The sequence below is a fragment of the Agreia sp. Leaf283 genome, assembly GCF_001422485.1.
Classification (GTDB): domain Bacteria; phylum Actinomycetota; class Actinomycetes; order Actinomycetales; family Microbacteriaceae; genus Agreia.
In genome coordinates, this window is the sequence record NZ_LMNF01000002.1 from 687833 (window position 1) to 745503 (window position 57671).

The 57671-nt window shown below is 65.6% G+C and carries 51 protein-coding genes, 1 tRNA gene and 1 pseudogene (2 of these 53 running past the window's edge); 24 read left to right on the plus strand and 29 right to left on the minus strand.

All coding sequences use genetic code 11. From position 1 onward, the window contains the following. The 3 genes from ASF51_RS12110 to ASF51_RS12120 form a co-directional block, all read right to left on the minus strand. On the minus strand, positions 1-820 hold the 5' portion of the coding sequence (locus ASF51_RS12110) for a site-specific integrase (RefSeq protein WP_055929811.1). 110 nt of this gene lie to the left of the window's left edge; 820 of the gene's 930 nt are visible here — the first part of the coding sequence; the start codon lies at positions 818-820; the stop codon falls past the left edge of the window. Between the two features lie 578 nt (positions 821-1398). Next, positions 1399-2133: a DUF5677 domain-containing protein gene (locus ASF51_RS12115; RefSeq protein WP_055929815.1), complete on the minus strand. Its 735-nt coding sequence runs from the start codon at positions 2131-2133 to the stop codon at positions 1399-1401. 831 nt (positions 2134-2964) lie between these two features. Next, positions 2965-3525: a hypothetical protein gene (locus ASF51_RS12120; RefSeq protein ID WP_157412125.1), complete on the minus strand. Its 561-nt coding sequence runs from the start codon at positions 3523-3525 to the stop codon at positions 2965-2967. A gap of 501 nt (positions 3526-4026) precedes the next feature. Between ASF51_RS12120 and ASF51_RS12125 the strand changes: the two genes are divergently transcribed. Continuing rightward, complete coding sequence (locus ASF51_RS12125; protein WP_055929821.1) at positions 4027-5028, plus strand: hypothetical protein; 1002 nt, start codon at positions 4027-4029, stop codon at positions 5026-5028. Between the two features lie 263 nt (positions 5029-5291). On the opposite strand, the gene ASF51_RS12130 is transcribed toward ASF51_RS12125, so the two are convergent. Further along, entirely contained in the window at positions 5292-6653 is a 1362-nt protein-coding gene (locus ASF51_RS12130) for a hypothetical protein (RefSeq protein ID WP_157412126.1), read from the minus strand. Positions 6654-6935: 282 nt separating this feature from the next. On the opposite strand from ASF51_RS12130, the gene ASF51_RS12135 reads away from it, so the two are divergent. Beyond that, positions 6936-7439, plus strand: coding sequence for a hypothetical protein (locus ASF51_RS12135; RefSeq protein WP_162236954.1), 504 nt, complete (start codon positions 6936-6938; stop codon positions 7437-7439). A 70-nt stretch (positions 7440-7509) separates the two neighbouring features. Continuing rightward, positions 7510-7779 (plus strand): hypothetical protein, encoded by a 270-nt coding sequence (locus ASF51_RS19120; RefSeq protein ID WP_157412127.1) that lies wholly within the window; start codon positions 7510-7512, stop codon positions 7777-7779. Between the two features lie 920 nt (positions 7780-8699). On the opposite strand, the gene ASF51_RS12140 is transcribed toward ASF51_RS19120, so the two are convergent. Together ASF51_RS12140 and ASF51_RS19125 are read right to left on the minus strand one after the other, a co-directional pair. Continuing rightward, positions 8700-9476 (minus strand): hypothetical protein, encoded by a 777-nt coding sequence (locus tag ASF51_RS12140; protein ID WP_157412128.1) that lies wholly within the window; start codon positions 9474-9476, stop codon positions 8700-8702. Between the two features lie 182 nt (positions 9477-9658). Further along, a complete protein-coding gene (locus tag ASF51_RS19125) occupies positions 9659-10117 on the minus strand; it encodes a hypothetical protein (protein ID WP_157412129.1) in 459 nt (152 codons plus the stop codon). 207 nt (positions 10118-10324) lie between these two features. Between ASF51_RS19125 and ASF51_RS19130 the strand changes: the two genes are divergently transcribed. Then, positions 10325-11284, plus strand: coding sequence for a hypothetical protein (locus tag ASF51_RS19130; protein WP_157412130.1), 960 nt, complete (start codon positions 10325-10327; stop codon positions 11282-11284). A 75-nt stretch (positions 11285-11359) separates the two neighbouring features. Here ASF51_RS19130 and ASF51_RS12145 read toward each other — a convergent pair whose 3' ends face one another. The 5 genes from ASF51_RS12145 to ASF51_RS12160 form a co-directional block, all read right to left on the minus strand. Then, entirely contained in the window at positions 11360-12808 is a 1449-nt protein-coding gene (locus ASF51_RS12145) for a hypothetical protein (RefSeq protein ID WP_157412131.1), read from the minus strand. Positions 12809-12899: 91 nt separating this feature from the next. Then, on the minus strand, positions 12900-13862 hold the full coding sequence (locus ASF51_RS19135) for a hypothetical protein (protein ID WP_157412132.1): 963 nt from the start codon (positions 13860-13862) through the stop codon (positions 12900-12902). A gap of 355 nt (positions 13863-14217) precedes the next feature. Then, a tRNA-Met gene (locus ASF51_RS12150) sits at positions 14218-14294 on the minus strand. Between the two features lie 54 nt (positions 14295-14348). Continuing rightward, positions 14349-17312: a UPF0182 family protein gene (locus tag ASF51_RS12155; protein WP_200926125.1), complete on the minus strand. Its 2964-nt coding sequence runs from the start codon at positions 17310-17312 to the stop codon at positions 14349-14351. Positions 17313-17393: 81 nt separating this feature from the next. Next, positions 17394-18506, minus strand: a complete 1113-nt coding sequence (locus ASF51_RS12160; protein WP_055930843.1) for a PDZ domain-containing protein — start codon at positions 18504-18506, stop codon at positions 17394-17396. Between the two features lie 246 nt (positions 18507-18752). On the opposite strand from ASF51_RS12160, the gene ASF51_RS12165 reads away from it, so the two are divergent. Next, positions 18753-20069, plus strand: a complete 1317-nt coding sequence (locus ASF51_RS12165; protein ID WP_055929834.1) for a zinc-dependent metalloprotease — start codon at positions 18753-18755, stop codon at positions 20067-20069. A gap of 222 nt (positions 20070-20291) precedes the next feature. Beyond that, a pseudogene (locus tag ASF51_RS19595) lies at positions 20292-20900 on the plus strand (TOMM precursor leader peptide-binding protein); the annotation flags it as partial. On the opposite strand, the gene ASF51_RS12170 reads toward ASF51_RS19595, so the two are convergent. Continuing rightward, positions 20887-22614, minus strand: a complete 1728-nt coding sequence (locus tag ASF51_RS12170) for an ATP-dependent helicase (protein ID WP_235497227.1) — start codon at positions 22612-22614, stop codon at positions 20887-20889. The pseudogene ASF51_RS19595 and the gene ASF51_RS12170 sit on opposite strands and share 14 nt — an antisense overlap. Beyond that, on the minus strand, positions 22611-23573 hold the full coding sequence (nudC, locus tag ASF51_RS12175) for an NAD(+) diphosphatase (protein ID WP_055929837.1): 963 nt from the start codon (positions 23571-23573) through the stop codon (positions 22611-22613). The genes ASF51_RS12170 and nudC overlap by 4 nt, the downstream gene beginning before the upstream one ends. 60 nt (positions 23574-23633) lie before the next feature. Between nudC and ASF51_RS12180 the strand changes: the two genes are divergently transcribed. After that, the gene (locus ASF51_RS12180) at positions 23634-24683 is read left to right on the plus strand and encodes a phosphotransferase (RefSeq protein WP_055929841.1); all 1050 of its coding nucleotides are present in this window, start codon (positions 23634-23636) and stop codon (positions 24681-24683) included. Between the two features lie 15 nt (positions 24684-24698). Here ASF51_RS12180 and ASF51_RS12185 read toward each other — a convergent pair whose 3' ends face one another. Both ASF51_RS12185 and ASF51_RS12190 read right to left on the minus strand, forming a co-directional pair. Continuing rightward, on the minus strand, positions 24699-27938 hold the full coding sequence (locus tag ASF51_RS12185) for an ATP-dependent DNA helicase (RefSeq protein ID WP_055929843.1): 3240 nt from the start codon (positions 27936-27938) through the stop codon (positions 24699-24701). Then, positions 27935-31054, minus strand: coding sequence for an ATP-dependent DNA helicase (locus tag ASF51_RS12190; protein WP_235497228.1), 3120 nt, complete (start codon positions 31052-31054; stop codon positions 27935-27937). Before ASF51_RS12190 ends, ASF51_RS12185 begins: the two co-directional genes overlap by 4 nt. 168 nt (positions 31055-31222) lie before the next feature. Between ASF51_RS12190 and ASF51_RS12195 the strand changes: the two genes are divergently transcribed. The 3 genes from ASF51_RS12195 to kynU are packed head-to-tail and all read left to right on the plus strand — an operon-like array spanning position 31223 to position 32980. Next, complete coding sequence (locus ASF51_RS12195) at positions 31223-31447, plus strand: DUF3107 domain-containing protein (RefSeq protein WP_055929849.1); 225 nt, start codon at positions 31223-31225, stop codon at positions 31445-31447. A 3-nt stretch (positions 31448-31450) separates the two neighbouring features. Next, the gene (locus tag ASF51_RS12200; protein ID WP_055929852.1) at positions 31451-31753 is read left to right on the plus strand and encodes a hypothetical protein; all 303 of its coding nucleotides are present in this window, start codon (positions 31451-31453) and stop codon (positions 31751-31753) included. 6 nt (positions 31754-31759) lie between these two features. Beyond that, complete coding sequence (gene kynU / locus ASF51_RS12205; protein WP_055929857.1) at positions 31760-32980, plus strand: kynureninase; 1221 nt, start codon at positions 31760-31762, stop codon at positions 32978-32980. Here the strand turns inward: kynU and ASF51_RS12210 are convergent. Further along, positions 32970-33683, minus strand: coding sequence for a ferritin-like fold-containing protein (locus ASF51_RS12210; RefSeq protein WP_055929860.1), 714 nt, complete (start codon positions 33681-33683; stop codon positions 32970-32972). The genes kynU and ASF51_RS12210 overlap by 11 nt on opposite strands. A 267-nt stretch (positions 33684-33950) precedes the next feature. Here ASF51_RS12210 and ASF51_RS12215 point away from each other — a divergent pair, with 267 nt between their 5' ends. Continuing rightward, positions 33951-35345 (plus strand): DEAD/DEAH box helicase, encoded by a 1395-nt coding sequence (locus tag ASF51_RS12215; protein WP_235497229.1) that lies wholly within the window; start codon positions 33951-33953, stop codon positions 35343-35345. A 12-nt stretch (positions 35346-35357) separates the two neighbouring features. Here the strand turns inward: ASF51_RS12215 and ASF51_RS12220 are convergent, their stop codons facing one another. Further along, positions 35358-36227 carry a PHP domain-containing protein gene (locus ASF51_RS12220; protein WP_055929866.1) on the minus strand — a complete coding sequence of 290 codons (870 nt, stop codon included), beginning with the start codon at positions 36225-36227 and terminating at the stop codon, positions 35358-35360. Between the two features lie 51 nt (positions 36228-36278). On the opposite strand from ASF51_RS12220, the gene ASF51_RS12225 reads away from it, so the two are divergent. Continuing rightward, positions 36279-37559, plus strand: coding sequence for a hypothetical protein (locus ASF51_RS12225; protein WP_055929869.1), 1281 nt, complete (start codon positions 36279-36281; stop codon positions 37557-37559). Between the two features lie 553 nt (positions 37560-38112). Here ASF51_RS12225 and ASF51_RS12230 read toward each other — a convergent pair. Together ASF51_RS12230 and ASF51_RS12235 are read right to left on the minus strand one after the other, a co-directional pair. After that, on the minus strand, positions 38113-38712 hold the full coding sequence (locus ASF51_RS12230; protein WP_055929872.1) for a hypothetical protein: 600 nt from the start codon (positions 38710-38712) through the stop codon (positions 38113-38115). Next, positions 38709-39347: a hypothetical protein gene (locus ASF51_RS12235; RefSeq protein WP_055929875.1), complete on the minus strand. Its 639-nt coding sequence runs from the start codon at positions 39345-39347 to the stop codon at positions 38709-38711. Before ASF51_RS12235 ends, ASF51_RS12230 begins: the two co-directional genes overlap by 4 nt. Positions 39348-39403: 56 nt before the next feature. Here ASF51_RS12235 and ASF51_RS12240 point away from each other — a divergent pair, with 56 nt between their 5' ends. Next, positions 39404-40867, plus strand: a complete 1464-nt coding sequence (locus ASF51_RS12240) for an aminopeptidase P family protein (RefSeq protein WP_055929878.1) — start codon at positions 39404-39406, stop codon at positions 40865-40867. 13 nt (positions 40868-40880) lie between these two features. Here ASF51_RS12240 and ASF51_RS12245 read toward each other — a convergent pair whose 3' ends face one another. Next, the gene (locus ASF51_RS12245) at positions 40881-41366 is read right to left on the minus strand and encodes a general stress protein (RefSeq protein ID WP_235497230.1); all 486 of its coding nucleotides are present in this window, start codon (positions 41364-41366) and stop codon (positions 40881-40883) included. A 47-nt stretch (positions 41367-41413) separates the two neighbouring features. On the opposite strand from ASF51_RS12245, the gene ASF51_RS12250 reads away from it, so the two are divergent. The 5 genes from ASF51_RS12250 (at position 41414) to ASF51_RS12270 (ending at position 45650) form a co-directional block, all read left to right on the plus strand. After that, positions 41414-42763, plus strand: a complete 1350-nt coding sequence (locus tag ASF51_RS12250) for a magnesium transporter MgtE N-terminal domain-containing protein (protein WP_055929882.1) — start codon at positions 41414-41416, stop codon at positions 42761-42763. Further along, a complete protein-coding gene (locus ASF51_RS12255) occupies positions 42750-43292 on the plus strand; it encodes a DUF1003 domain-containing protein (protein ID WP_055929885.1) in 543 nt (180 codons plus the stop codon). The genes ASF51_RS12250 and ASF51_RS12255 overlap by 14 nt, the downstream gene beginning before the upstream one ends. Then, positions 43285-44463: a P-loop NTPase gene (locus tag ASF51_RS12260; protein ID WP_369797314.1), complete on the plus strand. Its 1179-nt coding sequence runs from the start codon at positions 43285-43287 to the stop codon at positions 44461-44463. The genes ASF51_RS12255 and ASF51_RS12260 overlap by 8 nt, the downstream gene beginning before the upstream one ends. Before the next feature lie 106 nt (positions 44464-44569). After that, positions 44570-44845, plus strand: a complete 276-nt coding sequence (locus tag ASF51_RS12265; protein ID WP_055929892.1) for a hypothetical protein — start codon at positions 44570-44572, stop codon at positions 44843-44845. A 70-nt stretch (positions 44846-44915) separates the two neighbouring features. After that, positions 44916-45650 carry a hypothetical protein gene (locus ASF51_RS12270; protein WP_055929895.1) on the plus strand — a complete coding sequence of 245 codons (735 nt, stop codon included), beginning with the start codon at positions 44916-44918 and terminating at the stop codon, positions 45648-45650. A gap of 25 nt (positions 45651-45675) precedes the next feature. Here the strand turns inward: ASF51_RS12270 and ASF51_RS12275 are convergent, their stop codons facing one another. Both ASF51_RS12275 and ASF51_RS12280 read right to left on the minus strand, forming a co-directional pair. After that, the gene (locus ASF51_RS12275; RefSeq protein WP_055929898.1) at positions 45676-45903 is read right to left on the minus strand and encodes a hypothetical protein; all 228 of its coding nucleotides are present in this window, start codon (positions 45901-45903) and stop codon (positions 45676-45678) included. 30 nt (positions 45904-45933) lie between these two features. Further along, a complete protein-coding gene (locus ASF51_RS12280) occupies positions 45934-46323 on the minus strand; it encodes a twin-arginine translocase TatA/TatE family subunit (RefSeq protein ID WP_055929901.1) in 390 nt (129 codons plus the stop codon). A 77-nt stretch (positions 46324-46400) separates the two neighbouring features. On the opposite strand from ASF51_RS12280, the gene ASF51_RS12285 reads away from it, so the two are divergent. Further along, positions 46401-47033 (plus strand): O-methyltransferase, encoded by a 633-nt coding sequence (locus ASF51_RS12285; protein WP_055929904.1) that lies wholly within the window; start codon positions 46401-46403, stop codon positions 47031-47033. A gap of 91 nt (positions 47034-47124) precedes the next feature. On the opposite strand, the gene ASF51_RS18765 is transcribed toward ASF51_RS12285, so the two are convergent. The 3 genes from ASF51_RS18765 to dapE form a co-directional block, all read right to left on the minus strand. After that, positions 47125-47298, minus strand: coding sequence for a DUF3117 domain-containing protein (locus tag ASF51_RS18765; protein WP_078714890.1), 174 nt, complete (start codon positions 47296-47298; stop codon positions 47125-47127). Between the two features lie 78 nt (positions 47299-47376). Next, positions 47377-48588: a mannosyltransferase family protein gene (locus ASF51_RS12290; RefSeq protein ID WP_055929906.1), complete on the minus strand. Its 1212-nt coding sequence runs from the start codon at positions 48586-48588 to the stop codon at positions 47377-47379. Then, entirely contained in the window at positions 48585-49688 is a 1104-nt protein-coding gene (gene dapE / locus ASF51_RS12295) for a succinyl-diaminopimelate desuccinylase (protein WP_055929909.1), read from the minus strand. Before dapE ends, ASF51_RS12290 begins: the two co-directional genes overlap by 4 nt. Before the next feature lie 66 nt (positions 49689-49754). Between dapE and dapD the strand changes: the two genes are divergently transcribed. Beyond that, positions 49755-50735, plus strand: a complete 981-nt coding sequence (dapD, locus tag ASF51_RS12300; protein ID WP_055929914.1) for a 2,3,4,5-tetrahydropyridine-2,6-dicarboxylate N-succinyltransferase — start codon at positions 49755-49757, stop codon at positions 50733-50735. Between the two features lie 36 nt (positions 50736-50771). Next, entirely contained in the window at positions 50772-51473 is a 702-nt protein-coding gene (deoC, locus tag ASF51_RS12305) for a deoxyribose-phosphate aldolase (RefSeq protein WP_055929917.1), read from the plus strand. A 158-nt stretch (positions 51474-51631) separates the two neighbouring features. On the opposite strand, the gene ASF51_RS12310 is transcribed toward deoC, so the two are convergent. The 4 genes from ASF51_RS12310 to ASF51_RS12325 all read right to left on the minus strand — a co-directional run bounded on the left by ASF51_RS12310 (position 51632) and on the right by ASF51_RS12325 (position 55024). Further along, positions 51632-52960, minus strand: a complete 1329-nt coding sequence (locus ASF51_RS12310; RefSeq protein WP_082479788.1) for a citrate synthase — start codon at positions 52958-52960, stop codon at positions 51632-51634. A gap of 171 nt (positions 52961-53131) precedes the next feature. Next, positions 53132-54232, minus strand: coding sequence for a succinyldiaminopimelate transaminase (gene dapC, locus ASF51_RS12315; RefSeq protein ID WP_055929919.1), 1101 nt, complete (start codon positions 54230-54232; stop codon positions 53132-53134). Next, the gene (gene fdxA, locus ASF51_RS12320; protein ID WP_055929922.1) at positions 54233-54562 is read right to left on the minus strand and encodes a ferredoxin; all 330 of its coding nucleotides are present in this window, start codon (positions 54560-54562) and stop codon (positions 54233-54235) included. It abuts the gene before it with no gap. 51 nt (positions 54563-54613) lie between these two features. After that, positions 54614-55024, minus strand: coding sequence for a hypothetical protein (locus ASF51_RS12325; RefSeq protein WP_157412133.1), 411 nt, complete (start codon positions 55022-55024; stop codon positions 54614-54616). An 86-nt stretch (positions 55025-55110) separates the two neighbouring features. Between ASF51_RS12325 and ASF51_RS12330 the strand changes: the two genes are divergently transcribed. The 3 genes from ASF51_RS12330 to efeO all read left to right on the plus strand — a co-directional run. Then, the gene (locus tag ASF51_RS12330; protein WP_055929926.1) at positions 55111-56436 is read left to right on the plus strand and encodes an acyltransferase; all 1326 of its coding nucleotides are present in this window, start codon (positions 55111-55113) and stop codon (positions 56434-56436) included. A gap of 133 nt (positions 56437-56569) precedes the next feature. Next, positions 56570-57442 carry an iron uptake transporter permease EfeU gene (efeU, locus tag ASF51_RS12335; RefSeq protein WP_055929931.1) on the plus strand — a complete coding sequence of 291 codons (873 nt, stop codon included), beginning with the start codon at positions 56570-56572 and terminating at the stop codon, positions 57440-57442. Then, positions 57439-57671, plus strand: the start of a protein-coding gene (efeO, locus tag ASF51_RS12340) for an iron uptake system protein EfeO (RefSeq protein ID WP_055929934.1). 946 nt of this gene lie beyond the right edge of the window; only the first 233 of its 1179 coding nucleotides appear in the window; its start codon is at positions 57439-57441; its stop codon lies beyond the right edge, outside the window. Before efeU ends, efeO begins: the two co-directional genes overlap by 4 nt.

Here is a 57671-nt window from a genome sequence, read left to right on the forward strand (position 1 = left end):
GGCTGACCACCTTTATGGCTACGCCGTTCATCAAGGCAGCTGTGGCGTAGGTGTGGCGAAGGGTGTGGACCGTGACGCCGGTTAGGCCTGCGCGTTCAGCAGCTTCGCGAACGGTGCGTAAAACGTTCTGTGGTTCAACGGGGCCACCCGTAGCGGTAGTGAACACGAACCCTTTGTCGTGCCACAGATTGGCGGCGCGCAGCCTCTCTCGTGCTTGCGTCGCCACTTGGCGGTTCAGCAGCGCCACCATGGACGGTGATAGGGCGATGGTGCGCCGACTGGATTTGGTCTTGACGCCCGACACAACCAGTGCACGGCCGCGCCGGGTCAGCGATCCGTGCAACTTCGCCGTGCCGTTTTCAAGGTCGATATCAGTCCACCGCAGGGCCAGTGCTTCACCGCGACGAAGTCCAGTGCCCAGGATGACGCGCAAAACGACGTCGTAGCGGAAGCTTTCGGACACGTCGAGAAGTCGGCGCACTTCGGCGGTGGTGAGAAAGCGTGCTTCGGGACGCGTGACGCCTGGTTGACGGATGCGGTGGGCGGGGTTAGCTGCTAGGAGACAGTTCGTGACCGCGTCATCCAGGGCTTTGCGCAGCGTGGTGTAGGCGTTTCGTCGGGTGGAATCTGCTTTGCCGGCGGCTTTCATGGCCAGCAGCATCTTGTTGACGTCATTGGCATTCAGGTTGCCCAGCTGAACGTTCCCGATCGTCGGGATGATCCAGGTCCGTGCGTAGCCTTCGTGCATGATCTTGGTGGATTCGGCCCGATTGCTCAGGGGCAGGTAGGTCTGGGTCCACTCCCCCAGCCAGGCTTCCAAGGTTCTGGTGGCGTCCCGGACTGGGCCGCCTAGTTTGACCCTGGCCCGGGCTTCTTCCGCTTTGGCCTTGGCCTGTGCCTGTGTGGTGCCGTAGAAGAATCGTCGTTTGCCGTCCAGTGTGACGGTGACGGTGAATCAGTTGTCTGCGCGTTTGGTTAGCCGAGCTGCCATGGTGCCCTCCTTGAGAATCTTGCGGTCAAGGATGGATACGGCCCAGCAGTCAGATCGGGGACACGGTGGACGAAGATTTTGTAGTCACCGCAGTAGTCAGGACTGCAAACGGGTGACTACGTGCCGCAGGCCGTCGACAGCCAATAGACCCTTTGACCGGGTCTTTTGCTACTACGGATGCCCAGTTCGATGCGGCCGTGTTTGGGCTACTTCACCAGTGCGGGTACCTGACTCGAAGAACTAGTGCGACACGAAGTGGTTGAAGTCGAGATGTCTTTAGTCAGTTATTCATGACCCTTTATGCATGGGGCGTTGTCCCTCGACGTCCGGCACGGATCCTCGACATCTGTGTTGCTGACATGGATCGATGAGTCGACACGCATCCCTATTTAGGAGCAGTCGGCGAGTTACATGGGTTCGATGGAGTCAGCAACACCGAATCGCCGCGCGAAGTTTCGCAGCTGCGTTCGATGGCGCGGTTTTGTGAGCACCATATCGGCGGCCATCTGCGCTCGTAGTATGAGGGCGCTCTGCACCCCTAGCCAGGACTCCCTGCTTGCTGCCTGATCGAGCAAAACCAGACCCCATGGATTGGCTTCATCCTCGGCCACTTTTTCGACATACTGATCCGCAAGGCTGTTAGTCGCGTGATCCCAGCTACACAGAATGCGGTAGGTCAAGTAGAGCTGGTCGCCACCTCGAATCGACTCGAACCGACTTTTGAGCCATCGCCCTTCCGGGTCCACCGCCTTACCCCCAAAGCCCTCCAGGAATCGCGTCGTCTGCTCAAGCCCGGGTCCACCGTCGGCCAGTCCGTGCTTCACGATCTGATCCAAGGTCTTCTTTTTCTCTTGGGCAGATACGAAGGTAAAGTCGGGCGTCTTGTCGGGAAATAGAGCGAGCCACGACGCTGTAACTGTGGCCTCCATGGTCGAGCGCACGAGCGACATGGATTCGAAGGTCAGTCCAACACCATCAAGTACCCGGACAGCTCGAGCGAGATTCACGCTGTGGGCGACGTAGGCATTTAGCAGGGCGACGTTCACACCGTGACGCGCAACCGGAACGTTCCACTGACGGTGCTTGTCCCAGAGTTCGATCAGCCGGTCGAGTTCGCGCGCGTAGTCAATCGTGGAAGGCATGGCGCAAGTATGACCGGAATCCCAGCTCCATTCTTTTTTGAGACACCTCATCTGTATGCCGGCCCGACCAAAGCATGGTTGGTACGGGCGCGAGCGTGCCATAGGGTCCTGCTCCATGGCGCATACGTCGATGTTTGTTATACCGCCACTCATCGGAGCTCGGTCGCGCTTCAGGAAAGACAGATCCTGGCTCGCGTTTGATGGTGACCCCTGATTGAGATCGATCAGAAAAGGCGGTTCGCCTAGCTGCCCAGTAATCAAGTCGAGGTGCTTTCGGCAGATTTGATTTCGGTGACTAGTTTTGAACAGATAGAGAACACGGAAACCCGCGGGTCGCGTGGGTCGATGCCGACCGGTTCACCAAACGATAGATTCCGGATGCACTCCGCTTGTCGGAGAATTCCGACAGCTTTGTACTAAGCATGAACTCAGCGCTGAGCGTGTTGCAGTTAGGGCACCCCTGGGGGCAAATAAGTCGGGCGGGGTAAACGGGCATCGCGGCAATGACACGGCGTCAGCTCATCGCTGGCGACGAGAACGCCCGGTGACCGACCGGCGATCAGGCACTTCGAGCAAGGTGGCCTCGATCGATATCCCACTAACTTATGGTCGCTGATCGTGCCTGCTCCAGCGAAGTTCGTCGAGGGCCAAATCTCGAGGGCAATGCGGCTCGTGCATGCACGCATGCATGCCGCAGTCGCGTCGCCAGGGTTCAAGCCCCTCCAAACTGCGTGAGATCGGGGTGTCGCGCTGCGATCACTCCCCGAAGGCCCTCGCGAATCAGTCAAACAGCTGAGCTAGCCGGTCATGGTGCTCGAACCGACCAAGCGGCTACGCTTCACCGCTCACGAGCGGCTCGTGGAACTCCAACGAACGCAAGTCGACGGAGTACGAATTGGGATCAACGCCAAGTTCAGACCTCGCCGACGCATAGAATTCATCGCGCGCTTCGAAGCACTTGTCGCGGATGGCCATAAAAACGTCGGGACTGACTTTGACCTCTCCTTTGGCGATTCGAGCGAACTCCCAGGCGAAACCGTGCCAACGACGTCCGAGCTGCCGTGTTTGTTCGGACACGAGTAGAAGCACGATCTCAAACTTCTCCCCGCGGTCGCTCTCAGCTTCGTCGATTAGAGGTGACCCCTCTTTCACGGACCTCGGCGAAACGGACGTCCCCAACCCTCTCGATTTGGAAACGTCCCAGGAAAGCGTCAGGAGCTTCTTCGTCGCTCCCGCATATTCTGCAATCGCCTCCATTCGGCGTACATCCCAGCGAACGTCATATTCACGCTTCCAGCGGGCTCGCTCGGAACTGCGGGTTGAATAGAAAGTTAGGAGAAAGGTCGCGATGACAGTCGCGAGCGTGATCCCTCCTTGAATGAGCATGTCCATGGTTGCCATCGTGCCTTGTTTCTAGGTGTCCTGCAGAAGGCTATCGACTGGGGTCGATATAACCCCCCTGCTGGACAGTCCAACGGCAGGAAAGCGCAGCGCCCGCAAGTGGTGCCAGTCGGGGCGTGGAGCGTAGCCTCTACGGCAGAGCCATGCCTGTCGCTTGCACCGTCGCAAGAAATTTAGTGGCGGGGGCGCTCTTCGGTGGTGGACTAACAGTTGGTTCGCCGATCATTGCCTTCGACCGTCGGTGAGTCGTAGGCGGGTGTTCTACTCGCCGTCGGAGCCCTCGGGTTCTTCGGTACGGGTGAAGTCATGTTCGTGTATAAGGTCTACCAGCGAATCGCCGGTCGACGCGCGCTTCCCGCGCATCGCGACGACAATCGGGGTTAGGCCCCGGGCCTTCAACCGTGCGTAAGCAGATCGGCGATTGGGACGTGGGCCGCGGGGAGCAAGAGGGGTCCTCTTTTGCACCCGCTGCGCTTGCGATAGCTTCGACCTGTGACCACCAGCAGCTACACCAGCGCCGATATGTCCGCCCGACTGTGGGACGCCTCCAGGCGAGAGGCTCGATTCATCGTTGAAAACCACACCTCCGTTGATGAGCACATCGCTCTGAGGGTCGCTCTGTCGTTCGGGCTTGCGACTGAGTATCTGGTCATGTCCGCTCTGGCCTCGCTCGACGTTGCGCTGCTCGCGGACGATAAGAATGCATATTCAAAGATCGCCTTATCGAAAGCCGGGGAGGGGAGTCCGATCGCGGTTGCAAAACTCCGCACTGTCGTGTGGGGCGTCGCCGTGAAACTTCTCAATGAGCACGAGCCTTACCTCCGCGTGCCTGACATTGAGAGTGTTATGAATGTTCGCAATGCGGCTGCGCACGTGGCGATGGTGTCAAGAGAAGGAACCGAGGATGCTCTCACCAAGATGCTAACTATTGTGCAGGCGTTACACCGATACCTGAGCGCGTTCGAGGAGGATGATTACTGGGGTCCAGACTGCGTACCGGTGGTCCACAACCTACGGGACGAGCATGCAAACAAAATGCGCGCAACTTACGACGTCCAGATTCTGGCCGCTAGGGCCCGGCTGCGCGTGCTCGACAGCGGTATTTCGCAGGGCGAACGGGATCATGTCTACGCAACTTTGGAGGAGCGGACGGCTGCCGAGGCGAAGGCTTTGAACCCGGACCTTCAGGCTGCCCATTTTCATGCGTGCCCTGCTTGTACGCGGGAGGGCATCACAATCTGGAATCGTTACGTCCACGACGACTTCGAGAACCAAGAGACCTACGAGTCTGCAATGGGGAACGACGCGCCAGACGTGACGGCGAGCGTCTCCTTCGACGCCGTGGCCTTTCTGTGCCTAGTGTGCGGTTTGAAGCTCTCGGAAGATGGAGTAGCAGTCCTCCTCGAGGGAGAGACCCACTACATTGCACCAGAGCGCCACGTCCTCACCGACGATGAGAGAAGCAGCTATCTCGAGGCCTCTGATAGTTGGTGAAGATGTTGCAGGTCGGCCCTGGTTGTGCCCGCGTGCAGGACATTGGCCTCATCATCAGTGGTTCTGAAGCCTGCAACGGTTGGCATGAGGGCATGCGTCACATAATGGATCCGTTGAACGTCATCGGGCACGCGCTTCTTCATCGACGCTACGCGCATGTCGCCCCTCGGCTGACCCAGGATGCTCCGATCGTCGGAGGCTCGACTTCAGATCGGCCGTTGATCAGTACATGGCGAATACCGCCCATTATGTCTATCTGTGCCTTATCCGGGAGCTTGCTCTGTAGATAACTCAGGTCTTAGATCGGTTGCCGTGTCCGCGCCGACGAAGCCAAATCGACCGATGCTCGCACGCAGATGCGCGCGGGCGGCGCTGGCGTCGAGCGCCCCCGTCGTCACTGCTTGCCAGAGCTTGAAAAGATCTCGTGTGTCAATGATGAGGCCGTGGTCGTCCTCGGCGAACGTCGCGATCTCGTCGGGCCTGTCGGGAATTAGGAGAGGCCGCTGAGCGGGATCCATTTCACGAAAGGAGTTGACCACTAGCCAAATGGCGTCGGCGTCCCGCCCGGTCGTTCTGGCGAAAGTCTTAGCTGCTTTATTTACCTGCTGGAGGTCATTGGATTTCCCGGCCTTGGTGTACCCCTTGACCTCGACGATTGCGACCCACTTACCGTCGGAAACTCGCAGATCTTCCTTTTTGTAGCCCTGATTCTCGGGAAGCGCGTCGGCGTCGACCACCTCAAATTCCAGTGCCCTGAGTGCCGTGGCCACCGCCATTTCGAGGGACTCACCCGTGGCTTTCAGCAGCTGTCTGTGGTCATTGCCGGCAAGTGCGGCGTTTTCGAGCGCGTGGGTGAAAATGAGTCGCTGAGATTTGATCTTTGCAAGTCGCTGGGCTTCGCTGGCATCAAACGCCGCTAACGCTGTCCTGGCCTCCAACTCTTCGGCCGACGCCCACTCATCGACGGTCTCCCATTCGGCAGACACTGGGAAAGCATCGGGGGTAACAACCCGCCACCGTGCGAAGACCCACAGCAGCCAGTCCGGGAGGTGTGAACGAGCTTGATCGGGTAACCACAGGACAGAGTCATAGCCTTCAAGCACGGCCGAGATCTCGTCCCGTTCAAAGATCGCCGCGAGAGCCTGCGGGTCATTTAGCCGTTCCAGCAGCAGAGGCTGAGCCTGCCTGATGGGGTAGACGTCTAAGGGCATCCCCGAGTACGTTGCCCCCTTCGGCGGAAGACAGCTCGAACTCACTAATGAGCTGATCCCTTCAGCTCTGGTGAATTTAGATAGATCAAAACGTTGTGCAGGACTGAACTGTGTACTCGAACGCGTGAACTGTTTGCCCCCTTCGCGGCTTCCTTTAGTGCGCCCGTACACCATCGCCTCATGTTCCTTCGAGATCGGGAGTCGCGCAAAGGTGATGCGTCGGGGAAACTCCAGATAGTCATAAAATTCACTTTCAGTCGTGATTAATGCGTCGTACTCCTCGGGGTGTGCGTTGGCCACGCTGTCTGTTTCCACGAGGCTCCCGCACAGTGGGCGAATAGCTTCGATCTCGGCTGGGGATAGGCCGTTGACGATGACACGGGGTCGAGCAGCAACAGCAAATAGTTCACTCACACGCCAACCTTGGCAGTTGTACCGATCGATTGGTGTTTAAAAGACGACGGCCATACCTTCCTGGTCCAAGGTCGGACTGATGGCAAGTTGGCCCAGATAGTGGGATGGTCTATTTATGCCGAAGGATGACGACCAGCTCGACTATTTAGTCGAGGAGTACAACCGTCTTGCGGACGACCACGATTCCCACGCAGCCATTACCCGGTCGAGTTTCTGGCCGGAGTGTTAGAGCACGACCCGGGTATGTACGAACGCCGACTACTCATGGCCGAGGCCAGGCGCATGGGAATCCAGATCCTGCCGCTCGACGTCAATGCCTCAACCGACGAGTATTTGGTGGAACTCACGGACGACGGCGTGAAGGCAATCCGCTACTCCCTCACCGACGTGCGCGGCATCACTCAGCCAGAGAAAGACCGCATTCTCACCGGCCAGCCGTACGAGAACATCCTGGACTTCTGGATGCGCGCCACCCCCTCCAGACGTCTCCTCGTCGATCTCGCCACCGTGGGCGCACTCGACACCCTGGCCGACTCGCGCTCCGGTCGTAGTGACATTATCGCTTACGTCCGGCAGCTCAGCAGCCGTCGCAAGCCCAAGGCCGCCGAGCACGAGAACCAGCTCGAGCTCTACATTTGGAGACGACATCCCGGCCGGCCACGAGGAACCGTCAATCGAAGAACGCATCGGGGCGGAACTCAACATCCTGTCGACCGAGATCAATCAACACCTCATCGAAAGCTACCGGCCACTCCTCGACTCGCTCGGCGTCACTCCCGCAGCTGACCTCGTGAGCCTGCCCAGTAAAACCGAGATGATCGTTGCGGGGGTCCGTGTGGCGACGCAGACTCCCCCGATGCGATCAGGCAAACGCGTCGTGTTCGTCAGCCTTGACGACGGCACTGGCTGTTCCGACTCCACATTCTTCGACGAAGCACAGGAACGATCAGGGCCACTGCTATTCGGCACCAAGCTCATGATCATCCGCGGCCTCACCCGACGAACCGGCGCGCGAGGCGTCAGTCTGCAAGCAGATGAAGCCTTCGACCTGCCACAGGCATGGTCAACATTCCAAGACGAAAGACGTTCTCGGATGGGCAAAGCGCTAAACGGTGATGACTGGTGAGAGCTGTTTCCGCCTGAAAGGCGAAATTCTGAGAAAGGTGTTCCCTACGCAGCCCAGCAGATGTAGGAAGAAATGTTTTGTCGTGGTCGAACTAAGCCGCAGTTATGTGGCGGCATCACAGTTCCTGGCTGAGTCTCTCCATATCGAACCGAGGACCGACCACCGATTTCGTTTCGAGGCCGCGATCGAGTGGCGGCATAGCAGTCGCCTTTCGGATTCAGACGTAGTCAATTAGGTAGTCCCACGCCGTGCTTAACGAATGCGCAGAGCCAGGGCGACAGCATAGAAATAGGGCCCGACCAGCCCTTTTGGGCGTTCCAATGGAACGATGTCTGGACCTTGACCAGTAGGGGACATGCCCACCCAGCACATGACTGTATTACCGATAACCCTGTTAGGGGCCAGACGATATTCACCACCGCAGACGCGCTCGCAGCTGGTGACCCCGAGACAATCCCCACTGCAGCGATACTTCGCTATTTCGAGCGTGCCAGCCTTAGCCTGCCGGAACTTCGCGGCCAGGTTCGCGGACCGCGTTCGCCAGTTCATCCACGGTCGAAGGTTCTAGCGGAACTGTTAGACGATTCGTGCGTGCAGCAGGTAGTTGAAACGGACTTGCTCGACCCCGCGGGCAATTTCTGGAAGTCGAGCAGCTCAAACCGGAATTGAGAGAAACTATTGACGTCCTTGCAAGCGACGAACGGGCAATTGGCTCGTACGAACTCGGTAGAGCAGCCTTCTAGTACCGACCGCATTGCCGCTTGGCGCCGACGCAGCATCGAGGAATTGCAGACTCAGGCCCACAAATTATTGAGATTTTCTACCGCGCGGACTCAACCGACACCACATGACGTTTCGTAAGGCAATTAAGCGGTTACGACGCCTCGATCAGCACCGACGCGACTATGAGCAGCCCGCGACTAACCTTTCAGGCGAATGGCGGAGTAATGCGAATCGTTGACAGTCACGTTTATCCCACTCACAGATGGGGCGACAAAGCGTTCCTGTAGTTGGACGATTTTGTCTTCGTCCTCACCGGCTTCGACCTGCTCGACTAGTGGAAGCATCGTCTGATCGAACCCCGGCGAGCTCTTGAACGTGAGCTCGAGCCAGACTGATTCGTCAGGGTCCAATTGCCGCGCAACCGCGGAATATGCACCGAGGTCAAATAGCCGACCCTCCTCCTCGAGCTCACGGACAAAGACCAGCGGCCGCTCTGACGGGCCAGCGGACTGCGCGTCTACAAGCTCCATGCCGCCGGCGCATGCTGCCCCTGTACTCATTTCGGCAAGGGAGACGTCGTTACCAGACACGTCCGCATTACTGCAGACGGTGTTGACGCCGAGGTAGCTCACGTGGAGATTTTCAGCTGAACCCGGGCCTTCATTCCTGAGCACCCAGATGAGTGTCCATTGCCCCGGCTCGTCGTATCGATACGTGACCGATGGGTCCAATGTCGCATGATCGGCCAATTCCTGCTGGTCCCGCTGGTAGTTGACCCCCAAGTATGTAGCGAAAAATGTCCCTGCAATCGCGACGATCGACACAATTCCGGCGACACCCGCCCACCAACCTCGGTTGAGGATACCCGCCTTGCCTTTTCCCTTTAGAACAGTGGGCGCAAGATAGACAAGCTTGCCCGAGCGAGCGTTTGGCGTCTTCGCACGGACGTTCTCCTTCTTCTTTTTCTTGGACACCACTCATTTGTAACAGCGAAAAGATCCACGGCGATGGCTCTTCGCAAACCGACACGGCTAAGTTGTAGAGCCAGTTCCCCCTTTACTAGTCCCGCTACGCGCGAATGGTTGAGTCGCGGCCACCGGCAATGTCCGTAATCGTAAGTGTCACCCAAGCGTCTGGAACTTATCGCGATCCCGCTTCAGGCGTCACGGGCCGCGGCACCTTCAACGTGTTGGAGAGTTGCCACCGCAAACGGTAGGAAAGTCTCGTTGCGCAGGAGCACTGGCCAGTCCCTCCAGTTGCCCTCATAATTGATCGATGTGAACTCCGCGGCCGCAGGCGTTCGGCCTGGTCCGACGTAGGGAGAGTCGTGATGCACGAACTGGTGGAGCGTCGCGTCGATGGAGTATCGGACTCCACCGCAGTCATCCCGGAGTTCAAGCCACGCATGGCCGCTTGCCTGACCCGGCCGGCTTGCTTGAACATACGTCCACTCGCCGAGTCCGCGGTGAAGCAGCAATTCCGCAATGCCAATGGAAGTCCACTCGCAGCTTCCAGCAGGCCATACTTCCTTGAAGCCGCGATACGGCTCATGATTCATCGCCCGAATACTTTGTATCGCCTCGCCAACGACTTTGTCGATCGATTCGAGGTCCATATCGCAGATCCTAGAGCAGCGCGTGGCACGCAATCGTAGCCACGAACCTGGAAGTCATGGATGCCGGTCGATGGGTGAAGAATACTCCGCGTATCAATCAAAATGGCTGCGACGGTTTCAACTGATGGTTGCCTCCGGCGCACCTGAAAGACGGTAGTCGGCAGCAACTAGAATTCAAGGCCCGTCCCTCGCCACTACAGTCGACTTGTGCTATTCACATGGGGCAGAGACCGTCACAAAACCGTCGCGCCTATCCTCTCCCGTCTTGAAGAAATGGCTCAAGAACTTAAGTCAGTTCAAGAGGAAGAGCACCAACGGCGTAAAGGCCAACTAGTCATCGCTCTGGTGATCCTCGTAGTTAGTGTCGCGACCAGCTTCATCATTTTCAACCATTCCGGAACGGCTCCAGCGATCGCGGAGCCTGGGGTGATCGCGATCGCTGAGACCGGCTCCGGCAGCGTTCCGATAGACATAACCGCGCGCTTCGATGGTCAATCACATGGTTCCACTAAAGCAGTCCTTGCAATCACGTCCGGAGGGAGCCCAGGGTCTCGTGCAGAAGTCATCGTCATCGTGTGTGGCGACCTTCAGAACGGTCTATCGATCAGTGATCGAAACAGTGGACCTTTACCGCTGAAGCCACTCCCAGGATCGCCTGGGGATTTTGATAGCCAATTGGGCGATCACGCACGTTGCTCGTTCGTAACTGTTTCGCCATTCGCGTTTCAGGTCGTGTTGATTTTCAACTCCCCCCAAGCGCTGGCCTCCATCGCGGACGAACGAATACTCTATGCACTGCCTGGAATCACTACGCTCCTCCCGCACACCCCGTTGGGCAAACTAGATGCACGACCCTGGCCAACAGGAACGACTGTGAACGTGCGACTGACACGTGCACCGCAAGATTTCAGTCTCGACGCAGCTATTCCATCGATTCAAGAAGGTGGTCTTCTGTCGTGGGACTATGTCGCCGGAGCAAAGGGATCCCCGTTGGAGTATCGCATCTCGGGCGTCTTGCTGGACAGGCAGGACGAAGCTCAAAATCGCACCTTTGTCGCGGGCGTCATAGCGGGTGTCGCTGGAGCCGCATTGATTTGGGCTGTTGACTTGAGTGCCGCGATCTTCCTACCACGTCGGAAATCGAGGCGCTCGTCGAGCACTGCGTAGCTATGTGATGAACTCGACGTATTTGCAGTCATTCACCGACTCGGAACTGACCTCCTTGGACCGTGCAGCCGACGATCAGGGACCGACCTCGATGTCGGCGAAGGGGTCACGTCGCCACATTGCGGTGAGGATTGAGCTCTCTGACGCTGGAATTCGCTGTGGAATATGAACAGCGGCGATGAGCGTCGTCGCGAGCCGCGCACACCCCTCCTCCACTTGCATTGTGATATCCGTCTTAACTGTTGCTGAAAGCGCAGCGTCGATTCGCTTGCCGACGTCGGTTTTATCGCTCGAGCCCAGATGACCCTGATAGTCCTTGAATCGCTCGTTGAAGGCTTGCCAGCGGACTGGAGCGAGTACGCCTGCTTTGTCGCGGAGGATGTCTTCACCGAACATGAACTCCATTGAGGCTGCCCGGCCGTTTACATTCTCCATCCCGCATCCGGACGGGCCGAGCGTAGGATAACTGCCCGCGTACGGTACCTCCGGCAGGCAAATGGCAGTGACTCGTATAGGCAAGTCAAGTTTTAGAAGCTGCGCCTTGGCCTCGCGACCAGCGATGTCGTTGTCTAGTACTGCGACGATACGGTTCATAACGCCCGCGGCGGCCATGCCCTTGGTCAGTGAGACGACTCGATCGGTTCCGCCGGGCGGCTTGAAGTCAAAATCCAGAAATGTAAAGAGGTTGGCGACGTCCGGCGCGGAAATCTCCAGCGAACGCTGCAGACGCCGTGCGTCACTTGCACCCTCAGTCACAACGATTACCGGCCCATCCGCCGCCATGACAGCGGCCATCCTTGATCGGGCCTCACCGTGCGGGTTCTCTGCGCCAGTCATCCAACCGCCCAACACAAGGTCCGTGAGGTCGAGTTTGACTTGAGTAGAGTCACGTGTGCGACTCAAAGAGAGCGCCAACGCAAACCTGGGATCATCAAAAGCTTCTCTCAACTCCCCCCATTTCTCGAAAAGAAAATGCTCCCTTGGGTGCGTTTGCCAATCCGGGGGAATGCCCGCTCCTGCAGCCCTGCCGAAGCGCGTCGTTAGCGCCGCCGTGATCGCCGAGCTGTTCGGGTATAAAGCCGATCTGTCTTCCCAGGACGCCAGACCGTGCCGTTCCTCCCGTTGATCTTCGAAGAACGCGGTGCTTAGTCGGCAAATCCATTCCGACGAAAAACCCTGGAGCTGCAGGCGTCGCCGCAGTGCGCCCGCGGTAGTCGAATAGCCCATTACATTTGAGAACCAATTTGCTGGAGAGTCGTCTACATCGGTGGCTCGGCTCTCGACGTCCTCGAGTACTTGCAACTTTGTCGAATCCACGTAGTAATCGTCGTCGCCGAAGAGCAACATCAGCTCATCAGGGACGAAGCTCTTTCCCCAGACTGGGGCATCCTGCCCACCGATCTCGACGTTCCACCATGACCCCATCCGCCGACCATAGCGAAGAGGTCGACGGTTGGCGACGTACGACGGGGACGGCAACCAATCCGCAATGGGTTCGAAACGTTTCATGGCGATGACAAGCACAGGCAGACCAAAACTGCTTCACTCAAACTTGGGAAGGCGTTCGGATCTCTCAGGAGACGCTGACAGGTTCCTATATTGGGTTACGGCAGCCTCAGAAGGGTGTGCCGGGCGGGTAGTTTCCCCAGGGCTCATCCATTGGGCCGGTGAAATATGAACCTCCTCGCTGCGCAGCGAAGTCCCAGGTCGCGCTATCCAAATGGTCCGGTGCCGCACCAACTCGATAGGAGGCTCGATCTTTGCCCGGCACATTGTGTGGGTATTGGTCTCGCCGAATTACGACCCCGTGCCCGCGAACCTCTACCCCACCCCCAGTGATCATCCAACCGTCTGCGACCATCTCCATCACAGGCGTATTTGTTAGCCACCCTTCTGGATCTGCTGACCGGCTGATCACCGCTTCCTGCACAGCCGTGCGCAGATTACTAAAGAAAGCTTCTGGCGACAGTGGGCCAGATCGTTTTGCCTCCCCGCGGCTGATCATCGTGGTGCGAATATCCGTAAAGATTTGGATTGGGTCGTCGTCCTCCTCCCATGCAATGGCCGCGTCTTCCATGCCGATTAAAGCGAGACGCAGCGTGGGGATGTCGTCCGTGCTCCCGCTATGCTCCTCAATCGTCGCGTACTCAAGCGCGATTCGAGGCGCTTCCAAGCCCACCCCTGCGGGCACGGTAATTCGTCCGTTCTCTCTTGTCCATGAATGGATATCAAGCGCGTTAATCCTGCTTGCGGCGTCCATAATCTCTATAACTGTCTGTCGATCGACCGTCTCGGTGAGGGACGCGAAGTTGTTAGCCCGCGCTTGCGCCTCGGCGTTCGCTCGAGCTCTAAGCTGATCATCCAAGTCAAGAAGGCGTGCTTCTAGGCGGGCTGTACGCTCAGTTAGCTGTGCGTTCTCCTCTCGAACGGATTGGCTCTCTGCTCGGGCGGCTGCGGCCTCGGCGCGAATGGGAACAGTCACTCTCTCCACCGCTCGTTCCGCCGTAAAGACCAGCGCCCGTTCAAAGAGGACAAGCCCGGCCGCGAGGAGAAGCGAGGTTCCGATGTTCACCGCCACGCCCGATGCATACGCTTTATCCGTGGCGCCTCTCACAAGGAGGCCGTGAGCGAATACATATCCGAAACCAATAACCACTATGCCGGAGGCGGTTAGAACACCGGCTAGCCACCAGCGAACCCTGGGCCGCGGCCGATCTCGAGTTTCAGTTTCCGACATGTTGCCGAGCGTACTGATTACAGAGGAGTGTTGAACGATTATTCGATGTGAGAGGGAACTCGTGTGAGTCCGCGCGGGCACTTCAAGAAATGCCGTTGGCAGCGATGCGCAACGAGCTTTAGAACTTGATGTAGACATTGCCGTAGTCAACCGGAAACAACGAAGGCCTGATCTTGCGATCAGGCCTTCGTTTATTTGGTTGCGGGGACAGGATTTGAACCTGCGACCTCTGGGTTATGAGCCCAGCGAGCTACCGAACTGCTCCACCCCGCGCTACCTGTTAAGACTAACACAGGGTTCGGGGGGTTCAGACCACGGTGCCGGCTGTTACTGTCCCTGAGCGGCCAGAGCCCGGTCGAGAGCGGCCTGCAGCTTGGCGTCGGCCTCGCCGTAGGCAGTCCAGTCGCCGGCCTTCATCGCGGCGTCGCGGTCTGCGAGGGCGGCCTTCGCATCGAGCAGCGCCTGCGTGAGACCACCGGTGTCGGTGGACGGCGTATCGGTGGACGGTGTGCCGGCATCCGGTGTGGTGCCCGCCGAGTTGTCGGGTGTCGCCGTGTTGCCGTCGTCGCCGACGGGAACGGACTCGTCGCCCGCGACGGCACCGGAGTCGCCGCCGAACAGCTCGTCGAGCGCCGCGTCGAGCGTGTCCTCGAAGGCGATCTTGTCTCCGAACGCCACCAGGATCTTCTGCAGCAGCGGGTAGCTCGTGCCACCCGTCGACTGCACGTAGACGGGCTGCACGTAGAGAAGTCCACCACCGACCGGGAGGGTCAGCAGGTTTCCGCTCTTGACCTCGGTCTCACCCTGCCGCAGCAGGTTGAGCGCCTGAGACACCGTCGGGTCGGTCGTGAAGTTGTTCTGCACCTGTCCGGGGCCCGGCACGGTGTCGTCCTTCGGCAGCGTCAGCAGCCTCAGCTTGCCGTAGTCGTCGGAGACCTTGCCGTCTTCGGAGCCCGCGTTCGAGTCGACCGCCAAGTAGCCGTTCAACACGTTTCGACTGCCCTCACCCGTGTTCACCGGAATGAACGTGGAGTAGAGCGAGTACGACGGGGCCTCCTGGCCCGGCATCTGCAGGGTCAGGTAGTACGGCGGCTGAAGCGTGGGACTCGCGGACGGCGCCGTCGGGTCGTTCGGCGTTGTCCAGGCATCTTGCTTGGAGTAGAACGATCCCGCGTCGGTGACGTGGTACTCGCCGAGGATGGCGCGCTGCACCTTGAAGAGATCGGCCGGGTAGCGCACGTGGCTCAGCAGGTCGCCGCTCATGTCGCTCATGGGCTTGAGGGTCGACGGGAAGATCTTCTGCCAGGTCTTGAGCAGCGGGTCTGTCTCGTCCCACGCGTAGAGCGTGACCTTGCCGTCGTAGGCGTCGACAGTGGCCTTCACCGAGTTGCGGATGTAGTTGATGTCGTCGACCGCGAAGGCGGGCCGCGGCGTGTAGGTGTCGGCGATCACGTCGGAGAGGCTCTCGGTGCGCGAGTACGGGTAGTTCGCGCTCGTCGTGTAGCCGTCGACGATCCAGACGACCTTGCCGTCGACGACCGAGGCGTAGGGGTCGGAGTCGATGGTGAGGTACGGAGCGACCTTCGACACGCGCTGCGCGGGGTCGCGGTCGTAGAGGATCTGCGACTGATCGGTGACACCGTCTGAGAGGAAGATCTGCTCGGACTGGAACTTGAGCGCGTAGACGAGGCGGTTGAAGACGTTGTCGAGCTTCGGTCCTCCGTCGCCCGCGAACGTCGTGTAGGTCTGCTGCTCGCCCTCTTCACCCGACGGGTAGTCGAGCTCGTTCTTGGGCCCGCCCTCGGGGCCGCCCACGATCGAGTAGTCGGGGCTCGACTCTCCGAAGTAGACGCGCGGCTCGTAGTCGCCGAGGTCACCCGTCGAGGGGATGCCCGACTCGAGGAACACGGGCTGCCCGTCGACAGAGCGCTGGTTGCCGAACGCGGCGACCAGACCGTAGCCGTGGGTGTAGACGATGTGCTGGTTGTACCAGGTGTTCGAGGTGCCCAGGCCGTCGAGGTTCAGGTCGCGCACCGTCGTGACCGCGTCTTGCACGGTGCCGTCGATGTTGTAGCGGTCGACGTCGAGGTACTGCGGGAACTGGTAGTACTGGCGGAACTGCTCGAGCTGCTTGTAGGTGTCGGAGATGAGAGCCGGGTCGATGATGCGGATGTTCGCGGTCGTGACCGCGTCCTGCCTCAGTGCGCCCGCGGTGGCGTCGGTCGTGGCGTCGTACTCGGTCTCCTCGACGTCGGACACGCCGTAGGCGTCACGCGTCGAGTCGATGTTGCGTTGGATGTACTCGGACTCGAGCGAACGCTCCGACGGGTCGACCTGGAAGCGCTGCACGACCCACGGATACAGCGATCCGAGGATGAGGCTCGACACGATGAGCAGCACCGTGCCGATGATCGGCAGGCGCCAGCGGCCGATCACGGCCGCGACGATGAAGAGCAGCGCGACGATGCCCGCGATACCCGCGAGGATCGACAGGCCGGGAATGGTTCCGTTGACGTCGGCGTAGGTGGCACCGGTGATGAGCTTGCCCGTGCCGTTGGTGACCGTGGAGTACTGGTCGAGCCAGATGCTGGCCGCCTGCACCGCGAGATAGAGGGCGGCGAGAATGGCGATCTGGATGCGGGCCGTCTTCGAGATGCGCACCTCGCGACCCGCGACGCGGATGGCGCCGTACAGGTAGCTGGTGGCGAGCGCGGCGATGCCGGCGACGAGGATGACGGCCGACGCGAAGCCGACGACGCCGCGGAAGAACGGCAGGTCGTAGAGGAAGAACGAGATGTCTAGCCCGAACTGCGGGTCGGTCTCGCCCGTGGGAGTGCGGTTCAGGTACATCAGGGTGAGCTGCCAACGCGAGGCCGTGGCGACACCGGCGAAGATGCCCAGCACGACGGGGATGCCGATGGATGCGAGACGACGCAGGGGCTCGACGACCTGCTGGTAGCGGTCGAGCTGCGAGTTGAGCTTCGCGTAGACCGGTCGCCAGCGGAAGGCGATCTCGATCGACGCCCAGACAGGGATGGCCATGGCGAGGAAGCCGACGAAGAACATCACCCCGCCTGCGGCCCACTGGGTGGTGAGCACGTCGACGAAGCCGACCTGGTCGTACCAGAGGATTTCGGTGTAGAGATTGGAGAAAGCGAAGAACGCGATTGCGAGAGCAACGACGATGGCGATGGTGATCGCCAAGGGTGCGCGGGATCTTCTGATGGGCTTCTCGGCGGTTTGGGAAGTCACGTGTGGGGGCCTCTTTACAGCGGTGCGGTGTCCGTCCATCCTAGACAAGGCAGGCTGAGAACTCCCCCGTCGAGCGTTGCGCCTCGGGAGAACACGGCCGCTCGTGCGGCCCCGATGCGGCTAGCCCGCTGCGGTGGTCGTGTCGCAGCTCGGCAGGGCATCCATGCCGTCGCCGCTCGAGATCGCCGAAAGCGTAGCCAGCGAATCGTCGAGCGTCGCCACGGCGAAGACCCGGATGCCGTCGGGCACGTGACCCGTGACCTCATCGCAGTTCGATGCGGGCGCCAAGAAGTAGTCGGCACCGGCGTCGCGCGCGCCGAACAGCTTCTGGCGGATTCCGCCGATGGGCCCGACCGTGCCGTCGGCCGAGATGGTGCCCGTGCCGGCCACCTTCTCGCCGCCGTTGAGTTCGCCGTCGCTGAGCTTGTCGATGATGCCGAGCGCGAACATCATGCCGGCGCTGGGCCCGCCCACGTTGTCGAGCTGGATCTTCACGTCGAACGGGAACTCGAAGCTGGCCTGCACGCCGATTCCCAGCACCGAGGTGTCACCGCTGGTGATCGGGGTGATGGATGCCTCGACCGGCGCTCCGTCGCGCGTCACGTCGACGACGGCCGGCTTGCCGGTGCCGTTCTCCGCGACGGCCGCCCGGAGCTCGTCGATCGAGTCGACGGCCTGGCCGTTGACGCTCGTCACGACGTCGCCCGCCTCGAGCTCGCCTTCGGCGGGAGAGTCCTTCGACACGCTTCCGACGCTGACGCTGGTCGTGAAGTCGTAGCCGAGGCTGCTGAGGGCCGCGGCGATCGCCTCCTGCTGGCTGTCGACCATCAGGGCGGCGTTCTGCTCGTCGCGCTCTTCGGTGGTGACGTCGGGCGGATACACGGACTCGAGCGGCACGACCGCTTTGCTGCTGTCGAAGTAGGCCTGCACGACCTCGGCCCACGACGGGGTCTGCTCGGGCGAGCCGACCACCGAGACGGTCAGCATGTCGAGGGTTCCCGCGGTCGGGTAGGTCGTCTCGCCGTCGATGGAGATGAGCGGGGTCTCGGAGCCATCGACCTCCTGCGAGCCCAGGGTGTCGAACACGGGCCCGGGCTGCTCGATGACGTAGGGAGTGGGAAGGAAACTCATGACGAGGCCCAGGACCAGCGCCACGACGAGCACGGTCCACCCCGTCGTGCGGCGGCGGGCAGTGCGGCGCTCCGCCGCGATCTCCTCGGGAGAGCGCAGCACGAACGGCGAGCCGACGCGATCCGCATCATCAGGACCGAACAGGCTCACGTGTCTCCTAGGGGCAGAAAAAGATGGGGGCGGATGCGGGTGGGCACTGTTCGCCACGGGCGCACGGCCGAAGCGCCCAGCCTATGGGAAATCCCAGCCAGGCCGATCGGCCACGGGCTAGCGTAGAGATCAATTCTGACAGCGGGCATGGAGCACACCGGATCCTCGCCGACTGCCGGGCGAAAGAGGTTTCCCGAAATGAGCGACGACACATCCAAGGAGCCGGAGGACGACTTCCGCGACATGCTGCGGAGCTTCCTCGAGGGCAATTCCGAGATGGATCCGGCCAAGCTTGCCTCGGCGGCGGGGCTCCCGTCTGACCCGGCCGCGGTGCAGCAGCTCATGCAGCAGCTGCAGAACGCGATGAGCACGTCGGGCGACGGCATCGACTGGAAGGTCGCCACGAAGCAGGCGAACGAATTCGCCGGGCAGTCGTCGTTGAGCGTCACAGACGCGCAACGCACAGAACTCGACGGGGCCCTGCGCATCGCCGCGCTCTGGCTCGACGAGGTCACGAGTGTCACCGAGCTGGCCTCGACCCCCGCCTACCTCACCCGCCAGCAGTGGACGACGGCCACGATGCCCGTGTGGAGCCAGCTGGCCGAACCCGTCGCCCTGAGCATCGCGGATGCCCTCACGGCGGTTCTCAAAGACCAGGCGCCAGAGGAGATGGCCGGCATGCTGGCCGGCGCATCCAAACTCATGCGCAATCTGGGCGGAGCCCTCTTCGCCGTGCAGCTCGGCCAGGTGGTGGGCCAGCTCTCGACCGAGGTCGTCTCGGGCGGCGATGTCGGCATCCCGCTCTTCGAAGACCAGACGGCGGCACTGCTCCCCCAGAACATCGCGTCGTTCAGCGAGGGTCTCGACATCCCCCTCGACCAGGTGCAGCTCTACCTGGCCGTGCGCGAACTCGCGCACGCCCGGCTGTTCCGCCACGCGAAGTGGCTGCGACTGCATCTCATCACGTCGATCACCGAGTTCGCGCGCGGCATCCGTATCGACACCGAGCGTCTCGAGGAGTTGGCAGAGGGATTCGATCCGTCGAACCCGGAGGAGCTCCGCCAGGCGGTCGTGTCGGGGGCCCTGATCCCGCCGAAGACCGAGATACAGCAGCATGCCCTGACCCGGCTCGAGACGATGCTCGCCCTGATCGAGGGCTGGGTCGACGTCGTCACCGCCCAGGCGACGACGCGGCTGCCGTCGCGAGACGCCGTCGCCGAGACGGTGCGCCGTCGACGGGCCACCGGAGGCCCCGCCGAGAGCGCGTTCTCCACCCTCATCGGGCTCGAACTGCGTCCTCGCCGTCTGCGTGAAGCCGCGGCCATGTGGCAGGCCGTCACCGACGCCGTCGGATCCGATGTGCGCGATGAGCTCTGGTCTCACCCCGACCTCGTGCCGACCCCGGAGGACATCGACGACCCCGCGGCTCTGGTCGCTCGGCTTCAGGCCGGTGCGCCCGCGCCCGACGAGATGGACCAGGCTCTCGAAGACCTGCTCCGGGGCGAAGGCGAGTAGCCAGACGCGCCCTGTGCATAACTGAGACGGCGCGGGCGGGCGATCCGGCATCATCTCTGCATGGCACTGCAGATCGACCCCCGCTACCCCGTTCTCTGGCGCACGCCGACCAGCATGCAGATCGGTGCGGATCGCCCGATCGTCACCCTGTTCGACGTGACGCTGGCCGAGGAACACCTCATCGCCGTGCTGCGCAAGGGAATCAGCAAGACGGGGCTCGACATGGTCGGCGAGACAGTGGGAGCGACGCCCGATGCCGTCGCCGACCTGCTGGCGCGGGTCGCTCCGGCGCTCAAACGCAGCCACGCGCCGGGGCGACGGCTCGAGAACCTCGGTGTGGTCGTCACGGGCTCCGTGGTCGCATCGAGCGCCATCCGCACGGTCCTGGCGGGCCTCGGCGCCCGACTGGTCGACGAGGCCGAGCCGGCCGAGCTGGCGATCATCGTGTCGACGTTCAGCACCGATCCCCGGGCATCCGGCACCTGGCTACGACGAGACATCCCGCACCTGGCGGTGGTCTTCGGCGACTCCGAGGTGAGGGTGGGCCCGCTCGTCGAGCCTGGAAACGGCCCGTGCCTGCACTGCCTCGACCGCGCACGCATCGATGCCGAGCCGCATTGGCCGGCCCTGCTCGGTCAGCTGCTCGCCCGGGGAGCCCACACGGAGGACCCCCTCACCGTGTCGACGGTCACACCCCTCGTGGCTCGGGCCGTGCTCGACCGGTTCGCGGTCGATGCTCCACGGTCTCGTCGGCACAGGCTGAGGGCCCGTGCCCGCATCGTCGACGGCGCCACGGGCGAGGTCTCCGAGAGAACCTTCAGCCCGCATCCCGACTGCGCGTGCCGGGGAGTGCCTCCTGCAGAAAACGAGACGGCATCCGCTGCTGCGACCGACCCATTCCCGATTCCGAGTACGACAGGTGCAGCAGGCGGCGCGCCCGAGTGATTCCGACGTAGAGAAGGCGTCTCTCCTCGTCGATCTGATCGAACGTGGACGCGTAGCTGATGGGCACGAGGCCCTCCGACAGGCCGGCGAGGAAGACGACCGGCCACTCTAGCCCTTTGGCGGAGTGCAGAGTCGCCAGGGTGACCGCCTGGATGGTGGGCTCGTGACCCGATCCCTGTCGCTCCATGAGCTCGTCGGTGAACTGGCGGAAGGTCGTCGACGCCGGCTGGCTCTCGGCGAGCGCCATCAGGGCGTTGAGGGCCTCCCACTTGTCACGCACGGCGCCTCTCGCCTCCGGCGCGTCCTGACTCCAGCCGAGTGATCGCAGAACGTCGCTCACCGACTTGAACAGGGGCTCCCCCGTGATCGACACCGAGGCCGCGCGGAGCGACATGACGGCCTGTTTGATCTCGGGAAGATCGAAGAACCTCTTCGATCCGCGGATCTGATAGCTGACACCCGCGTCGGCCAGCGCCGTCTCGAGCGCGGCGGCCTGCACGTTCACCCTGTAGAGCACGGCGATGTCCTCGGCCCTGGTGCCCTCGTCGATGAGTCGGGAGATGCGCGCGGCTATTCCCCTGGCCTCGGCCACGTCTGATGGGTACGCGGTGATCTCGGGGGTGACGCCCACATCTCCAAGGGCGTGCAGTGACAGGGCGCCGGCGCGGCCCTTCATCAGGCGGTTGGCGACATCGACGATCGCCGGCGTGCTGCGATAGTTCTGCTCCAGCCGCACGGTCGTGGCGTTGTCGTACTCGCCGGCGAACGAGAGCAGGTAGTCGGATCGGGCGCCGGCGAAGGAGTAGATGGTCTGGCTGGCATCGCCGACCACGCAGAGATCGCTGCGCCCGCCGACCCAGAGCGACAGCAGATGATGCTGCAGCGGCGAGACGTCCTGGTACTCGTCGACGACGAAGAACTTGTACTGCTCGTGCACCTGCATCGCCACGGCGGGTTCCTGCTCGATCATGCCGGCCGTGGCGAGCAGCACGTCCTCGAAGTCGAGCTGGCGTCGCTCGTCCTTGATGTCCTCGTACTTCTGGTGGAGGGAGAGCACCTGGTCGACCGACAGGCTGCCCGGAAGGGAACGCGACGTGCGCAGGGCCAGTTCGTAGGCATCCAGACCCATGCTCGACACCTTGCGCCACTCGATCTCGGCGGCGAGGTCTCGAAGGGTGGCGGTGTCGACCTTGAGACGAAGGGTCTCGGCGGCCTGACCGAGCAGGCGGGCCTTTCCCTCGAGCACGCGCGGCATGTCGCCACCGACGACTGTCGGCCAGAAGTAGTTCAGCTGCGACAGGGCGGCGGCATGGAACGTACGGGCCGATACTCCCCCGGCGCCGAGCGGGCGCAGACGTGTGCGGAGCTCAGCGGCGGATCGGGCGGTGAAGGTGAGCGCCATCACGCGATTGGGCGAATAGACGCCCGTCGCGACACCGTAGGCGATGCGATGGGTGATCGCCCGGGTCTTTCCTGTGCCGGCCCCGGCCAGGATGCAGACCGGACCGATGAGCGCTCTCGCCGCGATCTGCTGATCGTCGTCGAGCGCGGCGAGGATGCTCTCCGACTGCACGCCGTCGGCGACTGAACCGGCGGTCACCAGGCGAGCGCCTCGGCAGGAAGCGGGCCCCCGTACCAGTGCTCGAGGATGGCGTGAGCGATGGATGACGGGCCGGGGAGCGCGATGCCCGTCGCCGGATCAGCGATCTCGGCGCGGGTGAACCAGCGCAGATCGAGGATCTCCTCGCCGTCGGGCCGGAGGGCGTCGTCGGCGAAGGCAGGATCGACGTGCGCGTAGAACCCGACCATCAGCGACGCGGGGAACGGCCACGGCTGCGAGCCGAGATACTCGGGCGTGAGGATGCGCACGCCCGACTCCTCGAAGACCTCGCGTTGGGCGGCCGCCTCGAACGACTCGCCCGGCTCGACGAAGCCGGCGAGCAGCGAGTAGCGGTTCTGCTTCCACATGGCATTCGAGCCGAGGAGGATCCGGTCTTCGGCGTCGACGATGCCGACGATGACCGCGGCGTCCGTTCGCGGAAAGAGTTCGACGCCGAGGTCGGGGTCGCGCCGCACCCAGCCGCCCTTCTCGACGACGGTCTCGGCACCGCTTCGAGGCGAGTGGCTGTGAGACGAATGCCATCCGGCGATGGCCAGCGCCTCGACGAATGCGCCGGCATCGCGGTCGCTCAGAACGGTGGCCACGTCGCGCAGGTTGAGCCAGCGCGCCTCATCGGCCTCCAGCCGCTCGGCCTCGTCGTCGTCGACGACGACCAGCACGATGCGTGTTCCGGCCGGCTCGGGCGATGACGTCGACAGCGAGATGCCGAGATAGACGCGGAGATCGAAGTCCGCCACCTGGTCTGTGGCGAGGAGTGCCAGGCCCGGGCGCGAACTGAAGTCGTGCGAGGCGAGCGCCCTCCCCCTCCACAGGGGAAGCAGACGGGTCGCGGGATCCGCCCACAGCTCATCGAAGAGCTGCGGACGCACTCGCGCCTCGTGGTCGCGGTCGATCTCCTGCCGAGACAGAGGCAGTTGCGAGAGGAAGGTCGAAGACATGTGAACCAATCGTGCGTGGCGAACACCCCGCTAAGAAGACGCCAGCCCTACCCTGTTGGTATGGCCAGATCCCACTTCACTCTAGCCGCGCTCTCGACCGCGGCCGTTCCCGGGGCTGACATCGTGTCGACCAGGCCGATCGGAACAGGAACGGGCGGCCGATACGACTCCGCCGTCGTCACGCTTCGCGACCGCAGCGAGCTCATCGTGCGCGTGCCCACCTCCCAAGACGCCGAGACCGAGCAGTCGCGCGACCTCGTCGCGCTCAACGCCCTCACCGCAGGATTCCGCGGGCGTCTGCCGTTCGCCGTACCCGAGATCGAGGGCCAGACGCCGGTGGCCAACACCCGAGCCATCGTCTACGGCTACATCCCCGGAGACCCCGCCGTACTGGCGGAACTCGACGCCGCCGATCCCGTGGCGGAATCGATCGGCCGCGCCATCGCATCCATTCACTCGCTGCCCACCTCGCTGGTCACCGACTCCGGCCTCACCGTGCAGACCGCTGCCGATGCGGCACGCGTGGCCCGCATCACGAAAGACAGGGCGGCCGCGACGGGCGCCGTCCCCTCCGACCTGCTGGCCCGCTGGTCGACGGCGCTGGAGGACAGCGCGCTCTGGCAGTTCCAGCCCACAGTCGTTCACGGCTCGCTCTCTCCCGAATCGTTCCTCATCGCGGGAGACCGGGTGACGGGTGTTCTGGGCTGGTCCCAGCTGCAGGTCGGCGACCCAGCGGCCGACCTGTTCTGGCTCAGCTCCGCGCCCAGCGAGCAGCTGGCGACCCGAATCTTCGGCTCGTACAACCTCGGCCGCAGCACCCCCGTCGACCGCCAGCTGCGCAAGAGGGCGCGGCTCTACGCCGAGCTCGAGATCGCCAAATGGCTGCTGCATGGCACCGAGAAGCACGACGAGACGATCGTCGCCGACGCCAAGACGATGCTCGCGGGCCTGTCGGTCAGCGTCGAGTCCGACCTGCTCAACCCGCTGTCGACCGACACCGGGCAGATCATGGCCGTCGAGGAGGTCGAGGAGATGCTGCGCCGAACCCCTCGGACCGATTCGTCGTCGTCGCGCGACAGCGCACGGGTGAGCGGTATCTCCGAAGACTAGAACGGCCCCAAGCCGCTAGAACGGCCAGAGTTCGAGCAGCTCCTGCTCGGAGAACAGCCGCTCCGGTGCGATGACCGTATCGTCGGCGACGAAGTAGAAGACGGCGTCGATCAATTTCGGATCGATGCCCTTCCACTGGGCGTAGGCCAGACGGTAGAGCGCCAGCTGCAGCTGCTTGACCTCGAGGTCGTCTGGAGTGGTCGGCGCCTTGCCGGTCTTCCAGTCGACGACCTGGTACCGGTCGCCGTCGGTGAAGATCGCGTCGATCTTGCAGACCACCACCTGCCTGCCGAGAACGAGATGGATCTCGAGTTCGACCTCGAGCGGCCGCTTGTTCGCCCATTCCGACGCCTCGAACGTCGCCTGCAGGGCTTCGAGCTGGGACTGCTCGAGGGGCAGCTCGTCGGTGGCGGAGTCGCTCTCGTCGGTCGTGGCATCGATGAGCTCGGCGCCGCCCGCCATGCCGTAGCGGTGCTCGACCCACGCGTGAAAACGCGTGCCCAGCCTGGTCTGTCGGAACGGCCGTTCCGGCATCGGGCGACGAAGCGCACGGGCGACAGCCTGGGGGTCGGTGACGTAGTCCTTGAATCGGGAGGCCGCGATGCGGTCGGGAACGGGGGCGACGCCGGCCGCCTCGGCCTCGCGATCGCGCTCCGCGAGCAGTAGATCGAGATCGCGCTGCCATCGACCCGCCGAGAGCGGCTGGGGGCTCTGGATGCGCGCGCTCACGAGGTCGGCGGCCTGTTCGACGCGGCCCCGACGCGCACCCAAAGGGTCGAGCGGCCAGCGCTCCGTGACGCCGTCGGTGTCGAGGGGGTTGGTCTCATGAGCCGAGTATTCGGGGAGATCGCCGATCACGTCGGCGCGCGCGAGTTCGGTGAGGAACGTCGAGGCCCGGCGAGGCTTCGACTGGGTCGCCCAGAACGAGCCCGTGAGCAGCAGGGAAGTGCGGGCACGGGTGACGGCCACGTAGATGAGACGACGCTCCTCGGCGAGATGCTTCGCCGCCAGCTCTGCCTGGAACGTCTTGACCGCGCTGTCGAACACCTGCTGCGAGCCGAGACCCCGCCAGTCGAGAACAGGGAGAGACGAGGCGTCGCCTCGGAACTCGTACGGCAGCACTCCGAATCGCAGCCATCCCTTTCCCTCTTTGCTCTGGGCCGGGATCTCGTCGGCGACCAGGCGCGGCACGGCCACCACGTCCCACTCCAGCCCTTTCGAGCCGTGGATCGTCAGCAGCTGTACTGTTCCGGGCTCCGGTTCGTCGGTGCGCGGACTCAGGTCGTCGCGCTTCTCGGCCCGGTCGAGCCAGGCGAGAAAGCTGCCGAGGGTTCCGTCGTCGTCGCCCGCGAGGAACGACGCGATCTCGTCGTGCAGTGCGTCGAGCGCTCCCCGCGAACTGCCACCCCGCGAATTCACCCGCTCGTTGGCGGCGAGTTCGACATCGAGCAGGAGCTGCTGCTCGACGAAACGCACGAAGTCGAGCAGGGGCAGATTTCCGCGTGAACGGAACGTGGCCAGCGTGCTGCCGGCGTGCCTCAGCCGTTCGAGCCCGTTCTCGGAGAAGCGCTCGAGCTGCGGATGCGAGGAAGGATGCTCGGCGACGAAGTCGAGCGCATCGACGATCGACGCGGAGTCATCGGGCGCGACCGACTCGCGCATGCTTCGCGTGACGTCGGGCGACACAGGCCTGGTGAACGAATCTCGCGTCGCCAGCCAGCCGGCGAGCTCGGCGAGCGCCTTGAGGTCGCGCACTCCGATGTTCCAGCGGGCACCCGACAGCAGCCTGATGAGCGCCGATCCGGCCGACGGGTCATGCGTGGCCCTGAGTGCGCTGATGACGTCGACGACCTCGGGGGCGCTCAACAGTCCGCCGACGCCGAGAATATGGAACGGGATGCCCCGTCGATCGAGGGCGGCCGCGAAGAAGTCCATGTGGCTTCGAACGCGGAACAGCATAGCCGCCGACAGGGGTTCGACCGTGCCATCGGGATGGGCTGCAGCATGATCGGCGAACCGTTGCGCCAGCCAGTCGGCCACCGCATCGGCCTCCTCGTCGCGCGTGTCGAGGAACCGGTACTCGACCGAGCCTGCCGGCGCCTGGGGTCTCGGTTCGAGGCGGTGCACGTCGACCGGGGATTCGGCCCGAAGAGGCTCGACGAGTGTGTTGGCCGCGTCGAGCACCGCCCGGGAGTTGCGCCAGCTCGTGGACAACGAATAGGTCGGAACAGTGCCCGAGCCGAAATCCTTGCCGAACCAGCCGAGGTTGCTGGCGCTGGCGCCACGCCACCCGTAGATGGACTGATGGGGATCGCCCACCGCCATGACTCCATGGCCTGCGAACAGGCTGGCGAGCAGTCGCGTCTGCACGACCGACGTGTCTTGATACTCGTCGAGCAGCACCACCGCGAACCGGGAGCGGTACTGCTCGATCACCTGCGGATGGCGCATGCAGATCTCGAGGGCGAGGGCGACCTGATCAGAGAACTCGACGAGCCCCTTGGCCTGCTTCTGACGGGCGTAGGCGCCCGCGAGATCGATCAGAAGGGGAAGCGCGCTGATGGGCTCGACGGCGGAGGCCACCGACGCGTAGGGCGACGACTTCGCCTTGCCCTCTGTGTAGGGCAGATCGACGAGGTAGCCGAACTGTTCGGCCAGCCCGGCCACACCGGCGGAATCGACCACGTTCTCACTGAGTTCCGAACTGAGACTCAGCACGGCGTCGACCAGCTGATCGAGGCCCTTCGCGAGCGGCACCAGCCTGTCGTCGCCCTCGGCCAGCAGCACACGGCGGGCGAGGCCCCAGGCCGCGTTCTCGCCGAGCAGCACGGATTCGGGCTCCCTTCCCACGAGGAGGGCGTTGTCGCGAAAGATCGAATTGCCGAACGAGTTGTAGGTGGAGACGGTCGGTCGGTCGAACAGGTCGCGCGAGTCGGCGGCACCGTCGAGCCCTGTCTCGCGCGCGGTCGAGGCCGGAAGAAGCCCGGCGCGCCGAAGAGCATCGATGTGGCCGGAGATGCGCGCATCCAGCTCACCGGCCGCCTTGCGCGTGAAGGTGAGGCCGAGAACCTCGTTGACCTGCACGAGTCCGTTCGCAAGAAGCCAGACCACCCTGTTCGCCATCGTGGCCGTCTTGCCGCTGCCGGCCCCTGCGATGACGAGCGACGGAACGAGCGGGGCCTCGATGACGGCGCGCTGCTCGTCTGTCGGGCGCGGCATGCCGAGTGCATCGGCGAGTTCGAAGGCGCCGATCATGCGCTCACCGCCCGGATCACGTGGATGCGGCACGCGCCGTGGGACCACGGGTCGAGGCAGTGCGAACCGATCTTCGCATCGACGTGGGCACCGGCCATGCCCGCAGCGTCGGCGATGACGCGCTGCCTGAACGCCTCGAGCTCCGACTCGGAGCGCGGAGCCTGAGTGTGATCGACGTAGTTCTTGCCCCTGCTCGTCTTGGAGACGATCAGCAGACGGGCACCCCCGGGAGTCGAATCGTCGGGAACGCCTGCGATCAGCCCCGCATCGAAGGCGAGCTGATAGGCCCCCAACTGCGCGTTCTCACCGATCTCGCCGGCCGTGTACGCCCGTTTGCCCGTCTTCAGATCGACGATGACGACCGAGCCGTCGGGATAGAGCTCGACCCGGTCGATCGTTCCCCGCAGAAGCGCACGGTCGACCTCGAGCTCGAAGCCCGACTCGGCGCCGAGGAGGGCGCCCTTGCTGCGGTCGAAGTCGGAGAGGTAACTCGAGAGTCGGGCGACGAGCTGTCTCGCCTCCCTGCGTTTGATCTCGCTGAGCCAGGATGATTCGAAGTACAGCTCGCTCCAGCGCGACTCGACCAGCTCGATCAGCGATTCTTCGCTGCTGTCGAGGTCGGGCGAGGTCGTCGTGGTCTCCATGGCCTCGTGGATCAGAGTGCCGACCTGGGAGGACGTGTTCGACGATCCGCCCCCGAGGTGATCTATGAGCCAGTTCAACGGGCAGGTCTCGAACGACTCCATGCGCGACGGAGAAACCGTTACTCGAGCGAGTTCATCGGTGAGATCGACGAGGGGCTGCGACGAACTGGCTCCGGCCAGGCCGTACCACTCGGCCGGGTGCGCACCGGGAACACCCTCGCGTGCGAGCGACGCGAGGGCGGACGCGGCCTGGGAATCGCCGCGTGCGGACACCGTTCTTCTGAGCACGCCGACGAGTCCGCGCAACGACAGCGGGGTTCGCGACACTGCTCCCGGAACGGGCTCGGGCAGCAGCCGGAACAGGGGCGACGGGGTCAGGTCGTCGTCGTCGACCGCGGTGACGAGAAGCTCGGTCGATGCCCGGGAGACCGCCTGCGCGAACATGCGCAACTCGTCGTGGAGGACAGCCGTGCGCGGATCGGACACGGGAGAGGACTCGCCGCGACGGGCTCCCTCGAGGGCATCCGCACCCAGCAGGGTTCCTCGAATACGCAGGTTGGGCCACACGTTCTCCTGCACACCGGCGACGACGACGAGCACGAACTGCGTGCCGATCGCACCGGCCGGAGAGGTCACGGTGACGGCACGGCCCGTCGCTCCCCTGGCCAGCGTGTCTTCGGGAACATCGACATCGAGAAGCTGTTCGAGGAAGACGGTGGCGGGCGCCTCGGGCGAGCGCTCGACGAATCTCTTCGCCGAGGAGAACAGCGAGACCACGGCGTCGAGGTCGTGTCCGACCTCGTCGGCCACGAGCCCCGTGCCGAGCGACTGTGCACGCCAGGGCTCGGCCAGACCGCTTGTCTGCCAGATCTGCCACAGCAGCTCTTCGACGCTTGCCTCTGTCGCCACCGCCTCGCGCGTCTCTGCGAGCATCGTCGCGAGCATGCGTGCCTTGCGCGCGACCCTCGGCTCGATGCGCGCGAGCACAAGGGGCATCTGCAGGGCGTCGACGAGGAGCTCGGAGCCCGTACGCTGCCCGCCGGAGGAGAACTCGAGCTGCCGCAGCGCCCGCTTGAGCCGGCGGAGCAGCACGGCGTCGGCCCCGGCGAGGGGACTGAGCAGCAGCGTCTCCGCAAGGTCGCCGGTGAGCTCACGACGACCGAGGGCGACCTCGAGGATGGAGGTGAAGGCCCGAACGACGGGTTCGTCGCGAAGCGCGACCCGCGCACGCGAGACCCGGGTCGGCACGTCGAAGGAGGCGAGGCCGCGTTCGAGCGGCGCTATCTGCGCCCCGCTGCGAACGATGACGGCCATGTCGTCCCACGCGATGTTCTCGAACACGTGCGCCTCACGGAGCCTGCGCGCGATGACTCCGATCTCGTCTGAGGGGCTCGTGGCGAGCACGGTGGACACGCCCGGCCGTGCTCGTGAGTGGGCCGGAGTGCCGGCGGCCAGGGCCCGTCGCTGGCTGCCCGCCCGTGCCGTGCCGATTCTCGCCGTGACGTCGGCGACCAGCGAACGAAGGGCAGGGCCATGACGATGCACGACATCGAGCACGATGGGCGGCTGCGTGGGAACCCGGAGGTAGTCGTCGAGTCGGCCGAGAGTGTCGGGATGGGCACCACGGAACGTGCCGGTGCTGATGTCGGGATCGCCGAAGGCGATCACCGAGACACCGCGCCGCGCGAACTCCCGGACGAGGGTGAGCGTGGCCAGCGTCGACTCCTGCGCATCGTCGAGCACGAGGAGCCTGAGCCTGGCGAGCGAACCGACCGCGGCCTCGAGCTCGTCGGGCGCCGACTCGCCCTCTCGAAGAAGCACGGCGGCCTCGCGGGCAAGTTCGGCCGAGTCGAAGTTGCGGTCGCGATAGCTGCCCTTGACGCGGTCGTAGCCCTCGATGAATCGAGCCGCCGCCGCCCACTCCGGACGACCTGCCGCGACAGCGAGCTCGGCCAGCCGCTCGGGCGCCGTGCCCGTCTCGACCGCGCGCATCATGAGGTCGCGCAACTCGGTGCGGAAACCTCGGAGGCGCCGCACCTCTTCTGAGAGGTGGTCGGGCCACGCGGGGCCCGTCGCGTCGGCGATGTCTCCTGCGAGCAGCTCGGAGATGATCTGGTCTTGTTCGGCGCCGGTGAGCAGAACGGGCGGCTCCTGGCCGCGGACGGCGGCCACGCCTCGAACGATCTGGAACGCGATCGAGTTCGCCGTGCGGGCGAGTGGCCCGTTCGACGGAACGCCCATGCGCAACGCCAAGCGGTCGCGAAGGGCGGTCGCCGACGCGCGCGTCGGTGTGATCACCAAGACCTCGTCGGGCGAGAACCCGCGGTTGTGCACGCGATCGCACAGCAGCTCGACCAGGGCGGTGGTCTTGCCCGTGCCCGGCGCGCCGATGACCGCGCAGCTGACCGAATCGCCGAGAGCCAGCACGCTCGACTGGCCGGGGTCGAGGCTCTCGGGCCGATCAATTTCCACGACAGCAAAGCTAACGTGTGCCGCCGACACCCGCGTGCATCCCTCGTGCGCGCTGTTCGCTCTCGGCGAGTGGCCGGCCGGGCCGAACGGCAAGCCCGCCCGGGATTCTGTCCTAATCTGGACGCATGGCCCCAGAGCGGGCCGCAGCATTTGTGAAAGGTAGTCCTGGTGGATATTCGAATCGGCATTGCACACTCCCCCCGCGAAATCAGCTTCGAGTCGAGCCAGTCGCCGGCCGACATCGAGAAGGCCGTCGCCGACGTCCTCTCCGGAGCATCGGGGCACCTGTCGCTCACCGACAGCAAGGGAACCGTGTACCTCGTTCCGGCCGCGACGCTGAGCTACGTCGAGATCGGCGCCGAAGAGGCACGTCGCGTCGGCTTCGTTCTCTAGCCCATGGAACTGCTCTTCATCACGCTGGGCGGCGCGATCCTCGGCCTCATCGCCAGGTACAGCCTCGCTCACCGTGAGAACCACGGGGTCGCCCTCGTGCCCGCCATCGGAGCCGCGGTCGCCGCCGTCGTCTGGGTGGGTCTCACCTGGGCCGGCCTTCCGTGGGACGGCGGCTGGATCTGGGTGATCAGCCTTGTCGTGACCGCCGCAGTGGTCGGCATCGCCGATCCGATGATCGGCATCTACCGCGAACGCGCCGACATCGCGCGTTTCGTCGCTCTCCGCTCGTCGACCGCCGCGAACTAGCTTTCGATGACATCGCTCGCCCGAGCCGAGGAGCTCGATGCGCACGACCCCCTGAGGTCGAGGCGCGATCTGTTCGTCGGTTCGGACGACCCCGGCATCGTCGCCTATCTCGACGGCAACTCACTGGGGCGCCCGCTCCGGGCCAGCGCGACGCGACTCGCAGAGTTCGTGCCCGAGGCCTGGGGCGCCCGCCTCATCAGGGGCTGGGACGAGGAGTGGTTCGACCTGCCGCTCACGCTCGGCGATCGCATCGGAGCCGTCACCCTCGGGGCGGCGCCCGGCCAGGTGGTTGTCGGCGACTCGACGACCGTGCTTCTCTACAAGCTCATCCGCGCAGCCGTCGATGCCCGGCCCGGTCGTCGCGAGATCGTCGTCGACACCGACAACTTTCCGACGGACCGCTACCTCGTCGAGGCGATCGCGGCCGAACGCGACCTCGTCGTGCGCTGGATCGAGTCAGACACCCGCGGCGGTGTCACGGCGCCCGAGCTCGAGGCCGTTCTCAGCGACGACACCGCTCTCGTTCTGCTCTCGCACGTCGCCTATCGTTCGGGCTTCCTCGCCGATGTTCCGGCGCTCACGCGCCTCGCGCACGCGGCGGGTGCACTCGTGCTGTGGGATGTCTGTCACTCGGTCGCCAGCGTGCCGACCGACCTCGACGGCTGGGGTGTCGACATCGCGGTGGGGTGTACGTACAAGTACCTCAACGGCGGCCCGGGATCTCCCGCCTTCGTCTACGTGAGACGCGAGCTGCAGGAGAGCCTCGAGCAACCGATCCAGGGATGGATGGGCCACGCCGCACCCTTCGACATGGGTCCCGGCTATTCCCCCGCGCCCGGCATGCGGAGGTTCCTGAGCGGAACGCCCTCGATCGTCGGCATGCAGGCCCTCCGCGACATGGTCGACCTCATCGACCAGGTGGGCATGCCCGCCATCCGTCGCAAATCCGAGACGCTCACCGGGTTCGCCATCGAGGTCGTCGACGACTGGCCCGCTTCCTGGGGTGTCGAGGTCGCGACCCCGCGCCTTGCGGGCAGCCGCGGCAGTCACGTGACCATCGAGCATCCGGCGTTCAGAGAGATGACCGCCGAGCTGTGGAGTCGCGGCGTCATCCCCGACTTCCGCGCGCCGCAGGGCATGCGGCTGGGCCTGTCGCCGCTGTCGACGAGTCACGTCGAGCTGTGGAACGGCCTCGAGGCCGTGCGCGAACTGCTCGTCAGGCGGTGAGCCCGAGCCCGTCCATGCGGCGGGTGTGCGATGCGATGACCTCGGTGAAGACCGGTTCGATGCGCTGCTCGTCGGAGTTGCGGTTGTCGGTGTGGTGGATCGCGGACCGCGCGACGAGGAGGGTGTCTCCGACGACGCGGCGGCCCCACATGGCCAACTGCGAGGCGAGCTTCGGGTCTGCGGCGATGTTGTCGGCCAGGATGGTGGCGATGGCCTGGCGACCGCTCTCGGCATCGAGAATCTGCACCATGCGAGGACCGGACCCGTTCTCGAGGCCCGCGGCCAGGTGGATGAAGAAGTCGTCGAGGATGCCCGCGCTCACGTAGAGACTCGTCAGCGCCTCCGACCAGGTGCCGCCGGCCACGACCTCGCGATAGGCGTCGATGGCCGCGGCGAACGGCTGCATGATCACGGCCGGGTCGTCGACGTGCCGTCGGATCTCCGCGACGAGCCGCTCATGCTTGTCGAGGGCCTGCCCTGCCGCCGGGCCGAGCGATTCCTTGTGCGCCACGGTGGGCGCCTGCGTCACGATTCGCGACAGGGACTCGAAGAGCGAGAGCTGGATGTACGCCGCCTGGCCCAGGTAGGGAAGGAGGGCCGGGGTGAGCTCGGCGAGGTTCACGCGCGGCAGTTGAACCGCCTCACCGCGAGGCTTCAGGCGGGGCACCTCGAGGCGCACCTTGGGCCGGCGAAACGTGAACACCCTCGTAAGCCTAGCGGCGCGCCGCACCCGCCCATGGCCCCAACGCACCCTTATCGGTGCGGATCCAGTAAACTCGGGGAAGCCCTGACACAAATCGGGGCGTCTACGCCGCCCGCCAGGCGCCATCGCCGGCCTCCGACGCGCAGGGGACAGACCACCTCAGTGTCCGAACTCCTGCCGCGACCATTCTCCCCAAGCGGCGTAGCCCGATAATTCATGACAGGGCATCACACAGTGACTTTCACCGATCTAGGCGTCGACCAGGACATGGCCGACGCACTCGCAAGCAAGGGCATCCTCGAGCCCTTCCCCATTCAGACCCAGACGATTCCGCTGGCGCTCGACGGCCAGGACATCATCGGCCAGGCCAAGACGGGCACGGGCAAGACCTTCGGATTCGGGCTCCCGCTCATCCAGCGTCTCGGGCTCACCCCGGAGGCCGGCGTGCAGGCCCTCGTGGTCGTTCCGACCCGCGAACTCGCCGTGCAGGTGACCGAAGACCTCGTGCTCGCCACGTCGAACCGCCCCACGACCATCGTGTCGATCTACGGCGGAAAGGCCTACGAAGGCCAGATCGAACAGCTGAAGGCCGGCGCGCAGATCGTCGTCGGAACCCCCGGCCGTCTCCTCGACCTCGCCGGCCAGCGCCTGCTGAACCTCGCCAACGTGCGCGAGATGGTTCTCGACGAGGCCGACAAGATGCTCGACCTCGGCTTCCTCGCCGACATCGAGAAGCTGTTCGCTCAGACCCCCGCGACGCGGCACACGATGCTCTTCTCCGCGACCATGCCGGGCCCGATCGTGGCCCTCGCCCGTCGTTTTATGTCGAAGCCCATCCACATCCGGGCCACCGACCCCGACGAGGGTCAGGTGCAGGCCCAGATCAACCACCTCATCTACCGTGCCCACAACATGGACAAGGACGAGGTCATCGCCCGCATCCTGCAGGCCGAGGGTCGCGGCAAGACCGTGATCTTCACCCGCACGAAGCGCGCCGCCGCGAAGCTCGTCGAGGAGTTGAACGACCGCGGATTCAACGCGGCGGCCGTGCACGGCGACCTGAACCAGGAGCAGCGCGAGCGCGCCATGGCCGCGTTCAAGGCGGGCAAGAAAGACATCCTCATCGCGACCGATGTGGCCGCCCGTGGCATCGACGTGCTCGACGTGACCCACGTCATCAACCACACCATCCCCGAAGACGAGAAGGCGTATCTTCACCGCGTCGGCCGCACGGGCCGTGCCGGCAAGACGGGCATCGCCGTGACCTTCGTCGACTGGGACGACCTGCACAAGTGGGCCCTGATCAACCGCGCCCTCGAGTTCGGCCAGCCCGAGCCGACCGAGACCTACTCGTCGAGTCCCCACCTCTTCTCCGACCTGAACATCCCGGCCGGCACGAAGGGCCGCCTGCGTCCCGCGACGCCCAAGACGGATGCGCCCGCCGCAGACCGGTCGCCGCGTGGCGCGGGCGACTCGCGTCCGCCTCGCACCCGCTCCCGCGCGCCGCGGTCGACCGGGCACGAGTCGGGAACGGCGAACGCGCCGCGCACCTCGTCTGCAGACGGAGCCGGCACGCACACGGGAACCGGTCCCGAGCACCACGACGGCAACAGCGCGCCTCGTCGCCGCACGCGTCGTCGCACTCCCCGCGCAGCGGAGTAGTCGCGATCGTTCTCAGTCGGGCAGCACCGGTTTCCAGCCGGTGCTGCGCTCGACGAGGCGCTCGAGCACCTCGGGCGCAGTCTGGTTCTCGCCCAGCAGGTTCGGCTTTCCCGCTCCGTGGTAGTCGCTCGACCCGGTGATCGCGAGGTCGAACTTGGCCGCGAGCTCGCGCAACCGCTCCTTGCCGTCGGGGGTGTTCTCCCGGTGGTCGATCTCGAGGCCGAACAGCCCCGCGTCGACGAGCCGGGCGAGTTCGTCCTCGGTCACCACGCCGTCGCGTCCCCGGGTAGCGGGATGCGCGATCACCGGAACGCCGCCCGCGGCGACGATCAGCTCCACGCCCGTCAGCGGATCGGGTGCGTAGTGCGGCAGGTAGTAGCCCGCCCGCCAGTGCAGGATTCCGGCGAACGCGTCGCTGCGAGTCAGCGAGTGGCCCTTGGCCACGAGCGCATCCGCGATGTGAGGCCTGCCCACCGTCGCGCCGTCCTGCGTCTGGGCGAGCACGTCGTCCCAACTGAGGTCGTAGTCCGCGCCGATGGCCTGCACCATGTCCTCCGCTCGCGTGAGCCGGGCAGAGCGGATGCGTGCGGTCTCGGCGACGAGGCCGGCACTGTTGGGATCGAACAGATACGCGAGCATGTGGATGCTCGCGTAGCCCCGCCTCGTCGACAGCTCCATGCCGGGGATCAGGGCGACTCCAGAACGTCGGGCCTCGGCTGAGGCCGACTCCCAGCCCGCAGTCGAATCGTGATCGGTGAGCGCCACTGTGCCGAGACCCGCGGCCGCGGCGGCTCGCACCAGATTCGCGGGCGTCTCCGTGCCGTCCGATGCGCTGGAGTGGGCGTGCAGGTCGATCGGCCCTGAGGGGAATGCGGAAGCCATCTGCCCATCGTACGAGTTCGAGCGAACCGGTCCCGCCGCTACGATGAGCCCATGAGGTCGACGGTGCGAGAGGTGCTCAGGCTCGCCGGGCGCTCGTGGCCGCTGCTGCTGCTCTGGTTCCTCGGCGGGTGGATCGTTCGCTGGGTCGTCATCCGCATCGCCGCAGAGCTCGGCGCGATCGACGCGACGCTCGGACTCATCGTTCTGCCGATCGCCGTCCTCGCGAGGCTGGTGTCGTACATCGGCATGTTCCTCGTGCTCCGCGACTCCATGCCGACCTTCACCCGGCTCGCGCGCGGCAATGTCACCGACGGCTCCGTCGAGGAGAGCGCCCTCGGTTTCCGCGACATTCTTCTCTCGAGCGTGCTCGTCTTCTTCGCCCTGTACTCGGCGATGGACCTCATGCGACAGGATCTGCTGAAGTACGCCGGCCTCGCCATCGAATCCGACAACTTCTTCACCTACGCCGATTCGGGAAACACGGTGCTCGCCGTCACGGCCACTCCCGCGTCGATCGCAGTGGCGATCATCGCGTTCGTCGGCCGTTTCGCGCTCAAACGCCTGCGGTCGAGACTGCCGGCCTGGACCTCGATCATCACGGTGTACCTCGAGGCGGTCTGGGTCTTCATCGCCGTGAACGTGCTGTCGAACATCTTCAGCGTGGTGCCCGACTGGATCGACAGCCGTCAGTTCATCCGGTCTCTCGACGAGCTGAGGCAGACGCTCGTCGAGAACTCCCTGACCCTCAAGATCGCCTGGGACGGCGCATCCTGGGTCTGGAATTCGAGCAGCGAGATCGTCTTCCTGGCGCTCTCATGGCTGCTCGTCGCCGGGGTCGTCTACGTGCGCTCACTGGCGACCTCGCTGGTCGAGGTGCGCCGCCGCGAGCGTCCTCGCAGCCAGGTGCTCGGCGCGCGGTGGGCATCGGCGCCCGTCGCACTGGCCCGTCGGGCCCGGCCGCTGTTCGACGATGCCATCGAGATCGCGAAACCCCTGCTTATGAGCGCCAGGGTCATCTGGCGCGGCGGCATCGTGTTCCTGGCCGTCTACGTGTTCGCCTACGCCCTGTGGGTCAGCGTAGGTGACTGGGTTCTGGCCGGCATCTACGCGGCGATCGGCCCCCATCCGTATCGATGGTGGATGGCGACGGATCAGCCGATCGGCTTTCTCATCGATCTTCTCGTCGAGCCCGTTCGCATCAGTCTGCTCGCGGTGGCGTTCGATTTCTGCCTGCGCAGGTCGCCGCGCGCGGCCGACGCGGCACTCGACGAGCTGTCGACCGACGTCGACGCGCTGGAGACCTCGGACGGAGAGAGCTCGAGTTCGAGATAGTCCGGCGACAGTCCGAGCTTCTCGATTACGACCCACGAGCCGGTCTCTGCGGCTCCGCTCGGGATCGTGGCCGCGACGACCAGACGATACGGCTCGCCCTCCGTGTCGGAGCAGGTCGTCTGGGAATCACCCGTCGGCGGAAACTTCCTCGGAAGATCGACGTTGGCATTCCACCTGCGACGTTCCGGATGCTCGGGGCTCGTCGCCGAGACCTGCAGGTCGCAGGAGTCCACCGGTTCGTCTCCGGGCGTCACATCGAGCACCGCGACGATGAGGTCGAGGTCCGGATCGAGTTCGAGCTCCTCTCCCCCGTCTGTTCCGCCACGGACGATCGCGGTGTCGGTGACCTGGAAGTCGGTTCCTCCGTACTCGGCGCTCTCTCCTTCGGCGACCACGATCGCATGCGAATAGAGGCCGTTCTGGTAGTCGAACCACTCGCTCGACGTCGTGAGGATCACGGTTCCCGGAAGGAGCACCGCGACAGCCAGCACGGGCCACCGGTTGCGCCGCCACCACGACCGATCGGATGCGACGGGTTCGGTCTCGACGCCGCTCACAGCACCACGTCCACGGGACGCGACACGACGACATCCGATTCGACGGGGAGCCCGCGCAGGTCGACGTCGAAGGCCAGCCGCGAGTCCAGGATGGATTCGTACGAGGCGTTGATGCCGACCTCGGCTCGGCCGGCCGCCTCCGACGCGAGCGCGGAGTCGGCGACCTCGAAGAGGATCAGGCCCCGCGAGGCAATGCCGGGTCGCATCAGGGAGTTGTCGAGGGTGAGGAGCGACAGGCGCTCGGTGGCGTAGTAGGTCGCGTCGCCGATGGTGAGGGTTGGCCTGTAGAGCGACGACGGCTCGACAGTAGCCGCGAATTCGGCCTCGACGACGACCCAGGTGCCCGTCGTCGGTCCCGTCCACTCCTCGCCGACCTCTGTCGCGTCGAAGCTCGACGCCAGGCGCACAGAGGTCACGGAACCGGTGAGCGTTCGCCCCGTCAACACGTCTCCCAGGGCGCCCCGTTCGTTGAAGGGCGCGTTGATGTCGTCGCCGTGCGGTGTGATGCCGTAGACCACCACCGTCGCCGCCAGGGCGACGACGACAGTCAGCGTCGACAGGATCGCCCTCCGCGTCACGCGGATCCGGCGGCTCACGGTGTCACCTCGTCGCGTGTCACGTACTGGAGTCCGCGATCACCGAGCGTCAGCGGAATCTCGGCTGTGACCATGGGATCCGACCAGGAGGCATCGAAGAGGAATCCCTCCCTGAGCGTCTTGTCGAGCACCCGCACCGTGATGCGCGAGCCCTCCTGGCGTTCCGATGCCGGAATCTCCCAGAGCAGCACGACCTCCTGCTCGACGAACGGCTGAAGCACGGGGCTCGACGACGACTCTCCTAGCCTGATCACCTGGTCGGCCTGCGGCTCGCCCGCCGTCCCCTCGAGGCCCTCGACCAGCACGTTGTCGTCGACCGTGCTCACAGGAGTGTCCGACACGTTGGTGATCACCGCCCGCACGGCGAGAAAGCGGTTGCCGGGCTCGGGTTCGAAATAGGGGTCGAAGCCGTCGGCGAGCCAGGCGTCCTCGACCGACACGTCGAGCTGCTTTCCGGCGACGACCTGACCGGCGTCCGCCCGGGCCACGGGTGCCTTCGCCACGGTGTCCAGCCCGCCGAATCCGGCCACGGCGCCGACCACCACGACCGCCGCCGAGACCACGTAGACGGCCGGCGTCAGTCGCTCCGCGAGGTCGAGAAGGCGCGACGGAATGCGATCGCGGGCCTCGGGCATGGCTCCAACATAGTCGGCACACGAATTCGGGGTGGAGAAGGGCGCAGAATGGATGGATGGCCGACGCACAGAACACTGACACGACAGACGCACCCGAGACCCCCGCAGCGAGCAACAGGAGCACGACCCCCGGATCGACGACGTTCCGGGACTACATCGCCAGCGGCTGGGCCGATCGCACCGACGTCATCCCGCCGGCCCGGCCCGAGGCATCCTTCGCCGCCGCGCGTCGGGCGGCGATCTCCGCCCTCCACCCCGGCGAGACCCTCATCATCCCCGCGGGCGACCGCAAACAGCGCTCCAACGACACCGACTACCCGTTCCGCGCGCACTCGGCGTTCTCGTGGCTCACGGCCTGGGGCTCCGACAGCGAGCCCGGCGCCGTGCTCGTGCTCGCGCCCATCCCTGACGGCGGACATGCGGCGACGCTGTACTTCCGCGAACGCGCCGGTCGCGACTCCGACGAGTTCTACGCGAACTCCGAGATCGGCGAGTTCTGGATCGGTCCACGGCCGTCGCTGGCCCAGGTGGCCGGAGACCTCGGCATCGACACCAGGGGCATCGCCGACTTCGAGGCCGTGCGCGAGGCCGCGGATTCGTCGACACTCTTGGTTCGTGAGGCGGCCGGCGACCTGGTGCAGGGAACAGACGACGAGCTCGACGCGGCCCTCGCCCGCGACCTGTCCGAACTGCGCCTGGTGAAGGACGAGTTCGAGATCGAGCAGATGCGCCAGGCGGTCGCCGCGACCGCACGCGGCTTCGACGACGTCATCCGCGACCTGCCGCGCATCTCGTCGCACGAGCGCGGCGAACGCCTCGTCGAGGGCGTGTTCAACACCCGCGCCCGGGCCGACGGCAACGCGGTGGGATACGACACGATCGCCGCATCCGGACCGCATGCCTGCGTGCTGCACTGGACGAGGAACGACGGCCCCGTGCTGCCGGGCGATCTCATGCTGCTCGACGCGGGCGTCGAGCTCGACAGCCTCTACACGGCCGACATCACCCGCACCCTGCCCATCTCCGGAACCTTCTCCCCCGTTCAGCGCGACATCTACGAGGCCGTTCGGGAGGCCGCCGATGCGGCCTTCGCGATCGTCAGACCCGGCATCCGGTTCCGGGAGATCCACGCCACGGCGATGGGCGTGATCGCCCGTCGCACGGCCGAGTGGGGACTCCTGCCGGTCACCGCGGAGGAGGCGCTCGAGGCCGACAACCAGCAGCACCGCCGCTACATGGTGCACGGAACGAGCCACCACCTCGGCATCGACGTGCACGACTGCGCCCAGGCGCGCCGCGAGATGTACCTCGACGGCGTCGTCGAGGCCGGCATGGTCTTCACGATCGAGCCGGGTCTCTACTTCCAGCCGGATGACCTGACGGTGCCCGAGTCGTTCAGGGGCATCGGCGTGCGCATCGAGGACGACATCCTCGTGACCGCCGACGGAGCCGAGAACCTGTCCGCAGGCATCCCCCGCACGGCAGACGACGTCGAGGCGTGGATGGCGTCGCTCTCGTAGAAAGGCGGGCGCGTCAGCGCTCGAGCACGTTGCGGGCCTTGTTGGCGACGTCGGGGCTCACCACGAGGGAGTAGCTGGTCGCGATCACCTGCATCGTCGAGGTGAAGTCGCGGCGACGCCTCGAGATCGAGTAGGTGACGATGCGGAACAGCAGCCCGAATCCGGCGCCGATGAGGCTCGCGGCGGCGATGAACGGGAGCGATGTCGCGGTCGGCGACAGGATCACCAGGAAGAAGCCGAAGAACAGGCCGAGCCACAGGCCGCTCAACGCGCCGGAGATCGCCGCCCGGGCGTAGCTCTGCTTGCCGATCACCCGTTCGACGCTCTTGAGGTCGTTGCCCACGATCGACACCTCCGCCACCGGGAAGTCGGCGTGCGCGAGCGTGTCGACGGCTGCCTGGGCCTCGCCGTAGGACTCGTAGCTCGCGACGATCTCTCCCCGGGGGATCGTGGCGGAATCGCTGGGGGCACGGCCGCCGAAGGGCTTCTGATTGCTCACCTGCCCATCCTCCCATGGCTGCCCTGATGAAGGTCTAAGTTAGAGAGGTGAGTGCCACCAGAGTCTTCGTCGCCAGATTGGCCGGGTGCACCGTCTTCGACCCCGCCGGCGACCGCCTCGGCAAGGTCCGTGACGTGCTCGTGGTCTACCGCAGGACCGAGTCCCCTCGTGTCGTCGGCCTCATCGTCGAGATCCCGGGCAAGCGTCGGGTCTTCCTGTCGATCGGGCGTGTGACGTCGATCGGCAGCGGTCAGATCATCACGACAGGGCTCATCAACGTGCGCCGCTTCGAGCAGCGCGGTGGCGAGGTGCGGGTGATCGCCGAGATGCTCGGCCGCAAACTCGACTTCAACGACGGCAGCGGCGAAGCCACCGTCGAAGACGTGGCGATCGAGGAGGTCGGTCCCGGCGAATGGCAGGTGGCGCAGCTCTTCGTGCGTCGTCCCAAGACGGGTGGTTCGCCGTTCGCGAAGGGCGCCACATCGTTCGTGCAGTGGCGCGAGGTGGTCGAACAGACCAAGGGCGGCGAGGCGCAGTCCGCCGAACAGCTGATCGCCACCTACTCCGATCTCAAGCCGGCCGACCTCGCATCGACCCTTATGGACCTGCCGCAGGCCCGCATGCTCGAGGTGGCCGAAGAGCTTCCCGACGCACGCCTCGCAGACGTGCTCGAAGAGATGCCCGAGAGCGAGCAGGTCGAGATCCTCGGCCAGCTCGACGACGACCGCGCGGCCGACGTGCTCGATCAGATGCAGCCCGACGACGCGGCCGACCTCATCGCGCAGCTGTCGGGCGAGCGCGGAGAGGCGCTGCTCAGCCTCATGCAGCCCGAAGAGGCCGACGACGTGCGAATGCTGCTGTCGTACGAGCCCGACACGGCCGGTGGTCTGATGACGACCGAGCCCATCATCGTCTCGGCCGACGCCACCGTGGCCGAGGGCCTCGCCCTCATCCGCCGCCAGGAGATGGCTCCGGCGCTGGGAGCGGCCATCTGCGTCACCCTTCCGCCCTACGAACCGCCGACGGGCAGATTCCTCGGCATGGTCCACTTCCAGCGCATGCTCCGCTATCCCCCGCACGAGCGACTGGGCACACTGCTCGACTCGAGCCTCGACCCCGTCACGGCCGACACCTCGGCCGCCGAGGTGTCGCGCATCCTGGCCAGCTACAACCTGGTGTCCGTTCCGGTCGTCGACGACAACCACCGACTCGTCGGGGTGGTGACCATTGACGATGTCCTCGACTACCTGCTGCCCGATGACTGGCGAAGTCACGACGGCGACGACCAGAAACGCACCCCGACGCGTTTTCCCGAACGCCTCGGAACAGTTCCCGTTCCCACGAAGAGACCAGTACGCATAGGCGCACGAAGGAGGGCCGGCAATGGCACGCAATAACCGCTCAGACGTCCGTCTCGACGCGCCCAAGGGCCTCCGCAGCAACGTCATCCCCCGTCGCAACCGGCAGAGTCGCGACCGCTTCGGCCGGGGAACCGAGGCCATCGCCCGCGGCATGGGAACTCCGTGGTTCCTCGTCATCCTCACCCTGTTCGTGGTTGCCTGGATGTTCTACAACACCACCGCGCCCGAGGGCCTGCGCTTCGACGATGCCGCGATCGGATTCACGGCGCTCACCCTCATCCTCTCTCTGCAGGCCTCCTACGCCGCGCCGCTGATCCTGCTCGCGCAGAACAGGCAGGACGACCGCGACCGGGTGCAGATCGAGCAGGACAGACAGCGAGCCGAGCGCAACCTCGCCGACACCGAGTACCTGGCGCGAGAGGTGGTGGCCCTGCGACTCGCGATGAAGGACCTCGCCAGCAAGGACTTCATCCGCACCGAGTTGCGCGCGTTCCTCGACGAACTCGATCGAGACGCCGAATCGGATGTCGATGGTCGCCGTGCCGCCGGATCGCCCGGTGCCTGAGACGGTCGACGCGCCGCGGCTCGACCTCGCCGTCAGGCAGGCGCTGACGCGCGTGATCGATCCCGAGATCCGCAAGCCCATCACCGAGCTCGACATGGTGGGGGCCGTCTCGGTCGACGACACGGGACACGCATCGGTCGACCTGAGACTGACCATCATCGGATGCCCTGCTGCCGACACGATCGAGCGCGACGTGCGAGACGCCGTGTCCGGCGTTCAGGGCGTCACGACGGTCGACGTCGACGTCTCGATCATGTCGTCGGACCAGCGACGCGCGCTCGTCGAGAAGCTGCGGGGGCCGCGCGCTCAGCGCACCGTGCAATTCGGACCCGATTCCCTGACCCGCATCTACGCCGTGACGAGCGGCAAGGGCGGTGTCGGCAAGTCGACGATCACCGCGAACCTCGCGGTCGCTCTCGCCGCCCGCGGACTGCGGGTGGGCATCGTCGACGCCGACGTCTACGGGTTCTCGATCCCGGCCATCCTCGGCCTCGTCGACGATACCGGTCTCGCGGTGAAGCCCACGCGCGTGGGCGACATGATCCTCCCGCCCGTGGGCCGCGACGTGAAGGTCATCTCGATCGGCATGTTCATCGACTCGGCCCCCGGGTCGGGCGCGTCGGGCGGAGCCGTCGCATGGCGCGGGCCCATGCTTCATCGCACGATCCAGCAGTTCCTCACCGACGTGTTCTTCGGCGACCTCGACGTTCTGCTCCTCGATCTCCCGCCGGGCACCGGCGACATCGCCATCTCCATCGGTCAGCTTCTTCCGAACGCCGAGGTCATCGTCGTGACGACACCTCAGCCCGCAGCAGCGGACGTCGCGGAGCGATCCGGCATCGTCGCCAGGCAGACCGGCCAGCGGATCTTCGGCGTCATCGAGAACATGGGGCCCCTCACGCAGCCCGACGGATCGGTGCTCGACCTCTTCGGATCCGGCGGAGGAGCCGAGGTCGCCCGACGCCTGTCGCAGGGCCAGGAGTCGCCGGTGCCCCTGCTCGCATCCGTGCCCCTGAGCCTCGAACTGCGCCGGGGCGGCGACACGGGAGAACCCCTGGTCCTTGCGAACCCGTCCGACCCGGCCAGCGCAGCGATCATCTCGGTCGCCGAGGTGATCGCCACCCGAGGCCGACAGCTGGCTGGACGACGATTGGGAGTCTCGCCGCGCTGAGCGGCTCCTCCTCCCCCGCACCTCGGTCGAGCGATCCGTCCACAGCACGCCGCGCCGAGGGCCCGCAGAGGACTCCGGCGTCGGTCGCTGCACCTAGCCTGCCCGCATGATCGACGTCGCGTATCCCGTTCCCTTCGCCATCTCCAGGCGCAGCGCCCGGCACTCCCTTGTGCTCACCAATCGCAGCCCCGAACGCCTCACGGCCCTGTCGTTCAGTCTTCTCGGCGCCGGTCTCCTGCGCACGACCGCCCCGCTCGTGCTCGATCCGGGCCAGCAGGTCAGGCTCACCGTGGCGGGCCAGGAGCTGCCTCGTCGCGGCATCGTCGTCGTGCGGTGGTTCCGTCCCGACGGCTCGGAATATCTGTGGCGCATCACGTTCTGATCGGGCGCCCGCCCGAGGTTCACGCGGGCGTGCGAGTATGGTCGCATTCCCGTTTGCGAGAGGGGCAGAGGTGAACGACGACCAGGCCTCGATCGACGCGCAGAGGCGCGAGCTCCAGCGTCGCGTCTTCTCCGCCTCGAGCGAGTCGTCCGACGCCCGCGCCGCCGCTCGCCAGCTGCAGCTGCTCGATTCGCGTCGTCTTCGCGAGGCATCCGACACGCCCGCCGGCCAGGCCGCCGACACCGGTCCCGCACCGCCGGCCCCCGCAACCGCACCCGAGGCATCCGACGACCTGCCCGAGCACGCCGAGCACGCACCCCGCCGGGCGATCGCGCGCCTCGTCACGGCCGTCATTCTCGCGCTGGCCGTCGGAGTCGCCGTCGGCCTGTACGCGGGCTCCCCCGCAGACGTCGTGAGCGAGCCGACGACGTCGCGCCCCCTCGTCGACAGCAGCGGCGCGCTCGCTCTCTTCGACCGCCCGCAGGCCGCCGCAGATCTGCCAGACCAGGCGTTGCCGGGAACAGTCATCGGTGAGTCGATCCGGGCGATCGGCGACCCGTTCTTCGAGCTCTTCATCGGTCGCAACGCCGCCAACATGGTGTGCCTCTTCGCCGTGCAGCCGCGCAGCTCCTTCGCCATGTCGTGCGTCACGATCGACGAGTTCCCCTCGACCGGCGTGAGGCTGGAATGGTCGGGCGAGATGCCCAGCATCTCAGCAGACGGCTCGACCGGCGTCGTGCCGTCGGCCATGAGGGCCATCTGGAGGCCGGACGGCTCGCTCGATCTGGGCGGAGGGCCTCGCTGAGGCCGCTCCCCGCCGATTCAGCGGATCAGAGCACGAAGACCAAGGGGATCCACCCGAGGACGAGGTCCGCCAGAACGGGAATCACCACGCCGAAGAGCGCGGTCACGGCGACGCAACCGACGAGCACGAGCAGCGCGAGCGTCCAGGGCGACGAGGTCCAGTCCGCCGTCACCGTGTCCTGCGTCACGACCAGATCGTCGTCGCCGGAGAACAGTGCGGTGACCGTATCGGTGCCGTCGACGTCGCTTGTCATAACACCAATCTAACGCGGCGAGACGACTGATCAGGTGGATTCGGAGTCGTACGGCGTGGACTGGTCCTGCGGCACATCCGACTGCACGGCGTCTTTCTTGCGCGAGATGTACGCGGGCTCGGGCCGGGAGACCGGTTTCACCACGGGTGCGGCAGCGGCGGGCGCGTCGTCGAGCAGGGCCTCACGGATGATGCGCCGCGGATCGTACTGCCGCGGATCGAGCTTCTTCCAGTCGACCTCGTCGAACTCGGGGCCCATCTCCTCTTTCATGCGCACCTTCGCCCCATCGGCGTAGTCGCGCAGTGTGCGAACGAGGCGGCCCAGCTTGGCGGCGTAGCTCGGCAGCTTGTCGGGGCCGAGAAGGAACACGGCGATGACGCCGACGAGCAGCAGCTTCTCGAACGACAACCCGTTGAACACCCTGACAGACTACCTCCGCCGCGTGGCTCGCGGCTGACAGGGCCCCCAGTACCTATGCTTGCCCGGAGGAGAGTGACGTGTCAGGTAAAGAAATGAACTGGAAGTACTCCGAGGACGTCGTCCTGGAGCCGGCTGGGCTTGCGCAGGCCCGCGCGCACTCGCTCGAACTGGGCATCGATCCGGTGTCGCCCGCCATCGGGGCGCAACTCGGCGTGCTCGCCGCGGCATCCGGCGCCATGTCGATCATCGAGGTCGGCACGGGCGCGGGCGTGTCGGGGCTCTGGATGCTGCGGGGTGCGCCCGAGGCGTCCATCACGTCGATCGACACCGAGGTCGAGTACCAGCAGGCCGCACGCGCCGCCTTCCTCGCGGAGGGCATCCCCTCGAACAGGATCCGCCTCATCGCCGGGCGGGCGGTCGACGTGCTGCCGCGCATGAACGAGAACTCCTACGACCTCGTTCTCATCGACGCCGACACCGACTCGGTTATCGAGTACGTCGAGCACGGGCTTCGACTCGTGCGCAAGGGTGGAACGGTCGCGGTTCCCCACGCCCTGTGGCGGGATCGCGTTGCCGACCCCGCGCAACGCGACGACACGGCCACCGATTTCCGCACGCTCATCACCGAGCTGTCGAAGTCGAGCGCCGTTCTCGTCGCCCTGTCTCCTGCGGGTGACGGGCTGCTCCAGATAACAAAAGTCGGCGACTGACCTTCGGGGAGAGCGGGTTCAGAACCCGTTCTCCCGTCGGACCAGCCGCCGAGCTTCGATTCGTGGTGCGCCTGGTTCGACGCGGCCAGGATCAGGCGGGGGTTACAACTCCCGCGAGAGCATCGTGCAGCTCCTTCGCCTCGGCATCATTCACCGAAACCACGAGGCGACCCCCTCCTTCGAGTGGCACTCGCACGATAATGAGGCGTCCTTCTTTGACAGCCTCCATTGGTCCGTCTCCGGTCCTGGGCTTCATGGCGGCCATGCGGCTCCCTTTCGTCGTGAACTTCTATTATCCGCTATTTCGCGACGCTTCCGCCGCACCCGTGCCGGTGCGGATCGCTTACGGGGGTGTCCAGTCCGCCCCGTCGACGCCCCAGCAGAGCAGCAGCCAGCCGGCCTGCGCGGCGATGAAGACACACACCATCGCCACCCGGTAGATCAGGGACTTCGGCTGCGCGACCGCTCCGAGAAGCGGGAACATCGGCATCAGCAGGCGGAAGGTGCTCGACTGCGGGAAGAAGACGGCGAGCAGGTACACGCCATAGCTGAGCACCCAGATGCGCAGATCTGCGCCGAGTCGCCTCACCGGGGCGATCAGGAGGCTCAGCGCGAAGGCGACGATCAGAAGCACCACGACGAGTCCCCCGACCGGGAAACCGGACTGCGAGTTGAGCCACCAGTTCGCCGATTGGAACCAGGGCGCGAAGGGAACCAGGTGCTGGTAGCCGATGTAGGCCGAACGCCAGGCCAGTTCGGTGTCCGTATAGGCCGTCACGTCTCCCGTGACGAGGGCCGCGATCGCCGGCCAGGCCAGGCCCATGATCGCGCTGAAGACGGCGATGAGGCTCACCACGATCCTCTCGCGCCACGGGAACGGCTCGCGGGTGCGCGTGGCGAAGCGCACGATCACGTGCAGACCGAGGAAGAGCGCGAACGCGAGGCCCGACGGCCGCGTGAATGCCATGACAGCGATGACCGGAACCAGCCACCCGTACCGGCGCCGAACGACGAGGTAGAGGGCCAGGACGAGCAGGAACGTGTGGAGCGACTCGGCGTACGACAGTTGGAAGAGCGCCGACACCGGCGCGACGCAGAACAGCACCACCGAGAACATCGCGGTACGCGCATCCGACAGCACATGCGCCATCAGTTTGAAGAAGACGAGCGCCGCACCGAGTCCGGCGATGACCGAGACCGCGACCGACACCACGGGCCAGGAGAGCGTCGTGACGATCATGAGGCCGCGCACCAGGAACGGGTACACAGGCATGAAGGCCCACGCGTTCTCACCGACGTGGCCGTCGGCGGTCATCGGAAGCTGGTCGGGGTATCCCGTCACGGCCACGATGAAGTACCAGTGGCCATCCCAGATGGTCGCGAAATCGAAATACCCCGGATGCGCGCCCGTCCACGGATTCGCGCCCTGCCCGGCGGCGATCGCCAGGATGATGACGGTGCTGACGATTCGCGCCGCGATATAGATCAGCGAGACCCGCGCCCACCAGGGCAGAACCCGGTAGCGCACGAGCGCCGCGCGCCTGCGGGTGATCATTCGGCGGCGGACGCTGTTCCGGCGAGCCAGCGCCGCAGACCGTTCTCGCAGTCGGTGATCTGGCTGAGCAGCACGCGCTCGTCGTCGGCGTGCGCCTTCAGGGGGTCTCCCGGCCCGTAGTTGACGGCGGGAACGCCGAGGGCCGAGAAGCGGGCGACATCCGTCCACCCGTACTTGGGCAGCGGCTCCCCGCCGACGGCGTCGATGAACCGGCGGGCGACGGGGGCGTCGAGTCCGGGACGCGCGCCCTCAGCGACGTCGACGATCGTCACGTCGAAGCCGGCGAAGACCTGCCTGATGTGGGCCTCGGCCTCCGCTCCGGAGCGCGACGGCGCGAATCTGTAGTTGACCTCCACGACCGCCGCATCCGGAATCACGTTGCCCGCGACGCCGCCGGAGATGCCCACGGCGTTCAGACCTTCGCGATAGACGAGTCCCTCGACCTCGACCTGGCGCGGCTCGTAGGCCGCCAGCGTCGCGAGAACGGGTGCGAGCGCGTGGATGGCGTTCTCGCCGACCCAGCTGCGTGCCGAGTGCGCCCGCAGGCCCCGCGTGCGGATCTCCGCCCTCAGCGTTCCGTTGCAGCCGCCCTCGATCAGGGAGTTCGTCGGTTCGCCGAGGATCGCGAAGTCTCCCTCGAACAGCTCGGGTGAGTTCCTGGCGAGCCTGCCGAGGCCGTTGAGCTCGGAGGACACCTCTTCGTTGTCGTACCACATCCATGTGATGTCGACGGCTGGCTCGGTGAGCTCCGCTGCGAGCTTGAGCTGCACGGCGACCCCGCCCTTCATGTCGACCGTGCCGCGGCCCCAGAGGTAGTCGCCCTCGTAGCGGGTCGGAAGGTTGTCGTTGATGGGAACGGTGTCGATGTGACCGGCGATGACGACCCGCGACGGCCGACCGAGCGTCGTGCGGGCGACGACGGTGTCTCCGTCTCGATGGATCTCGAGGTGACGCGATCCGCTCAGGCTCGCGACGATGGCGTCGGCGATGGCCGTCTCGTCCCCGGAGACCGACCTCATGTCGCAGAGCTGTCTGGTCAACTCGATCGAGCTGGCGCCGAGATCGAGGAACACGAGCGGGGCGGGAGCGGAATCCGTCATGCCTCCAAGCCTAGATGCCGACGCCGTCGAGGGTGGGCGAGGCGGCCGAGTCGGTAGGCTCGACGCATGAGTTCCGAGCATTCCACCAGCCCCGCCACGCCCGATTTCGCCTGGGCGTCCGGTCTCGCCACCACGTCCGGGGCCGGGGTCGTTCTCGACGCCTGGTTCCCGAGCCCCTCATTGGGGCGCCTGCCCGAGGGTCATGACCGGCACATCGCCCCCGCCGAGCTCGAGGTCCACGCCCAGCCCGACGCCCGGCGCAACGTGACCCTCGACATCGTGACTCTCGAGATCGACCTGCGCGAGCCGCCGGCGTCGACACCGGATGCCTACCTGCGGCTCCACCTGCTCTCCCACCTTCTGGTGCGCCCGAACACCATCAACCTCGACGGAATCTTCGGCCACCTGCCGATCGTGGTCTGGACGAATGCCGGCCCTGTGCACCCCGACGACTTCGACCGCCTCCGCCCGTCCCTCCAGCGACAGGGCATCGCGAGCACCGGCATCGACAAGTTCCCCCGGCTGCTCGACTACGTGAGCCCGGCGGGAGTGCGAATCGCCGACGCGTCGCGCGTTCGCCTCGGCGCTCACCTCGCACCGGGTACGACCGTCATGCACGAGGGATTCGTGAACTTCAACGCGGGCACCCTCGGAACCTCCATGGTCGAGGGCCGGGTCTCGCAGGGCGTCGTGGTCGGCGACGGATCCGACATCGGCGGCGGAGCCTCGATCATGGGCACGCTCTCCGGTGGTGGAACCCAGCGGGTGGCGATCGGCGAGCGCGCCCTGCTCGGAGCGAACTCGGGGATCGGCATCTCGATCGGCGACGACTCGGTGGTCGAGGCGGGCCTGTACGTGACCGCCGGCACGAAGGTCGTGCTCATCGACTCGGCGCCCACCGTCGATGGAGGTCGCCGCTCGGTGAAGGCCGTGGAGCTCTCCGGCGTTCCGAATCTGCTCTTCCGTCGCAACTCGCTCACCGGCGCCGTCGAGGTGCTGCCTCGCACCGGTGCCGGCATCCAGCTCAACGCCATGCTGCACGCCTGAACTCAGCACTCCCCCTCGATTCACAAAGGACTCATCGTGACCTCTCTCGACCCCCAGCCGATCAGCACCGCCGACCTGGCGAACTACTTCGATCACACGCTTCTCAAGCCGGAGGCGACCGACGCCGACGTCGCGGCACTCATCACCGAGGCCGACGACCTGGGCGCGTACTCCGTCTGCGTCTCCCCGTCGATGCTGCCGTTGGAACTGCCCTCCGGGTCGTCGCTGAAGATCGCCGTCGTCTGCGGTTTCCCCTCGGGCAAGCACCACTCCGAGATCAAGGCCGCCGAGGCTCGCCTCTCGGTCAGTCAGGGGGCCGACGAGGTCGACATGGTCATCGACGTGGGCGCGGCGAAGGCGGGAGCCTTCGACCGCGTGCAGGCCGACATCGCGGCAGTGCGCGCCGAGATCCCCGCACCCCGGGTGCTGAAGGTCATCATCGAATCGGCCGCGCTCAGCGATGAGGAGATCGTGGCCGTCTGCAAGGCCGCCGAGGCCGCCGGCGCGGACTTCGTCAAGACCTCCACGGGCTTCCACCCGACGGGCGGCGCAACCGTGCACGCCGTGCGCCTGATGGCCGAGACCGTGGGCGCGCGTCTGGGCGTCAAGGCATCCGGCGGCATCCGCAGCTACGACGACGCGCTCGCGATGATCGCCGCCGGGGCGACGCGCCTCGGAGTGTCGAGCTCCAGGCAGGTTCTCTCCGGCGCACCCGCCACGGGCGACGGCGGCTACTGAGCGCCGGTCGCTCGGCGGCCTCGATACGGCCGCAGGCGGCCTACTCGACCAGCGCAACGCTGTCGAGCGCGCGTCCAGCGGGCGAGAGCTCTTCCGTCGCTCACGCGCTCGCCCGTGAGAGGCGCGCTCGATCTACGCAGCGGCCCCGCCGACGGCGGCTACTGAGCGCCGGGCAGGTCGCGGGCCGCGTGGCCTAAGTAGAGCTGCTGCGGGCGGCCGATCTTGGTCTGCGGGTCAGAGGTCATCTCGCGCCAGTGGGCGATCCAGCCGGGCAGTCTGCCGATGGCGAACAGCACGGTGAACATGCGCGTCGGGAATCCCATCGCCTTGTAGATGACGCCGGTGTAGAAGTCGACGTTCGGGTAGAGGCGACGCTCCCTGAAGTAGTCGTCGGCGAGGGCGATCTGTTCGAGTTCCTTCGCGATCTCGAGCAGGTCGTCGTGCACTCCGAGCGCTTCGAGCACCTCGTCGGCGCTCTCCTTCACGAGCTTGGCCCGCGGGTCGTAGTTCTTGTAGACACGGTGCCCGAAGCCCATGAGCTTCACGCCGGCCTCTTTGTTCTTGACACGCTCCACGTACTTGGCGACGCCTTCGCCAGACGCCTGGATGTCTCCGAGCATGCTCAGCACGGCCTCGTTCGCGCCGCCGTGAAGGGGGCCGAAGAGCGCGTTGATGCCGGCCGAGATCGACGCGAACATGTTGGCCTGGGTCGAACCGACGAGCCGCACGGTCGACGTCGACGCGTTCTGCTCGTGGTCGGCGTGGAGGATGAGGAGTCGCTCGAGAGCGCTCGACACCACGGGGTTCACCTCGTACGGCTCGGCCATGGTGCCGAAGTTGAGTCGCAGGAAGTTGTCGACGAAGCTCAGGCTGTTGTCGGGATAGAGGAAGGCCTGGCCGACGCTCTTCTTGTGCGCGTAGGCCGCCATCACGGGCATCTTCGCGAGGAGGCGCATCGTCGAGATCTCGACGTGCTCGGGGTTCGTGGGGTCGAGCGAGTCCTGGTAGTACGTCGAGAGCGCCGAGACGCCGCTCGAGAGCACCGACATGGGGTGCGCCTGATGGGGCAGCCCGTCGAAGAACCGCTTCAGGTCTTCGTGCAGCAGGGTGTGACGGCGGATGCGCCTGTCGAAGTCGTCGAGTTCGCTCTCGGTCGGAATCTCGCCGTAGATGAGCAGCCAGGCGACCTCGAGGAAGCTGAGGCCCTTGGCCACCTGCTCGATCGGGTACCCGCGGTAGCGCAGGATTCCCTGGTCGCCGTCGATGTAGGTGATGTTCGACTTCGTCGCGGCCGTGTTGACGAACCCGTAGTCGAGCGTCGTCATGCCCGTCTGCTTGGTGAAGGTCGACAGATCGATGGAGGACGCTCCGTCGACGCTGTCGAGAATGGGGAAATCGGCGGTGCCCCCGGGAAAGGAGAGAGTCGCCTTGCGGGGTTCTGCTGCTTCGGGGTGTGATGCTGAATTGTTCTGCCCGACGTCGGTCACGGCGCCTCCTGACGAGTGTTCCTGCCTGATGGTAAGTGGCGGGACGCTAGACGCAGGATGTGTGACCCCGGACCGCGTTGACCCTCCTACAGCCTAGGGCGAAATGGGGGCAACCATGACATCCACACGCAACCGCCGGTTGTCGTTGGAGGATGCCGACAAGGCCACAGCTCAGGCGAGGCGTGCGGCGGCGGCCGCGATCCTCTCGTCTGTCGCGGTGAGCGAGAGCCTCACGTGCTGGGGGAAATGCTCGCCGTAGAAGGGCCCCGGCCCGGCCAGGATGCCGAGCTCGGCCAGCTCGCCGATGGTCTGCCAGGCGTCGACGCCCTTCGTGCCCCACAGGTAGAGGCCGGCCTCACTTCGGTCGATGCGCATGCCGAAGTCGACCAGCGCGGGCCGCAGAACGCTGCGACGCGACCGATAGAGCTCCTTCTGCGCCGAGACGTGCTCGTCATCGGACAGGGCCGCGATCATCGCAGCCTGCACGGGAGCAGGAGGCATCATGCCCGCATGCTTGCGCACCGTGAGCAGACGGTCGATCAGGCGGGAGTCTCCGGCCACGAACGCCGCCCGGTATCCGGCCAGGTTCGACTGCTTGCTGAGCGAGTACACCGCGAGCAGCCCGGAGCGATCACCCGCGGTCACCCGGGGGTCGAGCACGCTCGGAACCAGGTCGTTCTGCCACGGCCCGTCCCAGCCCAGCTCGGCGTAGCACTCGTCGCTCGCGACGACCGCGCCCAGCTCGCGCGCCCGCGCGACCGCCCGTGCCAGGCCGTCGACATCCAGCACGGCGCCGTCGGGATTGCCCGGCGAATTCAGCCACACGAGACGTGTCTCGGCGGGCCAGTCGGCCGGGTCGTCGGATGCGACGGCGCGAGCGCCCGCGATCGTCGCCCCCACCGCATAGGTCGGATAGGCGGCCCGAGGATGCACGACGACGTCGCCCTCGCCGAGGCCGAGCATCAGAGGGAGCCACGCCACGAGCTCCTTCGATCCGATCGTGGGCAGCACCTCGTGGTCGGAGAGGCCCGGCACACCACGACGACGGGCGAACCACCGCGACACGACCGCTCGCAGTTCAGGCGTGCCCGCCGTCTGGGGGTAGGAGTGCGCGTCGGTCGCCGATGCCAGCGCCTCGCGCACCCTGTCGGGCGTCGGGTCGACGGGCGAGCCGATCGACAGGTCGACGATGCCGTCGGGATGACGCCGGGCCGTCTCGGCGTACGGCCGCATGGCGTCCCACGGGTAGTCGGGAAGCGCGCCGAGGGCCACTTACTGCTCGCCGTGCGACTGCGCGGGAAGGGCTGCGATCAATGGATGATCCTTGGCGATGACTCCGACCTTGGCCGCGCCACCCGGGGAGCCGAGGTCGTCGAAGAACTCGACGTTGGCCTTGTAGTAGTCGGCCCATTCTTCGGGGAGGTCGTCTTCGTAGTAGATGGCCTCGACGGGGCAGACGGGCTCGCACGCACCGCAGTCGACGCATTCGTCGGGGTGGATGTAGAGCGAGCGTTCACCCTCGTAGATGCAGTCGACCGGACATTCGTCGATACAGGCCCGGTCTTTGACGTCGACACAGGGCAGGGCGATGACGTAGGTCACAGTGCGTTCGTTCCCTTCATGCCGCACAGAAGTTGGTGCGACTGCATAAGTCTAATTCTTCCCGAACCGCGGCCATGCGAGCACCAGGAGTGCGATGACCGTGGGCGCGAAGGTCCAGACGACACCGAGCGCGTTGCCCGGCACCAGAATCGATCCGCCTGCGCTGGGCTGCGACAGGAGGAAGATCGTGACGACGATGCCGAAGGCCGCCACGATGGCCGTCGTTCTGGTGCGCAGAACGAGACGGAGGCCGACGAGCAGAAGGAGGACCGCAGGGAGGGCCACGATCAGGCCGATGGGAAGGCTGAACCCGGGCGTGATCGTCCACGTGGACTGGCTCACCGCCGTGCCCATGACTCCGAAGAGCACGCCGAGGCCGAGGCCGACCACCCACGACACGATTCGCGACGACAGGGTCTCGGGGGTCGCCACGCGGTGCTGCTCAGGCTGTGCTTCGATCACCCGTCAAGACTATCCGCGCCAGGCTGGGAGCTTCGCCGGTCGCCCGCCTCGCTATCATGATCGACACGACCGGAAAAGGGTGCTCGATGTCGAACCGATCCAGCCAGGCTGCCGCGAATCCCGAGAGGGAATCCGTCGACGTCGTCGAACTCGCCGCCCGCAGCAAGCGCGACCTCGTGGTCGACCTCGCCCGGGTCTTCTGCGTCTTCGCGGTCGTGATGATGCACTCCCTGATGGTCGGCCTCCATCGAGACGGAGACACGATCGGGCAGATCAACCCGCTGCAGACGAAGGAGTGGTTCGCCCTCGCCACCTGGGTCGGCCAGATCATGCCCCTCTTCTTCGTCGTCGGCGGGTTCGCCGGTGCCGTGTCGTGGAGAAGCGCGATGCGCCGGGGCACGTCGCCCGCCGAGTTCCTGCGCGCACGCCTGGTGCGCCTGCTCAGGCCCGCTCTCCCCCTTCTCGTCTTCCTCACGGTCGTGCTCTGGGTGCTCGTCGTCGCCGGCGTCGATCGCGGACTCGTCGATGTCGTGTCGACCGGAGTGGGCATGCCGCTCTGGTTTCTCGCGGCGTACATCTCATGCCAGGCGTTCCTGCCGATCGTCCATCGCGCGCACGCCTCCCACCCCGCCCTGACGATCGGCTCGCTCGTCGGCCTGTCCGCGATCGTCGACGCCGCACGCATCCTGAGCGGTGTGCAGGAGATCGGCCTGATCAACCTGGTCTTCGTCTGGCTCGCAGTGCAGCAGCTCGGCTTCTTCTACGCAGACGGCTGGTTCGCGCGTCGCGTCCGCTGGCAACTGCTCGCCGGGGCCGCGGCAAGCTACGGAGTCCTCGCGGCGCTGACGTATGGACTCGACCTCTATCCGGTCGACATGCTGACCAACCTCAATCCCGCGACCGTGCCCCTGATCCTCCTCGGCGTCGCCCAGGTGTGCATCCTCCACCTCCTCTATCCCGCGCTCCGCGTGGCGATGACCCTCAAGCCCGTGCTCATCGCGACGTTCTTCGTCGGCAGCCGCGCGATGACCATCTACCTGTGGCACCTGCCGATCATCGTGGCGCTCAGCGGCGCCCTCTTCCTCAGCGGATGGGTCGACAGCGAGCCGGGCAGCGGCGTCTGGTGGGCGACCCGACCCCTGTTCGTGCTCGCCGTCTGGGCGATCCTCGCGGCGCTCAGCCTCGGCGTCGCACGCTGGGAGCGCCCTCCGACACCCGCCCCGCCGGGCTCCCGCACCCCCGGGGCCGTGCGCATCCGGATCGCCGCAGTGATCTCGTTCGCCGTGTTCGCGGCGGAGATCCAATGGGGTCTCAGCCTTCTCCTGCTCACCCTGACGACAGCGGTCATCGCGGTCGCCCTGAGGCTCGTCAGCACCGACCGCGCAGTCACGGCCGATCTCCAGCGGAGCTGACTGGACACGGCGACACCTGAAGAGTTACAGTCAGATCCGGTAAGGCAAGCCTTACCGAATCTCCGAGTCGACCAGAGTGGGCCGCCTCCTCCCCTCGGCGCGGATCGCGCCGCCTCAAACTAAGGTCCTGCCTTTGCTCGCGAACTTTCTCATCGGCCTGCGTGAGGGACTCGAAGCGGCGCTGGTCGTCGGCATCCTGATCGCCTACGTCGTGAAGATCCGACGTCGCGATGTGCTGAAGCGCATCTGGCTGGGCGTGGCACTGGCCGTGCTGGTTTCGCTCTCGCTCGGCGCGATCCTCACCTTCGGCACCTACGGCCTCTCGTTCGAGGCGCAGGAGGCCATCGGCGGTTCCCTGTCGATCATCGCGACGATCTTCGTGACGTGGATGGTCTTCTGGATGCTCCGCACCTCGAAGAACCTGAAGCACCACCTCCAGCACGATGTCGACCAGCACCTCGAGGGCGCCGGATGGGGCCTCGTTCTCGTCGCATTCCTCGCCGTCGGCCGCGAAGGCATCGAGACGGCCCTGTTCATCTGGGCCGCCGTGCAGGCAACGGGGTCGACCACGCTTCCCCTCGTCGGAGCCGCCCTCGGCATCGTCGTCGCGGTTCTGCTCGGATGGCTCATCAACCGCGGGCTGGTGCGCATAAACCTGTCGAAGTTCTTCGCCTGGTCGGGTGCCGTGCTGATCGTGGTCGCCGGGGGTGTGCTCTCCTACGGCGTGCACGACCTTCAGGAGGCGGGCATCCTCCCCGGCCTGCACAGTCTGGCCTTCGACGTCTCGGCCGCGATCCCGCCCGACAGCTGGTACGGAACCCTGCTAAAGGGAACCGTCAACTTCTCCCCCGCCACGACGTGGTTCGAGGCCGCCGCCTGGGTGCTCTACGTCGTTCCCACGATGATCGTCTTCCTCCGCGCCGTCGCCCGCAAGGCGCCCGCGGCACAGGTTCCCTCTTCTGACAGCAGCAGCACTGCCCGACCAACCCCCCAAGGAGCCCGGTGAAAGCCACAGCAGTAATCACGACGATCGGCGCCGCAGCGACCCTGCTGGCACTCACCGGCTGCGTGCCCAACGCGTCGCCATCCGATTCGGCCGCCATCACGGTCGACTCGAGCGCCGACGCCTGCACGGTCAGCACCAACACGGCGTCCAGCGGAACGCTGCGCTTCGAGGTCACGAACTCCGGCGACCAGGTGACCGAGTTCTATCTGCTCGCGGATGACGGCCTGCG

Coding starts and splice junctions, on each gene's coding strand:
- dapD (WP_055929914.1), top strand. CDS start 49,755: ATGAGTTCCGAGCATTCCACCAGCCCCGCCACGCCCGATTTCGCCTGG.
- ASF51_RS12255 (WP_055929885.1), top strand. CDS start 42,750: ATGGCACGCAATAACCGCTCAGACGTCCGTCTCGACGCGCCCAAGGGC.
- ASF51_RS12290 (WP_055929906.1), bottom strand. CDS start 48,588: ATGATCACCCGCAGGCGCGCGGCGCTCGTGCGCTACCGGGTTCTGCCC.
- ASF51_RS12235 (WP_055929875.1), bottom strand. CDS start 39,347: ATGCCCGAGGCCCGCGATCGCATTCCGTCGCGCCTTCTCGACCTCGCG.
- ASF51_RS12200 (WP_055929852.1), top strand. CDS start 31,451: ATGGAACTGCTCTTCATCACGCTGGGCGGCGCGATCCTCGGCCTCATC.
- ASF51_RS12220 (WP_055929866.1), bottom strand. CDS start 36,227: ATGGCTTCCGCATTCCCCTCAGGGCCGATCGACCTGCACGCCCACTCC.
- ASF51_RS19120 (WP_157412127.1), top strand. CDS start 7,510: ATGCGATCAGGCAAACGCGTCGTGTTCGTCAGCCTTGACGACGGCACT.
- ASF51_RS12120 (WP_157412125.1), bottom strand. CDS start 3,525: ATGGACATGCTCATTCAAGGAGGGATCACGCTCGCGACTGTCATCGCG.
- kynU (WP_055929857.1), top strand. CDS start 31,760: ATGACATCGCTCGCCCGAGCCGAGGAGCTCGATGCGCACGACCCCCTG.
- ASF51_RS12265 (WP_055929892.1), top strand. CDS start 44,570: ATGATCGACGTCGCGTATCCCGTTCCCTTCGCCATCTCCAGGCGCAGC.
- ASF51_RS12185 (WP_055929843.1), bottom strand. CDS start 27,938: ATGATCGGCGCCTTCGAACTCGCCGATGCACTCGGCATGCCGCGCCCG.
- ASF51_RS12330 (WP_055929926.1), top strand. CDS start 55,111: ATGTCGAACCGATCCAGCCAGGCTGCCGCGAATCCCGAGAGGGAATCC.
- ASF51_RS12275 (WP_055929898.1), bottom strand. CDS start 45,903: ATGACAAGCGACGTCGACGGCACCGATACGGTCACCGCACTGTTCTCC.
- ASF51_RS12240 (WP_055929878.1), top strand. CDS start 39,404: ATGGCCGACGCACAGAACACTGACACGACAGACGCACCCGAGACCCCC.
- ASF51_RS19125 (WP_157412129.1), bottom strand. CDS start 10,117: ATGGACCTCGAATCGATCGACAAAGTCGTTGGCGAGGCGATACAAAGT.
- dapE (WP_055929909.1), bottom strand. CDS start 49,688: ATGACGGATTCCGCTCCCGCCCCGCTCGTGTTCCTCGATCTCGGCGCC.
- ASF51_RS12225 (WP_055929869.1), top strand. CDS start 36,279: ATGAGGTCGACGGTGCGAGAGGTGCTCAGGCTCGCCGGGCGCTCGTGG.
- ASF51_RS12155 (WP_200926125.1), bottom strand. CDS start 17,312: ATGGACGGACACCGCACCGCTGTAAAGAGGCCCCCACACGTGACTTCC.
- ASF51_RS12115 (WP_055929815.1), bottom strand. CDS start 2,133: ATGCCTTCCACGATTGACTACGCGCGCGAACTCGACCGGCTGATCGAA.
- ASF51_RS12215 (WP_235497229.1), top strand. CDS start 33,951: ATGGCCGACGCACTCGCAAGCAAGGGCATCCTCGAGCCCTTCCCCATT.
- nudC (WP_055929837.1), bottom strand. CDS start 23,573: ATGTCTTCGACCTTCCTCTCGCAACTGCCTCTGTCTCGGCAGGAGATC.
- ASF51_RS18765 (WP_078714890.1), bottom strand. CDS start 47,298: ATGGCCGCCATGAAGCCCAGGACCGGAGACGGACCAATGGAGGCTGTC.
- ASF51_RS12135 (WP_162236954.1), top strand. CDS start 6,936: ATGGGAATCCAGATCCTGCCGCTCGACGTCAATGCCTCAACCGACGAG.
- ASF51_RS12165 (WP_055929834.1), top strand. CDS start 18,753: ATGAGCGACGACACATCCAAGGAGCCGGAGGACGACTTCCGCGACATG.
- ASF51_RS12180 (WP_055929841.1), top strand. CDS start 23,634: ATGGCCAGATCCCACTTCACTCTAGCCGCGCTCTCGACCGCGGCCGTT.